This is a genomic window from Caproicibacter sp., assembly GCF_046707225.1.
Classification (GTDB): Bacteria; Bacillota; Clostridia; order Oscillospirales; family Acutalibacteraceae; genus Caproicibacter.
The window spans coordinates 1-45,318 of record NZ_JBJKOP010000023.1; the positions used below are offsets into that span (position 1 = coordinate 1).

Genomic DNA, 45,318 nt, shown 5'->3' on the forward strand with positions numbered 1-45,318 from the left:
AAAAAAGCCGGAACAACCATACCAAAAGGTATTGGCTGCTCCGGCTTTTTGCTTTAGAATTTAGTTGTGACACAAAATGAAAAGCTCTTAGAGCATAACAAATTCGAGCGAAAAAATCAACAGTTGACGCTCCCAATGGATATGGAAATAACAATACCGCAGGATGATCCGGTACGGCTTGCCAGCGCGCAGCTTGAGGAACTGGATTACAGGGAACTGTATCGCGCCTATTCTTCACAGGGAAGAAAATCGGCAGCCGAACCCCGGATCATCTTTGAGGTATTGGTGTACGGGTATATGTGCGGTATTTACTCGACCCGCAAACTGGAGGAAGCCTGCCGGAAAAGAGTGGACTTCATGTGGCTGCTCAATGGAGAACCGGTGCCGGACTACAGCACGTTTGCGAGGTTTCGCACCGGACGTACCAAAGAAGCAGTGGAAGATTTGTTTTACCAATTTGTCCGGCGACTGGAACAGATGGGCGAGACGGAGCACGACGAGGTGTTCATCGACGGCACCAAGCTGGAGAGCCGGGCGAACCGCTACACGTTTGTCTGGCGCAAGACGACGGAGAAATATTTGGCCAAAGTGAAGGATGCCGTGCGTGAGGAATTTGAAAGCCGTGGAATTTCCGGCAATGTGACCCTGAAAAAGTTCCGTGAATTGGTAAAATCGGAAAAGGCGGCCTGTGAGAAAAACGGAATTCATTTTGTACATGGAGCCGGTCGCCGCAAGCCGCCCCGGCAGCGGGCGTATGAGAAGATTTTTACATTGCTGGAAAAGTGGGAGGGCTATGAGAAGAAGCTGTTTTTAATGGGAAACAGTCGTAACAGTTATGCCAAAACAGATCCGGATGCCACCTTTATGCATATGAAGGAGGACCATATGCGCAACGGGCAGCTCAAACCCGGCTACAATGTGCAGATTGCCGTGAACAGCGAGTACATCACAGGCGCCGCGGCTTTTTCGAACCGGACGGACAGCGGGACGCTGCGACCCTTTTTGCGCAGACTCGAACAGCAGCATGGGGAACGCTACCGGGATATTGTGGCGGACGCGGGCTATGAAAGTCTGGACAACTACCTGTATCTGGAAGGAAACGGGCAGACCAGCTTCATCAAGCCGATTAACTGCGAGGCACAGAAGACCCGGAAGTTTAAACAGCAGATCGGCCGCCGGGAGAATATGCAATATGACGAACAGCAAGACTGCTACTTCTGTGCAGCCGGCAGAAAGCTCGCCTTTCGCCGTGAGAGTACGCAGCTCAATCGGCAAGGGCATTTTCTGACGACAGCATATTACCGATGTGAAAACTGTGCGGATTGCCCGTGCCGTGAGGCGTGCTGCAAGGCAAAAGACGGAAAACCGAAAGAATTGCAGGTTAAAACGGATTTGCTCCGGCTCAGTGAACGATCCCTGCAAAATATCTTGACCGAGCGCGGCATTCGGCTTCGGATCAACCGTTCTATTCAGGTAGAAGGGGCTTTCGGCGTACTGAAAAACGACCGAAAGTTTAAACGTTTTCTCACCCGTGGCCGGACGAACATTTCCACAGAGCTTTACCTGCTGTGCCTTGGATACAACCTGAACAAACTGTGGGCAAAATGCAACGCGGGAAGACTGAAAACACATTTGTTTTGTCTTCAAAAAGAGTAGATTACAGAAAAAACAGAAAATGATCGATTTTTATGCGATGCTTAAAGGCGGAGCTTAGCACTGCCGTGTCTGTTTGACCGTTTATCTCGCAGAATTTTCAACAAAAATATCGAAATCGCTGACTTTTCAACAGAAAAAGGAACTGCCCCAAAACTTTCGTTTTGCAACAGCCCCTTTGCTATTATTTCAGCAGGGTAAGGGGATCGACATATTCTCCGTTCACCTTGGTGACAAAGTGCAGATGGGACTCTTCCTCCTGCTCAATCGGAACCTTGCCGACCGTTCCGATTTCCTGCCCGGATTCAACGGTGTCTCCGGCTTTTACTTTCATCTGGTCCAGACCGCAGTACCAGGCTTCAACGTTGCCGTGCGTGATAATGACCGTGTTTCCGTATTTGTCATCCTGATAGGCTTTGGTAACCGTCCCGTTTGCAATTGCCTTGACAGTTTCACCCTGCTTGGCGCTCAGGTCGATTCCGGTATGCGCGCGCCAGTCAAGAGTGGTTTTGCAGTAGACCGGGTCCGTACTGAATTTTTGAACGACCGTTTTTCCAACGGGATAGGAGTAGTGCGTCACCTCGGCTGCAGCTGTCCGCTCCGGCTTTGAAACAGGCGCTTCCGGTTTTGATTCCGGCTTGGAATCGGGCTTGGATGCAACGGCCTCGGAACTGGACGGGGCCTTGGAAGACAACGCTTCGGTCCGGGAAGAGGATTCCGGTTCCGCGTACACCCCGCTGACCGTATTGTTGGCGGGTGCCGTACTCTGAACGGTTTCGCTCTGCGATTTGTCATCAGGCGCCGCGTAGTTCACCACGCTGTCATAAGTCGTCCAGGCTGCCACTCCAACGGCAATCAGGCAGACCCCAAGCGCAATATAAAAACCTTTTGAAGATCCTTTTCTGCCATTTTTTTGTATGTGTAAATTCATTCTGCCACCTCCGCAAGTATTTTGACCACATAAACGGTTCGCTATACGGAAAAGGCGGGCAGAGGCAATATTTTTTTTGAGGATTATTTTTGAAAGGAAAGGGACCCGGTCGTTTCCGACCGGGTCCGATTTCATTAGCTTGAGGGGTATATTGAGGAGGGTAGAACATGAATCAAAGAGCGGTGCGGCTCCAACTCCCTGATTACGCTTTTATTATATCGTCCATGCACAAAAAAGTTGTGAATGAGTTATGAATACCTTATGAATTTTTTCCAAAAGAACTCACCGAAGCTGTCTGCGGCCAGCGCGGCGCGGCGGTTTCGTATTTGGATTGGAACGCATTGATTTCGGCGAGTTGGGGATAATGGTGTTGTAACGGAGGAAGAAACATGAACAGCCACTATTTAAAGAATATAGATTTTGAAAAAGAACTGGATTTGACCAAACTTGTTGAGTATCAGGACGGTCAGGTTGTCAGCCGGACCCTTGCGCAGAATCAGGCGGTGAGTATTACGCTGTTCGCGTTTGACCGGAATGAAGAGATCAGCTCACACAGCTCCGGCGGGGATGCAATGGTCATGATTCTGGAGGGGACGGCGTTGATTACGATCGGAGAGAAGAAAATACATCTTGATTCGGGGAAAACCATCGTAATGCCCGCGGGGATTCCGCATGCCGTTGCTTCGGAGAGCCGTTTTAAGATGCTTCTTGTCGTCGTATTCCCTCGGTAGATTTTAAAGTCAGGTTTTATATCACAAAAAATTAAATTAAAAAGAGGAGTTTGTTATGAAAGCCAGTCTGGACAGAAGCGGTTGTATCTCCTGCGGGCTTTGCCCGCAGACCTGCCCTGAAGTTTTCCGTATGGGGGACGACGGAGTAGCCGAGGTTTATCAGGAAGACGTTCCGAAAGATGCACAGGAGAAAGCGGTCGAGGCGCAGGAAGGCTGTCCCGTATCAGTCATCACCGTGGAATAAATGCTCAGAGGGCAGCCGAAACCGGCTGCCCTCTGATTTTTGCTGCTTTTTGGGAAGGGCTTTTCACCCGGATTTATTGCAAACATTTGTTTTCATTTGCCGGCTGTTATGGTATAATATTGCTATCAATCAGGGAAGGTGATTCGGGATGCTGACAAAAAGCCAACAAAAAGTTTACGATTACTTAAAAGGCAGAATGGAAAACGGACTGCCGCCGACCGTTCGGGAAATCTGCCGCGCCACAGGGCTGAAATCCACTTCCAGTGTTCACGCGCATTTAAGGGCGCTGGAGGAAAAGGGGCTGATCACGCGCGACCGCGGCCTGAACCGCGCCATTCATTTGGCCGGGGAGCAGACCACGATTCAGGTTCCGATTCTGGGGCAGGTGGCGGCGGGCAACCCGATTCTTGCAGTGGAGGAAATCGAGGGATATCTTCCGTTTTCGCCCGCGAGGCGTGTGGGAGACGAGGAATACTTCGCGCTGAACGTCAAGGGGGAAAGCATGAAGAACGCCGGAATTTTAAACGGCGACATCGTTGTCGCGCAGAAAACCGGCTCGGCGCTCGACGGGGAAATCGTCGTTGCGCTGATCGGGGACGAAGCGACGGTCAAACGCCTGTTCCGCGAAAAGGACCGCGTCCGGCTGCAGCCGGAAAACCCGGCGTTTGAACCGATCTATTCCCGGGACGCGCTGATTCTGGGCAAGGTCGTCGCGGTTTACCGGTTTTACCGGTAAACCTCAGTCTCGGATCAGAACGGCGCGCACGGGGGAAGCCTCCGCCCCGGACATCAGAAGCGGGAACGCGATGAGCCGGTAGCCGCCCGGTTCCGCAAGGGAAAGATTCAGCCCTTCCAGAATCGGGATGCCGGCGCCCAGCAGCTCTTTGTGGGGGGCTTCTTCGTCGTTCGGCGCGCCGATGCTCTGTGCGTCCGTTCCGACCAGAACAATGCCGGACTGCGCGAGCGCGAACGCCGCGCTTTGCGTTAAATATGCCTCTCCGCCGCCTTTCAGCAGCAGTCTGCCGCCCTGCGGCGGCGCGAGACGGTCGATGTCCGCGCCGGTCAGAATTCCCTCGGCGGCAATGACCGTGCAGGGACCGATGAAGAGGGAAAGATCCATTTGATCAACGGAATCTCCGTCCGGGATGAAATGAAGCGGCGCGTCCAGATGGGTTGCGCTGTGGCAGCAGGCGTAAAATCCGGAAAGGTTGCAGGCGTCCCCAAGGTCCATGCGGCGGACGATATCCCGGCGCGGCACCGGGTCGCCCGGATAGGGCTGCGAGGAAAACAGCTCTCTGGTAACGTCGATCAATTCCATTTTGCAGTTCCCCCTTAAATTCGGGGAAGAAGGTTTTTGATCAGCTCGGTCAGCTCGCGCGCGGAGCGGCCGGCGAATTCCGTGAAATCGACCGCGGCCTGTTCGTTCGCGTTATCCGAAATCGCCCTGATGACCAAAAATTCGGTTCCGTTCAGGTAACAGACCTGCGCGATGCTTCCGCCCTCCATTTCACAGGCGGAGGCGCCAAATTCATCCGCGATGCGGCCGAGCCGTTCGGAATCGCCGATGAACTGATCGCCCGTGGCGATAACTCCCGTATGTATTTTTTCCGGTTGATACACGGATTTCGAGGCGGCGACAGCCTGGTCCGCCAGACGGCGGGAAGCGGGGATATGAATGATATTCGGCCCGCTTAAAAATCCTTTTTCATCTCCGAGAGCGCTCGTATCCATATCGTGCTGAACCAGTGAACTGGAAATGACAATGTCGCCGATTTTTACCCCCGCGCCGGTTCCGCCAGCTACCCCGACGTTCAGCAGCGCCGCCGGACGGTAACGCAGAATCATGGTTTGAGCACAGACCGCGGCGGCGACCTTTCCAATCCCGCAGCGGGAGACCACGCATTCAATTCCCTCAATGGTCCCCCTGTGGTAAATGATTCCGCTGACGGTTTCCGAAACCCGTTCCGGCATCAGGCCAATCAGATCCTGTACCTCAACGTCCATTGCGCCGATGATTCCAATCATTTCGAAACACCTCCTGATACTTCCTTGATCATACGTTTTTTTCGCAGGAAAATCAATCCTCTTTTTTTCCGTGGGGATGCTTTTCTCCGCATTTGTCAAGAATCGCGTCGGTAATCAGTTCAAGAGTTTGAATCCGCCCGAATTTTTTGTCCTGCGATTCGATGATATGCCACGGCGCGTACCGGGTGGAAGTGTATTTCAGCATGTCGTTCACACAGGCTTCATATTGATCCCATTTGCTTCGGTTGCGCCAGTCCTCGTCGGTGATTTTCCAGCTCTTTTCCGGATTGTTCTGCCGGGCCTGAAAGCGGCGGAGTTGCTCTTCCTTGTCAATCTGCAGCCAGAATTTCAGAATTACGGCGCCCCAGTCCGCAAGCTCCCGCTCAAATTCGTTGATTTCGCGGTAGGCGCGGCGCCACTCTGCTTCCGTGCAGAAGCCTTCCACGCGCTCCACCAGAACACGGCCGTACCATGTTCGGTCAAAGATGGCGATATGCCCGTCGCGGGGCAGGTTTTTCCAGAAACGCCACAGGTACTGGCGGGCTTTTTCGTCCGGGGTCGGCGAGGCGATTGGGACTACCTGATAGCCGCGCGGGTCCAGCGCTTTGGCGACGCGGCGGATGGTGCCGCCCTTGCCGGCGGCGTCCCAGCCCTCGAACGCGAGAATGACGGGAATCTTTTTCAGGTACAGCTCGCTGTGCAGCTCCCGCAGCTGCTTCTGTTCCTTTTCCAGCCTTTTCTGGTACTCGTCCCGGTCCAGGGTCCGGTTAAGCGGAACTTCGGACAGCTTCGGCATCGGCAGAAACGGGTAGGCTCCGGGCTGAACGGGCTCCTGTGCCGGCAGCAGGTCCTGACGCTCCTGATTCAAAGCTTCCGTGACCCGTGCGATGACCGCTTGAAACACATCCAGCGCGGCGGCCCTCCGGTCGGTTCCGGAAAGCAGGTGCCACGGCGCCGCCGTAGTGTTTGTGTAGCCGATTGCTTCCTCAAACGATTCGCAGTATTTTTCATACTGCCGATTCCGTTTCCAGTCCTGCTCCGTCACGCGCCACTGAGTATTGCGGTCTTTCGCCAGCTTTTCAAAGCGCTCTTTCTGCTCTTTTTTGCTGATGTGAACGAAGAATTTTATGATGAGGTAGCCCGCGTCGGTCAGCTCGCGCTCAAACGTATTGATGCTGTTCAGGCGGCGGGTCAGTTCCTTGGCGCTCACGTCTTCTTCCAGCCGCGCGGTGGTAACGTCCAGGTACCAGCTGCGGTCCAAAATGGAAAAATCTCCGGCTTTTGGTACGAAATTCCAGTACCGCCACAGCACGGGCTTGCGCCGTTCCAATTCCGTCGGACGCGTGACGGAGTGAACCTTGCACCAGCGCGGATCAAGGCTGAGGATCAGGTCGGAAATCAGTTCGCCTTTTCCGGAAGCTCCCCATCCTTCAAAGAGAATGATGACGGGCAGTTTCTGTTTCAGCACCTGCTGCTGAAGAACGGAGAGCTGTTCCCGCAGCTTTTTGGAAGCGGATTTGAATTCTTCTTTCGTAATACTTTTTTTCAAGTCGATTTTTTCCAGCATGGCGCGCACCGTCCTTTTTCATCTATTATACGCGCAAAAGGACGTTTTTAAAAGGAAAGAAGTACATCGGGCTCAAATTCGCCCGCGGTATTCCCTAGGCACCGCATTTGTGATATAATAAAACGAATATTTTCCGGGAAGGAGCGGCGCGATGATTATTCTGGGAATCGACCCCGGCTACGCGATTGTGGGCTACGGCCTGATTCGGTCGCAGGGCGGAAAATTTATTCCGCTGGAGCACGGCTCCATTGAAACCCGTGCCGGCGAAGATTTCTGTCTGAGGCTGGAAGCAATTTATAACGGCCTGCGCGCCGTGATGGCAAAATGGAAGCCGGACGCCGTATCAATAGAAAAGCTATATTTTCAGAACAATCAGAAAACGGCGATCGGCGTTGCGGAAGCGAGGGGAGTAATCCTGCTCGCGGCACAGCAGTCCGGTGCGTGCGTCTTTGAATATACCCCGCTTCAGGTCAAACTGGCGGTCACCGGGTACGGGCAGGCGAAAAAACCGCAGGTGATGGAAATGACCCGTCGCCTTCTGTGCCTGAAAGAGGTGCCGAAACCGGACGATACCGCGGACGCGCTCGCAATGGCGGTCTGCCACGGTCAGGCGGCCGGGTCGGCGATGAAACGGGCGATGCTTTCGGAAAGGCTCCGGCTTCGGAGCGGGAACCGAGGATAACGGAGGAACCATGATTTACAGTGTGAAAGGAACCCTGTGCCATACGGAGCCGGGACTCGCCGTCATTGAATGCGGAGGCGTGGGGTTTAAATGCTTTACTTCGATGAATACACAGCGGACTCTGCCGCAGATCGGCGAACAGGCGAAGCTGTTCACCGTGCTGAATGTGCGGGAGGACGCGCTTGACCTGTTTGGCTTTTCAACCCAGACGGAGCTGAGCTGTTTTAAAATGCTGACCGGTGTCTCCGGCGTGGGGCCGAAGGTCGGCCTCGCCATTCTGTCGCAGCTGACGCCGGAGCAGGTCGCGGCGGCTGTTGCCACAGGCGACAGCAAAACGCTGACCCGCGCGAGCGGCGTCGGGCCGAAGCTGGCGCAGCGCATCTGCCTGGAGCTCAGGGACCGTGTTCGCGACCTCGGGTCGCCCGCAAGCACGGCGGCGCCGGCAGCGGGCGTTGTATCGGCTTCCTCCCATGCCTCTGCGGCGGTGGAGGCGCTTTCCGTGCTAGGGTACTCGCCGTCGGACGCGGCCGGTCTGGTCGCGCAGTTCGACAGCGCCCTGCCGGTGGAGGAGCTGATCCGGCTTTCGCTGCGCACGATCGACACCGGAAAGCAGGGCGGCTGACGGGGAGGCCGATGGAGGGACTGAAGAATGGAACAGACGGATTACGAGCAGAATAACGGAAACGAATACGATTTTGAAAACCGGGTCGTCGCACCGGACTACGAGCCGGAGGACGCGGAGGTCGAAAATCCCCTGCGCCCAAGGACGCTGGGGGAATATATCGGGCAGGAAAAGGTAAAGGAAAATCTCTCTGTGTTTATTGAAGCCGCGAAACAGAGAAAGGAGAGCCTTGACCATGTTCTCCTTTACGGTCCGCCCGGCCTTGGAAAAACGACGCTGGCCGGAATTGTGGCGAATGAACTCGGAGTCAATCTGCGAATTACGTCCGGCCCCGCGATAGAAAAACCGGGGGATCTCGCCGCGATCCTGACGAACCTGAATCCGGGGGACGTTCTGTTCATCGACGAAGTCCACCGGCTCTCCCGCAGCGTGGAGGAGATTCTTTATCCGGCGATGGAGGATTTCGCGCTGGATATTATTACGGGAAAGGGACAGATGGCGGCGTCCTATCATCTTCCGCTGCCGAAATTCACGCTGGTCGGCGCGACGACCCGCGCCGGGCAGCTCAGCGCCCCGCTGCGCGACCGGTTCGGCGTTGTTCTTCGGCTGGAGCTTTACACGGCGCAGGAGCTTGCGCGGATTGTCACCCGGAGCGCCAGAATTCTGGAAATCCCGATCGAGGCGGACGGCGCTTTGGAAATTGCCTCGCGGTCACGCGGGACACCCCGCATCGCGAACCGGCTGTTAAAGCGGGTGCGCGATTTCGCTCAGGTGATTACGGGGGGAACCATTACGCGGGAATCCGCCCGGATCGGGCTGGACCGGCTGGAAATCGATTCAATCGGCCTGGATGCGAACGACCGGCGAATGCTCCGGGCGCTGATCCAGTTTTACAAGGGCGGCCCGGTGGGGCTGGAAACCCTCGCGGCGGCCATCGGGGAAGAAGCCGTCACGATTGAAGATATCTATGAACCGTACCTGATGCAGATCGGCTTTTTGAACCGCACGCCGCGCGGACGCTGCGCGACCGCCGCGGCCTACGAGCATTTGGGACTTGAATTTTCCGGAAACGGTGATTCCGGTCAGCAGAAGTTGTTTTAGGAGGTATCCTTATGGAAAGAGGTATTCCGGACAGGGACACGGCGGAGCGGATGCTTACAGAAGCGGAGCGGCTTAATCCCGGCCCCTGGGTGCGGCATTCCCGCAACGTCGCGCTCGCGGCGAAAAACATCGCGGTATGCTGCCCCAGTATGGATGCGGAATCAGCCTTTGTAATGGGGTTGCTGCACGACATCGGCCGACGCGAAGGCCCGCACGGGATGCGGCATGTTCTGGACGGCTACCGCTACCTGGCTTCACTCGGCTATGAAAAGGCCGCTCAAATCTGTCTGACGCATTCCTTTCCCAATGGCGATCTCGACGAAGGGCAGGGCAAATGGGACGTTTCCAAAGAGGAATACGCCTTTCTCAAGGAGTATCTCGCCAGTGCGCGATATGATGATTATGACAGGCTGATTCAGCTTTGCGACGCGCTGGGGGACGCCTCCGGATTTTGTCTGATTGAAAAACGGCTGGTGGATGTCGCCGTACGGAACGGTGTGGGGCCCAAAACCATGAGGAAATGGAAAGAATATTTTAAGATGAAAGATCTGTTTGAAGCCCGTATACATAAAGTGATTTATGAGGTGCTTCCGGGCGTTTTGGAAAATACGTTTGGCATGTCCCAAAATAATTAGGTAGGAGTGTAGTGGTACTTATGGGAAGATTATTTGGAACGGATGGCGTGCGCGGGGTCGCGAACAGCGAACTGACCTGCGAGCTTGCCATGAACATCGGAAGAGCCGCCGCCACGGTGCTGACGGACAGCTCCCACCGCCACCCGAAAATATTGATCGGGAAGGACACGCGCCTGTCGTCCGATATGCTGGAGGCGGCCATCACGGCGGGCCTGTGCAGCGTGGGCGCAAACGTTGTGCACCTGGGCGTTGTTCCAACCCCGGCGGTGGCGTTTCTGGTCGGAAAATACAAGGCGGACGCCGGCGTAATGCTGACGGCCTCCCATAACCCGTGCGAATTCAACGGAATCAAAATTTTCAGCGGCGACGGCTACAAGCTGCCCGATGCGCTGGAGGAACAGATCGAGGCGATCGTGCTGGACCACGCGCAGGAACCGGCGTGCCCGGTCGGCGGCGCGGTGGGCAGTGTGTCGGAAGCCCCGAATACCGTGCGCGACTATGTGGACCATATCAAAAGCACCGTTCCGTTCGCGCTGACCGGTATGAAAATTGCCGTCGACTGCGCAAACGGTTCCGCCAGCCGCACGGCGGAGCTGCTGTTTTCCGAGCTTGGGGCCGAATGCCACATGCTTTCGGATCATCCGAACGGGATTAACGTCAACGACGCGTGCGGCTCTACGCATATGGAAAATTTGATGCGCTTTGTCGGTGAAAACCACATGGACGCGGGCGTTGCGTTCGACGGGGACGCGGACCGCTGCCTTGCCGTGGATGAAAACGGGCGTCTGGTGGACGGGGATTTCCTCATGGCGATCTGCGCGGCCGATTTAAAGTCGCGTGGAAAGCTCGAAAAGGACACCGTTGTCGGAACCATTATGACGAACATGGGCTTTAATCGGTTCTGCGAGGATGACGGCATCAAGTTTGAATCGACAAAGGTCGGCGACCGCTATGTGCTGGAAGAAATGCTGCTGGAGGGCTACAATTTCGGCGGCGAACAGAGCGGGCATATCATCTTTCACGATTTTGCAACCACGGGAGACGGCCAGCTGACGGCGGCACAGCTTCTCAGCATTCTGAAACGAAGGGAAGCGAAGCTTTCCAGCCTTGCGACACTGATGACGCGGTATCCTCAGGTGCTGGTCAACGTGGATGTGAAACCGGACGGAAAGCTGCGTTTCTATACCGATCCGCAGGTTAAGAAAGCGGTCGAGAGCGCGAAAAAGCAATTGGGAACTCGGGGCCGCGTCGTGGTTCGCCCGTCCGGCACGGAGCCGCTGCTGCGCGTGATGGTCGAAGGGGAAGACGAAACGGAAATCGCGCAGGTCGCGAATGCCGTCGCGGACGTTCTCCGCGACCGGCTCGCGTAACGAAATCGGAATCGCAAGGAAGGCAAGGAAAGCGGATTGAGAGTTTCAAACTGGAAGGACTACGAACTGATCGACACATCCGCCGGGGAACGGCTGGAGCGTTGGGGAAAAGTGATTCTGATCCGGCCCGACCCGCAGATTCTGTGGGATACGCCGAAAAAGAATCCTTTGTGGGAAAAGGCCGACGCCCGTTACCGGCGGTCCTCCACCGGCGGCGGCAGCTGGCAGGAGCTGGGCAGAGTTCCGCCCGTCTGGAGCGTGCGGTACGGGGACCTGAAGTTTCGCTTAAAAACGATGGGCTTTAAGCACACCGGGATTTTTCCGGAACAGGCGGTTAACTGGGACCTTGCCATGGGGCTGATTCAAAAAGCGAACCGCTCTGTGCGGGTGCTGAACCTGTTCGGCTACACGGGCGCGGCGACACTGGCCTGCCTGAAGGCCGGCGCGGAGGTCTGCCATGTCGACGCTTCGAAAGGCATGGTTGCCTGGGCCAGAGAGAACGCGGCCGAATCCGGCCTTTCAAACCGGCCCGTGAGGTGGCTCGTGGACGACTGCCGGAAATTTGTCCTCCGGGAGCAGCGGCGGGGAAACAAGTACGACTGCATTATTATGGACCCGCCTTCCTACGGCCGCGGGCCGGGCGGGGAGGTCTGGAAGCTGGAAGAACAGATTTACACGCTCATCAGCGAATGCGTTCCTCTGCTTTCCCGGGATCCGCTGTTCTTTCTGGTTAATTCCTATACGGCGGGGCTGTCCCCGGCGGTGATGGAATATCTGCTTGGAGTCCTGGTTGCAAAGCGATTCGGAGGAAAACTCTCCTCCGGCGAAATCGGTCTTCCCGTCACGCAGAGCGGGCTGGTTCTGCCATGCGGCGGAACAGCGGTCTGGCAGGCGGAATAAAGCGAAGAAGGGTGACTCAAGTGAAAAAAAAGAAAGGGAAAAGCGGAGCCGGCGCAGTTTTGGTCCTGCTGGCCGCAGCGGTTAAGCTGGTTCAGGATTCGGGGAATTCCAACTTATCGGTCGGTCTGGTTTCCCTGCTTGTAATCGCCGTAATCGCTTATGGAGCCTATTGGCTGTTTAAAAGATTTGGAAATAGGTCGGGTGACAAACTCGCCGGGTCCGCGGGGCGGTTCCCGGAACAGAGAAGCCTTTCCGGTTCTTCCCGTCTCCGGCGGGTTGCGGAATCAGAAAGGGTCCGGCCCGCGGCTTCCTTTCCGCCGGATGGTGCCGCGCGCAGCGCGGAGCAGTGGAAAAGTCTGTACGACGGAGGGCTGATTACGAAAGAGGAATACAGGGAAAAACTGGGCCGGATTTCCGGGCGCGGGTGATGATGGGATCATTAAAGGACGGAACAGGATACATGAAGGATTACATGAATGCGGAAAACGTTACGTTTTCCTATGAGGCTCAGGAAGAAGAAGAAACGGTCGAAGTCCTTCACGGCGTGTCACTTGGAATCCGGAAGGGCGAGTTTGTCGCCTTGCTGGGGCACAACGGCTCCGGAAAGTCCACCATGGCGAAGCAGTTCAACGCCATGCTGCTGCCAAGCGGAGGAAAAGTCTACGTGGACGGTCTCGACACGCTCGATGAAGACCTGAAGATAGAAATCCGCCGGCGTGTCGGGCTGGTTCTGCAGAATCCGGACAACCAGCTTGTTGCCAGCATCGTGGAGGAAGACGTGGCTTTCGGCCCGGAAAACCTGGGCGTTGCGCCGCCGGAAATCCGCGAGCGGGTGGACGAAGCGCTCAAAGCGGTCGAAATGTACGATTACCGGCTGCACGCGCCGTACAAGCTTTCCGGCGGGCAGAAGCAACGCATCGCCATCGCGGGGATTATCGCCATGCAGCCGGACTGTATCGTGCTGGACGAGCCGACCGCCATGCTGGACCCGCGCGGCCGGGACGAGGTGTTGGAAACAATTCACAGGCTGAACCGGGAAAAGGGAATTACCATCGTGCTGATTACCCACTATATGGATGAAGCGGTGGGCGCGGACCGCGTGATTGTGATGGACGACGGCAGAATTCTGACGCAGGGAACCCCGAGGGAGGTTTTTTCCCAGGTGGAACTGCTCAAAGCGCATCAGCTTGACGTTCCCCAGTCCACGGAGCTGATTTACCGCCTGAAGGCCGCGGGAATTCCGCTGCCGGACGGCGTGTTAAACATTGAGGAATGCGTCGCGGCCCTGGAACCTCAGATGAACCGGACAGAGAGATAGGAGAAGCAAATGCCTGTCATAGAAACGAATGAACTTACTTTTCTTTACGGCGAGGGGACTCCGTTCTGTAAAACCGCCGTCGATCACATCAGCATCTCGATTGAACAGGGGGAGTTTCTCGGTCTGATCGGACATACCGGCTCCGGCAAATCCACACTGATTCAGCAGTTCAACGGGCTTTTAAGGCCGACCTCCGGCCGGGTGCTTTTAAACGGGAAAGACATCTGGGCCGAACCGAAAAAGATCCGTTCCGTCCGCTTTCAGGTCGGAATGGTTTTTCAGTATCCCGAGCATCAGCTTTTTGAGGAAACCGTCCTGAAAGACATCTGCTTCGGCCCGCAGAACATGGGCCTGCCGCCGGCCGAGGCGGCGGAGCGCGCCAGAGAAGCGGCGCGGTTTGTCGGCCTGTCGGACGAGCTGCTGGAAAAAAGCCCGTTTGAGCTTTCCGGCGGAGAGAAGCGGCGTGCGGCGATTGCGGGGGTAATCGCGATGGACCCCGATGTTCTGATCCTTGACGAGCCTACGGCCGGGCTGGACCCGCGCGGAAGGGACATGCTGTTGACGCAGATCAGCGCGTACCACCGCGAACGGAATAACACGGTGATTCTGGTGTCTCACAGCATGGAAGATATTGCCCGTGTGGCGGACCGCGTGCTGGTGATGAGCGGCGGGAAGGCCGTCATGCTGGACCGGACCGAAAAGATTTTTGCACGGGGCAGGGAGCTGGAGTCGCTGGGCCTGCGCGTGCCGGAAGTCACCAAGATCCTTCTGACTTTGCAGGAGCACGGCTATCCGGTCGAAGCTTCCCTGACCGTCGATCAGGCGGTCGAGCAGCTGCTGCCGCTGCTGAAGAAAGGGGGCGCCGCCCGTGGTTAGGGATATTACTCTGGGACAGTATTTTCCCGGAAACTCGCTGATTCACCGGCTGGATCCGCGGATGAAAATTCTGCTGACCTTTGCCTTCATTGTGTTTATCTTTATTGCAACGAATTTTCAGGGCCTTGCCCTCATGCTGGCGATGATGCTTCTGGTCCTTCTGCTTTCGGGAGTCCCGCTGAGCCAGTACTTGAAAAGCCTGAAGGCCGTCATCTTCATCGTGGCGTTCACCTTTGTTCTGAACCTGTTTTACGGCGGGGGAAACACCGTGTGGAGCTGGCGCTTTATGCGCATTACGGACGGTGGGATCAGCAACGCGATCTTTGTCGCCGTGCGGATTTTCAGCCTGATTTTGTTCAGCTCGGTGCTGACGTTCACCACCTCCCCGACCCAGCTGACCGACGCGCTGGAGCGGCTGATGAAGCCGCTTAAGGTTTTGCATGTCAAGGTGCACGAAATCGCCATGATGATGACGATTGCGCTGCGGTTTGTGCCGACGCTGCTGGAGGAAACCGACAAGATTATGAACGCGCAGAAAGCCAGGGGAGCGGACCTGGAAAGCGGCGGATTCATGCAGCGGATCAAATCGCTGATTCCGATTCTGATTCCGCTGTTCGTTTCTTCCTTTCGCAGGGCCTACGACCTCGCGATGGCGATGGAGTGCCGCTGTTACCACGGCGGGGAGGGACGCACCAAGATGAAGCAGCTTCACATGTCCGGGCTGGACGCCGCCGCGGCCGTATGCTCCGCCCTGTTCTGCGCGGCGGTTCTGTACTGCGCCTTGCGGTTCCCTGCCGCGCTGCGATAGGAAGGAAGCTTATGAGAAATCTTCTGCTTACCATTTGCTTTGACGGAGCAAACTACCACGGCTGGCAGATCCAGCAGAACGCCGTTTCGGTTCAGCAGGTTTTCCAGCGGGCGTTGGAACGAATCCTGGGCGGGCAGCCGGACATCAAGGGCTGCAGCCGAACCGATTCGTTTGTGCATGCGCGCGAGTTCTGCATCAGCTTTCATACGGAACATTCGATTCCCTGCGAACGGCTGGTCGGCGCAATGAATCACTTTCTGCCCAAAGACATCGCGGTGCTTTCCTGCCGGGAGGTGTCGGATGAATTTCACGCGCGGTATTCCTGCCTTGGAAAGGAATACGAATATTGCATCTGGAATAAGCGGGTCAGAAACCCATTTTTGTCCGGCAGGGCGCTTCACTACTGGGTTCCGCTGGACCTTGTCCGCCTGAACCGGGCGGCGGCGTGTCTGGTCGGTTCTCATGATTTTACCTCTTTTTGCGCGGTCGACGCGCGGGAGAGAGACAATATGACGCGCACGGTGACCGAGGCACAATGGAAACGGCAAGGCGACGCCGTCAGTTTTTTTGTCTCAGCAGATGGATTTCTTTACCATATGGTGCGTATCATGGTCGGAACAATGCTTCGCGTCGCGGAAGGCAAACTGGAACCGGAAGCGATGGAGAGAATTTTGGCGGCATGCGACCGCAGGGCGGCGGGTCCGACGGCTCCGCCGCAGGGACTGTATCTGAACAGGGTTTTCTATCCCCCGGATTCTCTGATATGCAGGAGGAACCCCTCATAAAGCAGCGATATTATGGGATTGGCAGAGGAAGGGATGTGAGGCTCATTGGCTGAAAACGGGCGTCGTTTCGATACGACGGAATTTGATCCTGCCGGGCAGGGCCCCCACCGGCAGAGAAAGGAACCGCGTGTTTTCGGGGAGCATGCGGTTCCGCGCTGGGTTTACAGGATTGTTCTGATCCTGATTCTGTGTGTTACGGGAACTCTTGGATGGATGAACCGGGATAATCTTACTCCTTCGAATGTCCTGGAATGGATTCAGGCACGCGTTGTCGGGATGGGCGTGGGCGACGGTTATCCTCACTCCATCGCGGGCACGTCCGTCCTGCCGAAAAATTTTATTTCCGCCGATAAAAACATCTATTTTGCAAGCGACACTTCTTTGACGGTGATGAATTCAACCGCGAAGGAGCTTGTTTCCCGTCAGCACAGCTTCAGTGACCCCGTTCTCCGGCTGGGCGGGAACAGAATGCTTCTTTACAATCTCGGCGGCAGAGGCTGTCAGCTGGAAAGCATGAATCGTACGGTTAAAAAGATCAGTGTGGATCAAAATATTATAGCCGGAGCGCTTGCCCGGCAGGGCGAGTATGCGCTGCTGACGGAAGCGGACGGCTACTGCGGGGAACTTACCGCTTATACGGCGGACGGACGCGAGCAGTCCCATTACTGGTTTTCCGATTATTATCCGACCGCGGTCGCGCTGAATCCGGATGCAACCAGGGCGGCGGTAACAGGCGTCAACGTGACGAACGGGGTGATGAAATCAGCCGTTTACCTGCTGGACCTGAGCAGCGCGAAGGCGCAGCCGCCGCTCGCGGTTTATGACGGCAATATGATTTTTGACGTTTCGTGGAATGGGGACAGCTCGGTCACCGCATTTGGGGACCAGGCCGCGGTGGTTATCAATGCGGACAGCAAGGCGAAAACGGAATACGATTATGGAGCGATGCAGCTGACGGCTTACTGCTCCTCCGAAGGCATGACGGCGCTGGGCTTTTCTTCCTATTCGGGCTCTTCGAATTCCACGTTTGCAGTCCTGGACCGCTCCGGAAAAAAAATACTGTCCCAGCAGCTTCAGGGGGCAATCCGTTCCGTATCGCTGTATGGCTCCGCCGCCGCCGCGCTGTGCGGCTCTAAAGTTTCGTTTTACACGACATCGCCCGTCGGAGCCGCCGGAACCTGCGACGCGGGGAACGACGCGAAGGCGGTTGCGATGAAGGACGAGACGTCCGCATATGTGCTTGGAGTTTCGGAGATCCGGATGGTATCTGTCCGGTAAACGGCTTGTGCAAATGGCTGTTTTGTGATATATTGCTTTTGTATGCGGATTTATTTTGCTATTATGGAGGCATAAAGTGGGAACATTTTATGATCTTGCGCTGCTCGGCGTTCTGCTGATTTTTGTCATTTCAGGCCTGCGCCGGGGAATTGTCAGGACCGTCATCGAGCTGGCGGGTTTTATCGCGTCCCTCGTCCTTTCCGCGCGTCTGTCGGCTCGTTTTGCCGTTGCTGCCGGTCCGTATCTTGCAAAAGCGGTGCCTTCTCTTCATCTCAGCCAGACGCTGAGCCGAATTCTCGCCGCGGTGGTTTTATTTATCGGCTTGGAGATTTTGGTTCATCTGATTGCTTCCTCCGCCGACCATTTGTTTCGGCTGCCGGTTCTGCGTCAGGTCAACGCGCTTTTGGGCGGGGTTTTTGGTCTGGTAAAAGGTGTGGCCGTGCTTCTTGTTATCTGCGCGTTAACGCAGCTGGCGGTTCCGTCGGGACAGAGCGCAAAATCCGTGTGGAAGGAAATTGGAGATTCCCAAATTCTTCAGTTTACGAAGAAGAAAAATCCGGTTGATACATTATTACAGGCAGATCTTTGGAATGGAGTAAACTGGGATGCAAAACAGAAACAAGAACTTTAATATTCCCAATACGCTGACGATTCTCAGAATTCTGCTGATTATCCCGTTTGTCATTTACTATGCGGGAGATCAGATTCTGAAAGCCGCCGCCGTTTTGATTTTATCCGGTCTGACCGATATGTTTGATGGAATGATCGCCCGCAAATATCATCAGACGACGGAGCTGGGGCAGATGCTGGACCCTCTCTCCGACAAACTGACACAGGGCGCGGTGGCAATCTGCCTCGCGGTGAAGCAGCCGATTCTGATTCCGTTTCTCGCGGTCTTTGTCATCAAAGAGGCCTTAATGGTTTCCGCGGGAATCTTTCTGATTGGAAAAAAGAAAAAGCGTCCGGGCGGCTCCATGTGGTTTGGAAAAATCGCCACCGTTCTTTTTTATATCTCTTTTGGAACCATTGTTATTCTGAAAGGATTTTGGGGAATTGAGAATCTTTATGTCTCGGTGACGCTGCTGTCTATTACGGCGGCTTTCATGATTTACGCGTTTATTCGGTATGCACGGATCTATTTTGACATTGTACATTCCAACGATCCGAAGTACAGGATTGACATTCAGGAAGTAATGGATAAAAAGAGACGCGGCTAAAAACTTGTAAATCCGTTTTTTTATGGTATCATATAATGAATAGAAAAGAAGTGAGCTGAAATGATGATGTGTTCCAAATGCCATAAAAGACCTGCGGTTGTTTTTCTTACTCCGTCGGCCGATGCCGGGGAGAGCCGCGGGCTTTGCCTGATTTGTGCGAAGGAACTTGGAATAAAGCCGGTGAACGATCTGCTTGACCAGATGGGAATCACCGATGAACAGATGGAAGCGATGGAGTCGGAACTGAGCGATATGCTGGAAGAAAACCAGGTGGATTCCGGTGAAAACGAGAACAGCTCCGAAAGTGCTCTGAGCGGCTTTGTGCCCGGGGGTGCTGCGACGTTTCCGTTTATTCAGAATATTTTTCCCGGCGGCAACAGTCAGGAGCATGTGCAGAATGGGGAGTCCGCAAAGAAGGCTCCCAAGGAAAAACATAAAACAAAGCGCAAACATCTGGATGCGTACTGCACGAATCTGACCGCTCGGGCCAGGTCGCAGCAAATCGACGCGGTCATCGGCCGCGAAAAGGAAATAGCCCGGGTGATCCAGATTTTAAGCCGCAGAACGAAGAACAATCCCTGTCTGATCGGCGAACCCGGCGTCGGCAAGACGGCGGTGGCGGAGGGTCTGGCGCTGCGCATTGCCGGCGGAAACGTGCCCGCCGCACTGCGCAAAAAAGAAATTCATTTGCTGGACCTGACGGCGCTGGTTGCGGGAACACAGTTCCGCGGGCAGTTTGAAAGCAGAATCAAGGGCCTTTTGGAAGAAGTTAAAACAGAGGGAAATATCATCCTGTTTATCGATGAGGTCCACAATCTGGTTGGTACAGGCGATGCGGAAGGCTCCATGAACGCCGCAAACATTCTGAAACCGGCCCTTTCCCGCGGTGAAATTCAGGTGATCGGCGCGACAACCTTCAGCGAATACCGCCGGTATATTGAAAAGGATGCCGCGCTGGAGCGGCGCTTCCAGCCGGTCACGATTGCGGAACCGTCCATTCAGGATACGGTCGACGTGCTCAACGGCATTAAATCCTACTATGAGAATTTTCACCGCGTGCGCGTTCCGGAACAGATCGTCAGGAAAATCGTCACGCTGTCGGAGCGGTATATCAACGACCGTTTTCTGCCGGATAAAGCGATTGATCTTTTGGACGAAGCGTGCTCCTGCGCCGCGCTGAGAAACACTTCCATGGAGCAGTACGACAAGAACGCGGAACAGCTGGAGGCCTTGCACGCGCAGGAAGAAGAACTGACGGCGGACAGCGCGGAGCCGGATTATCAAAAGCTGGCCGAAATCCGAATGAATATTTCGCGGCTGGAACTGAAGGAAAAAGAGCTTGCGCCGGCGGCGCTGGGTTCCGAAGTCGAGGAAAGGGACATCGCCCGGGTGATCGAATTGTGGACGGGGATCCCTGCCAGCCGAATTCAGGAAAATGAACTCAAAAAACTTGCCGGACTAGAATCGCTTCTGAACAGCAGAATCGTCGGTCAACAGGAAGCGGTAGCCGCCGTTTCGGCGGCCATCCGCCGCAGCAGGGTCCAGATCAGCCCGCGCCGCAGACCTGCCTCGTTCATCTTTGTGGGCCCTACGGGCGTCGGTAAGACGGAATTGGTCAAGGTCCTTTCGAGGGAATTGTTCGACACTCCGGAAACGCTGATTCGGCTTGATATGTCGGAGTTTATGGAAAAGCACTCGGTTTCCCGCATCATCGGGTCTCCTCCGGGGTATGTTGGCTACGACGAGGCCGGGCAGGTAACGGAAAAGGTTCGCCGCCGCCCATATTCAGTCATTCTGTTCGATGAAATTGAAAAGGCGCATCCGGATGTGATGAATATTCTTCTGCAGATTCTTGACGAGGGGCGTATTACGGATGCGCACGGCAGAAATGTCAATTTTGAGAACACGGTGCTTGTAATGACCTCAAACGCGGGCAGCGAGAAAAAAGAGGGAACCCTTGGGTTTGCCCGCAGCGACGCGGATGTGAGCCGTGAGCGGGCTCTGAAGGCACTTTCCGACTTTCTTAGGCCGGAGTTTATCAGCCGCGTAGACGAAATCATTGTATTCCGGCAGCTGAAGGAAGACGATTTTGAAAAAATTGCGCACTTAATGCTTGAAGAATATGTTGCCACGCTCAAAGATCGTGGAATTCGTTTTGCCTATGACGAAAAGGCGACCGGATGGCTTGCGCAGCATGCGATCGGCGGAAAAAGCGGCGCGAGGGATCTGCGAAATTTGATTCGCCGCAAAGTGGAGGATCAAATTGCTTCTCTCTTGGTGGAAAACAGCGACGGGTCTGTTGCAGGAATTGCGGTGACCGCGGACGACGCGGAGGGAATCAAGCTGCAGGTTCTGCAATAAGGGGACGAAAAGTAAGATAAAAGGCCGGAGAAAATTCAAAATTGTTATTGACAACTGCTGCTGAACGGTGCTATAATAAGAGCCGTCGCTGAAACGCGAGTGTAGTTCAGTGGCAGAACTCCAGCCTTCCAAGCTGGTCGCGTGGGTTCGATTCCCATCACTCGCTCCATATTTTTTTTGCGCCAATAGCTCAGTTGGATAGAGCAACTGCCTTCTAAGCAGTAGGCCAGGGGTTCGAATCCCTTTTGGCGCGCCACTTTTTGACATGGTGGATGTAGCTTAGCTGGTTAAAGCGCCAGTTTGTGGCACTGGAGACCGTGGGTTCGAATCCCATCTTCCACCCCATTTTTTTAGATCATACGGTTGTGGGCAAGGCGCCGTACTTGATAGATTGGGCTGTAGCCAAGGGGTAAGGCAACGGACTTTGACTCCGTCATTTCGTAGGTTCAAATCCTGCCAGCCCAGCCACGGGTCCGCCCCGGCGGGCTTTGCGCGAAGGGCGGCCCAAAATATGAATCATTAGCTCAGTTGGTAGAGCACTTGACTTTTAATCAAGGTGTCCGGGGTTCGAATCCCCGATGGTTCACCAAATTTCCGCATCAGATAGCCGTTTTTCGGCAATCAGGTGCGGACTCTTTTTGCCCATCATTAGCATGAAACCGGCTAAAACGGCCTGAAATGTTGTAAAAATGTTGTACAACTTTTGCCCTTAAAACGGCGTCGCAATAGAAAAAACGGAAGCTCATTGGATAACTCACGTTTTTGCCGTTTGCAACGGCAGTTTTTAGCTGGCGGCCTTCCCAGGTAAACTGCGTTTGCTGGCCATTGGTTCCTTTCCGATAAAAGAGCGGATTTTCAATGGCATCGTAGGTAATATCGTGTTCTTCGCCGTTGTAATTCGTCAGCAGGTCCTTCCAGTCGGAATTGCCGTAAGCATAGCTCACCGTTCCCCGTGGCGGTTCCCAAAGCTTCCTCCGGGTCGGTGTAAGCGTAAGTATTGGCCGCCGTGATGTTCCCGCCGCGTTTGTTCTCCAAATGGAAAAACGTATAAACAGAGTAAAAACGCCATGGAAATCAGGGCAACTTGTAATCATATTTTTTCCTGCCTTAAGAATATATAAAACTAGTTAGATAATCATAAATACCATGGAAAAAAGCAGAAGTGAGGATATTGTCGCTTCTTTTATAGATAATTAATGACAGAATATGAAATGCTAAAATGAAAACAGCTTGTGCTATAAAAGAATATATTTCAAAAGGTCCATGAACAAAGTCATTAAAAAAATGAGAAATCCAAAACATTAAGCCTACAACGGGAATCGCAATATATTTACTGTGAATTATCTCTAAAATTCTAGATTGGATAAACGCTCGGTAAGATAATTCCTCTTTTAGTCCGGTAAAAACTAGGTTGTTAATCAGATCAACTACAGAAAACTTAAATTTATAGAGATTATAGAAAGCAGTAATATTACCTGTCATATAATAAATTAAATAAATAAGGAATGCCAGCATTATTCCTAAGATGATACCTGTCAAGCAAGCTTGTAGGTTTTTGTTTTTCCTCAAACCTAATGATGAAAATTTTTGCTTACGAAATTTCACTATTACAAATAGGGCAATAAATGGGATGATATTAGAGGGGAAAACTGAAATTAGACATGCTAATTTATCTGCTTGAAAATCCGCGAATCCAACGGTTATCATATAAGGATAAAGGTTATTGGCAATGTTATCTCTTATAGATTTACCCAAATTGTTTACAACCCAAAAATAGATATTTATAATATCTAATATATAAAATACAATCGCAAGAATTCCATCAATTTTATTGTAATCATGTAAATGATCATTGTGATTTCGGTACATATTCAAAACCCCATAATAAAAAACTCCAGAAGAGTCTAAAATTCCCCTGAAGTTTTACATATTTCAGATTGTTGGTCTGGAATTGTAAGCTACTATTTGATTGCTGTTATCGATATCTTCATGTAGGAAAATGTAGGAAAACGTCGCACTTCTCCATTACAATACTCTTTCTGTCCACAGAAAGATTGACATTTTCCAATGCAGCCACCATGCGGAGCTGCAAACCATTACAACCATAAAGTAACCATTATCATTGGTATGTTCTGGGCTGAGGACTGATTTTTATGCTTTTATGGGAACAGCTAGAACAGCTTAATATTCATCTAAAAAATTCTACAGATAATAATACAATCCGGACGTATAACCTTCAAGAGTAATTGTGCCGAAATTTGACTCAATTTTTTGTCGAGTTTTAAGAAGGTGTCATCTTATCTGAGTATATCTTCTTGTCTATTTGAAAAATTTGCAAGGTCCTTCCAGCCGGAATCACCGTATAACTTACCGTTGCCGTGGCGGTTCCCAAAGCTTCCTCCGGGTCGGTGTAAGCGTAAGTATTGGCCGCCATGATGTTTCTGCCGACATCATAGGGGTACGAAACGAGGGTACGTCCCGCAATTCCTATCAGAAATTTTTTGCAAATTCTGGCTTTCAGACAGACGTTATCCTATTTTCTTTATCATTATAATTTGGTGGGGCCTTCCGGAGAAAAACCGGAAGGCCCTTTTTGTTGAATCATTCAGGTGCTTTTTAGTCCTGCGGCAGATGTTACGGCACAGCCACTCTCCCTGTAGAGCCGAGTTTTCCAAGGGTGAGAGTAATGGGCGTACCGGATGCGATTGTATAGGTAGCAGTACCGTTGTTCACAAAGTGGACGCTTGAATCGGTAACGACCGTGACGTTGGTACTTTGCTGCAATACGCCGTTAATAAACATCTGGTATTTTCCGTCAACTCCCGGCGTAGCAAATCCAGTTAGAGTTGCGCCGCTGCCAGTGGACCATCTTGCGGCCGACCATGTGGCCGAGGCGTTTACTGCGATTGGCGTAGACGCGGTTACCGTCGTAAAGTAGTTGGTATCCGAAATGGACGAGGATGTGGATGCCAGTTGAAACAATTTGATTGCCATACTATTTTCTCCTTTCCGTATGAATCCTAATACGGAAGGACCGACTCTGATTTCAATGAGCAAGATTATTTGACGCGGCTTGCAGCCACCTGATTCGTCAGGAGCAGCGCATCCGTATTAAGCTACTTTATTTTATGTCTGTTATCTCTTCCCGGTGACACGGGATAGGACAACTTTAACGCTTCGCGTTAGCAGACTTTGATTTTTTCTATCATTTCCCGAATGATGGAAGCGCCGATTTCCGACCCGGGTACGCGGGCATCCGGTTCTTTCCTGAGAGCGAGACAGATTTTTAAATCCTCCAGTGCTTCCCGGTTCCGTCCAAGCCGGCGGTACAGTTCCGCGCGCAGAACCAGCAGATCGCTGTAAAAGAAAAAAAGCCGCAGACCTTCGCCAAGGACCTCCTCGGCTTCTTCATACCGCCCGAGGGACAACAGGGAAACCCCCAGACACTTGTACAGCTGCGGGCCGTAAAAACGCCCGCAACCGATCGTTTGGCGAGCCTGTTCCAAAGAGGCGGCGCTTTCCCGGCAATTTTCACGATTCAGAAATTCGATCCCTTGCAGATACCTCACGTAGCTGTCCTGCGGGTGTTCTTCCAGGTCTTTTTCCAGCAGGCGTTTCCGTTCCTCCAACTGCCATCCGACTGCTTTTTCTCCGCGGTGCGCAATGCAAAGACGGGAATCACAGATGGAGAAAAGGACTTCATCCGGGATCCATTCAAAGGAGCGGCAGCAAAAGCGATATTCATCCCGGTTCCGAATCAGCCGGAGAAACTGTGTGTGGGTAGTGATATTGCGTTCTTTCGGGTCGCAGCCAATAGAAAAGAGATAGCCTTCCGCGTTGGGGCTTTTCAGAAGAAACTTCAGTTCTTTACGGCCATCCTCAGAAATTTCCTCGTCTGCCTGTAGGAACAGCACCCATTTTCCGGCTGCGTGCTCCATGCAGAAATTCTTGATTTTACTGAAATCATCTTCCCACACAGGCCGATATACTTTTGCTCCCGCCCGTTCCGCCAGCTCGACCGTTCGGTCGGCGGAGCCGAGGTCGGCCACAAGAATTTCGTCGGCGGTTTCCTGCATGTTGTTCAGACAGTCGGGAAGAAACGCCTCATCGTTTTTCGTAATGACGCACAGACTGAGCTGCTTTTCTTTTGCCATAGCTCACACCGCCTTTTCCCGCATTTCTTCCGAAAGAGCCCGGAGGGAATCCGCCGCTTCCGCCAAAGTGACGGAAAGGCTCTGACAGACCACACGCAGATCATTGTAAAACCGGCTCTGAAGGCTAAATGCCTGCGCCGTTTTTTCCGGCGTATCGACCGTTCCCAACCGGTCCAACAGGTGAAAATAAGCACATTTCAACTGCTGGAAAAAGGTACGGCATAAGCCGTTTTCCGCAAATTGATGAAACGCGTCGATATTTTCCTGATAGGCTTCCTCCAGTGTCCGGCGGTCTTGTTCTTTCTCCCTGCTGCACAGCAGCAGCATCTTGTCGCATTTCAGCTTTTTTAAATTCATTTCCTTTGCAAGATTGCGGAATAAAACGGCGTAGCGTTCCACGTCGGTGATGAAATCGACGAGCCGCGTCCTGCGCGCCGCGATGGAGATGTTCGCCTTGTATTCCGAAATCAGTTCGCTGACCCGGGATGGGATCGGCTCGACGCAGGATTGCCGGATCAGTTCGCCGAGCTCCGCCCGGTCGGCTCCGTGGATTCTTGCGCCGCCGTCCGTTGCGTTGTAGAAACGATGCTCCGGATGGTCCTCGATGATGTGCTCCAGGCCCAGCCGGAAATCCGCCCAAAGCCGGTTGGAGGGAATCATATCTCCGTTGTTTCCTTCCACATAGACCGTGGGAATGGCATGAATCCGTTCTCTTGCCTGCTTTCCGGTTTCCTGTGAAATGACCGCTTCTTTGCTGTGCGTGAGGCCGTCCGGTCCGTAGGCGAAATCCTGCCCAACAAATATGATGGGATCGGCGCCTAGGTACATTGCGATGCATGTCGCAAAATGCGACACGTTTGCACCCGCGTCCAACTCGCTCCCGTCGCCCAGGTTTTGGTTGAACCAGCGGTTCAAGTCTTCCCCCTTGCGGAGGATGGGGATTTTTTCCCCGGCAAAAGAGCGAAAGACTCTCGGGTCAGTTACCGCGAGCGCGAGGAGGGCAATGTCGGGGGAATAATTCCGGTCTTTAAAATGGTACAGATAGGTGTATTTTGTCCGTTCGACGATTGCCAGAATATCCGGAGCGATTCCGCTTTTGGTGAGCGGAACAATGGCCGATTCCACGCAGAGGATTAGGGCCTTGCCATGAATCTCCTTGAGCTTCCGGATGCTTCGGTCCAGCGACGGGCCGTTGGAAATGATGAATGCCGGAACGTTCTTGTATTTTTCCTTCAGGCAGCTCGGGTACGGATTCTCCAGAATCTCCCGGACGTTGGACAGCATATTTCTCAGGCCGGTCATGTTGTCCTGATGACTGTTTCCAAGCAGGGACGACAGAAAACACAGCTCCCGAAAAAGATACCGGTGAATTTCAAGATACTCCGTTTTAAAGTTCCGCACGGCGGGTAAGGAGAACACAACGGCCGGATGCGTGACGCCGAAAAAGAGCATATTGTAGAAGAGCTCCTGAAACGCCTCTCTAAAGTAAGAGCTGTCCCCGACTAGAAATACGATCTTGTTTTCCTGAATCAGCGGCGACAGATCAAAATAATACAGCATCGCCTTGAACAAACAGCGGTCCCGTTCGAACACGACCACAAGCGTGTGGGGCTCTTTGTGGGCGAACAGCTCAAAAAGCGCATATCCGAATCCGGTGCCGTAAAGAAATACTTCGGCCGGGCCTCCCAGCGCAACCGACTGATACCAGGTTCTCGCCTCCCGGACCGGATGTTCGCTGGTAATATGGAAGCTTTCCTCCCCCTGCCGGTAACGGCAGACGGGGTACCCCTCCTCATTGTAGGCGACTTCTATTTTTTCCCGGAGCTCACTGTCGGAAATTTCAGACACGGAGGCTTTCAGCCATGGCGACAGCAGCGCAAGGTTTTTTTCATACATCTCTTTTGTCTCGCCCGGTTTGGCCATTTTCATATTCCGCCGCACCCCTTCCGCCATTCGTTGGTCAAGGGAATCAGTGTGTCCTCCAGCAGATCGGTAAGACCGGTAATATCCCGATTCCGCATGGAAAGATACAGCCTTTGAAGGGGGAGCAGCAGCCGGTTCAGATCGATTTGCGGCTCCCGTGAAAGCCGGTCGGTTTCGACCGCATGCTCCAGCTCCTCCATGGCATTCAAAAAACTGTCCATGCCCTCGTTGTCCTCTCCGATTCGGAACTGCCCGACCGCCGCTTCCAGGAATTTCAGCAGACGCCCCTTTTCAGGCATTGGCTGCATTGGGTCCGCTTCCACCGTCTTCTTCTCCATCGACTAATTCCCTCCATCCGTTTGTCTGATAGTTCTTTAAATGTTCCAGTGTTCCAAAGACTTGAGTCTGGACTGCGCTGTCAAAATCACTGAGGATTTTGTTTTCCTCATCCTCTTCCGCTTTCGATAAGATCACATCCGTCAGCGGACCGGATTCCACCCGTATTGCAGCGATCAGGCTGCGGAATTCCGAAATTTTCGCTTCTTCTCTCCATTCCATCTACGTTCCTCCCATTCGGCACAATTTCTCCATGAAAATTCTGCTTCGTTACTGCATTCTATTCGCCGATGGCGGCGAGGTGTTCCGTTCTCAGCCGGAATCAAGGCGCTTTCCCTTCCTCTGCATGATTAGAGCAGACGGGTCCGGGCCGCCGTCATTGGTTTTCCTCCGGCTTCTCCAACCGGTAGATTCGGCTGTAGAGCTGAAATCCCGCCCGTTCCGCAGCTTTTTGCGATGCGGAATTCCCTACAAGAATCACCGCGTTGAGGCTTTGCAGTCTGAAATGTTCAAAACCATAGGCGCTTATCGCCCGGATTGCCTCGGTGCCGAAGCCCCTGCCCTGCGACGGAGGATCGATGAAGTAGGAAACGTCGGCCGATTTCCCGTACAGATTCTGCAGACCGGCAATTCCTATTTTTCGACCGGTTGCTTTTTCGGTAATCATGAAATCAAACCTTGTTGCGTCGTCCCGGTATTTTTCAAACCACGCCAAGTGTGTTTCCATCGTGAGTGGAATTTTAGACCGAAAGAAGCGGATGATCTGCCCGTTGCTGCGCCATTCTACGATCTGGGCGGCGTCTTTCCAGGTAATGCCGCGGTAAAGCAGCCGGTCCGATTCGAAGCAGGCGCTTTTATCCCGGCTCAAAGAGTCCGAAATCAATCGGCTCACCCCTTTCAATGTCCCGCAGCGCACGTTTTCCAAGAGCATGGGAATAATATTTGGGCTTCATGCCGCAGCCGGGACGGATCACACGGATATTCTCCCCAGTGAGAAGCTCGCCGGCTTTGATGTCCTTTACGGCGAACACGGAGCGTCGGAGCGGCATGCTTTCCTTTTCGAGGGCGGACGTTCCGCCCGCCTTCCCGCCGATGATTTCCGTCGCCGTCCTCACGTTTTTCACCATTTTGCGGAATTCGCCGGGTTCCAGGGAAAAGGCTTTGTCCGCACTGTCGATATCGCGGCTCAGACACAGATGCTTTTCGATCGCACAGGCGCCCAGCGAAACGGCGACAACGTCGGCAATGCTCCCCGGCGTATGGTCCGAAAAGCCGACGGGCAGCGAAAAGGCTTTTCTCAGTTCGGGGATGGCCGCAAGGTTGCTATCGTCGTACCTCGCCGGATATTCGCTGCAGCATTTCAGCAGCACGACCTCGTGGTTGCCGCTCCCGTACGCCGCCCGCAGCGCCTCGCCGATTTCTTTTAAGGAGGCCATGCCGCACGACAGCAGAAGCGGCTTTCCCTTTGAGGCGGCATACTCGATCAGCGGCAGGTCCACCAGTTCGAACGACGCGATTTTAAAACATGGAACATTCAGCGCATCCAAAAAATCCACGGCGCTGCGGTCGTAGGGCGTAGAAAAAAAGTCCAGCCCAAGTTTTATGCACTCGTCCCGGATCACGCCATGCCACTCCCACGGGGTACTGGCCTCCTTGTAAAGCTCATAAAGCAGCCTGCCGTCCCAAAGACCTCCTTTAATTCGAAAGCAATCGCGGCTGCAGTTAATCGTCATGGTGTCGGCCGTGTAAGTTTGCAGTTTCAGCCCGTCCGCCCCCGCTTCTTTGGCCGCCCGAACGATTTTCAGGGCGTTTTCAAGGCTTCCCGCGTGGTTCGAGGACATTTCCGCTATGATGTAAGGCCCGCGGCCGCAGAGTTTCTCATAGAAAGTCATACTGTCTTCTCCTGCCAATCTCACGAAAGTCGGTGGGGAAGGGAATCCCGCTATCCCGGTTTTCTGTAAAAGCCGACTACTTTCTTTACGGCACTTACCACGTCGGCGGCATCCCGGTCCGTCATGGAATAAAAAAGAGGGAGGGTCAGCGCGGTCCTGTAGTGTTCCTCCGCATTCGGACAGAGTCCCTCCCGGTAACCAAGCCGTTGGTAATACGGCATCAGATAGACCGGGATATAATGGATTGCCGCACCGATATTTTCGGCACGAAGCGCCTTGAGTACGGCGTCCCTGCCGGCCGTCAGCCTTTCCGTGTCGAGGCGGACGACATAAAGATGCCGGACCGTGTCCGATAAAGGGATTTCTTTCGGAAGAATGATTTCCGGCATCGGGGAGAATTCTTTGTTGTAAAAAGCAGTTAGTTCTTTTCTCCTTTTTGAAAACCGCTCCAGTTTATCCAGTTGACTGCAGAGAAGCGCCGCCTGCAGATCGGTGATGCGGTAGTTGTAACCCAAAGCCTGCTGCTCGTAATAACATTCGTTTTCATTTCTGCGAATCCATTTTCCTCTTTCACGCGTGATGCCGTGTTTCCCGTAAAGCCGGGCCTTTTCGCAGAGTGAATCGTCGTTGGTCGTGACGGCTCCGCCCTCCCCGGCGGTCACGGTTTTGACCGGGTGAAAGCTAAAAGCGGTCAGGTCGGCAATGCTGCCAACCATTCGGCTGTCATACCGCGTGCCCATGGAATGCGCCGCGTCTTCGATCAGAATCAGATTGTGCTTTCTGCACAAGTCGCCAAGGGCGTAGAGGTCCGCCGCCTGCCCCATGTAGTCCACCGCGATGATTGCCTTGGTGCGGTCCGTAATCTTTTGCTCCGCCGCCTCCGGCGAAAGATTCCAGGAATGGGGGTCGATGTCGGCAAACACGGGAATTCCTCCGCAATACAGCACGCAATTTGAGCTGGCGGCAAACGTCATCGGGGGAACGATCACTTCATCTCCGGCTCCAATGCCGGCCGCGAGACATGCCGTGTGCAGAGCCGCCGTGCCGCTCGACACCGCTACGCAGCAGGCGCCCCCCGTCACCTTGCATAACTTTTGCTCAGCCTTCTCGACCATGGGACCGCAGGTTAGAAAATCGCTTTTCAGCACCCGCGTTACGGCGGCGATATCGTCCCCGTCAATATACTGCCTGCCATAGCTCAGAAAAGTATCGCGCACCGGTTTGCCTCCGTCTACGGCAAGCGGCGCAGCCGCGTTTTTGTTCTCCATTTGATGGATCAGAACCTCCCCATACAACAGCCGATGCCGAAAATCAATCGGCGGAATGGCCGTTTTCAAACGGGATCTTTGTCAGCAAGGACTGGAGCCGGCTTACATTCAGCCACTGCGTATTGGTGCCGGAACAATACTCAAACCGATACGCGACCTTTTTGGCGCCGTCCAGATTGTACTTGTCGGGGTCGCACCAGTCCATGCGCGGATAGATGACGTAATGCTTTTCGTATTCGTAGGTGGAAAGAGAATCCTCTTTCGTAATCATGACCTCGTGCAGCTTTTCGCCTTCCCGGATGCCGACTTCCGGCATTTCGCAGCCGGGGCAGATCGCCTGAGCAAGGTCCGTAACCTTGAAGGAGGGGATTTTTGAAATATAGGTCTCTCCTCCATAGGACTCGCTCAGTGCTTTCAGGACAAGATCAACGCCTTCCTCAAGCGTGATCCAGAACCGTGTCATGCTGTAGTCCGTTATTGGCAGAGAAGTCGAACCCTTTTCAACAAGGGAGCGGAAATAAGGGATAATGGACCCCCTGCTTCCGGCAACATTGCCGTAGCGTACAATGGAAAAAACCGTTTTTTTCGCGCCCGCGTAAGCGTTGGCGGAAATAAACAGTTTGTCGGAAACCAGCTTGGTACCGCCGTAAAGGTTTACCGGGTTGACCGCCTTATCGGTGGACAAGGCGACGACCTTTTTCACATTCGAGTCGATCGCGGCGTCGATTACATTGTATGCCCCGAGCACGTTGGTCTTTACCGCTTCAAACGGATTGTATTCGCACGCGGGAACCTGTTTCATCGCCGCCGCGTGCACCACGTAGTCCACCCCGTCAAAAGCCCGGTAAAGCCGTTCCTTATCCCTGACGTCACCGATAAAAAAGCGCATTTTATCAAGGTGCTTTGCAAACGTCATTTTCATCTGCCACTGCTTGAACTCGTCGCGTGAAAAAATAATCACCTTTTTGGGGTCGTAGTTTTCCAATACGCGCTTGGAAAACGCCTTCCCAAAGGATCCGGTTCCGCCGGTGATCAGCACCGTTTTTCCATTCAGCATACTACACCTGCTTTTCCCTCTGCTTCGCTGCAGCTTCAGCGGAGTTTTATTTGATCCTTTCTCAATTTATGTTTTTATAGGAAAAATGTGCTCCGTTATGATTCGGGAGGATCGGGTCCGCATATATTTGGGGCGAAAAAAATATATTAAATGAAGATGGAAAGACTCGTCGGGCGATGACGGGTGACATGGACCACGAGGGGATGATCCGATATGAAACTGGCATTGGGCACGGCGCAGCTAGGAACCGATTATGGCATTCAGGGAAACGGCAAACCTGATCCGAAAGAGGCGGGAAAGCTGCTGGACGCCGCTCTGGAGTTGGGGATTTCCTTGTTCGATACGGCGGCGGACTATGGCGATGCCGAAGCTCTTCTGGGAGATTATCTGGGAAATGGCGGCACTCGGGACTCCGTCCGGGTCGTGACCAAGCTGGAGCAGGGGGTCCTGGACGGCGTTCCCGAGAAGAAATACGAAGCCGTCCTGGAACAGAAGATCGAACAAAGTATGCGCAGGCTGAAGAGTTGCCGTCTGGACGGCCTTCTGTTTCATAACGCGGAATATGTTTTCCGCCCGCGCGCCGTGGAAGCGCTGATCGAAGAAAAATACCGAGGGGACGTAAACCAAGTCGGGGTTTCGGTATATACTCCCGCGGAAGCGGAGGAGGCCCTTGCCTATGACGGCCTTGACGTGATTGAGGTGCCGTACAATGCTTTGGACCGGAGACTCGACCGGAGCGGCTTTTTTCGAAGGGCCAAGGAGCGCGGAATGACGGTTTTCGCGCGCAGTTCGCTGCTGCAGGGCCTTTTAACGATGCCGCCGGAACGGCTGCCCGATTTCATGGGCTTTGCGGCGCCTTATGTCGCGCAGTTTCAGGAGCTGTGCGGGGAAGTGTCCCTTTCGCCGCTGGAGTGCGCGGTGGGCTTTGCCGCCGCGCACCCATGCATTGATTACCTGGTCTTCGGCGCGGACAGCGTGAAGCAGCTTGAGGAATATGCCCGCGCCGCCCGAAAGGGGATGGACCCGGAGGCATACCGGCTGATCTTTTCAAAATTTCAGGATGTTCCCGAACGGGTGATTACCCCGTTCCTTTGGAGAAAGTGAGGGGAATGCCATGCTGCCGTATCTGGCGATCGTACAGGCGCGGATGGGTTCGTCCCGGCTGCCGGGAAAGGTCATGGCGGATCTGTGCTCCAAGCCGATCATCTGGCATGTGATTGAAAGGCTCAGGTTGTCGAAAACGGTGGGGCGAATCGTCGTGGCGATTCCGACGGGCGAGAAGGACGACGTCCTGTTCGCTTATCTGCATGAAATCGGCGCGGAGGTTTTCCGCGGGAGCGAAACCGATGTCCTGGGCCGTTTCTGCCAGGCTTCCCGAGCGCACCCGTCCCATGCGGTTGTGCGTGTCACCGCGGACAATCCTCTTTTCGATCCAAAGGTGCTTGACGAAACCGTCCAATATTTTGAAAAGGGCGGGTACCGCTATGCCCGTACCGAGGGGTTCCCGCTTGGCGTCGGCGCGGAGGTGTTTACGGCTTCGTTGCTGGAGGAAGCAAACGGCAGGGCCTTGACGGCCTTTGAGCGTGAGCATGTCACCCCGTATATGTATACCTCGCAGGGAAGCCGCGGCGCTTATGACTGCGGGAAAAATCGCAGCCGTATCCGGCTTACGGTGGACACGGAAGAGGATTTCCTTTTCATGCAAAAAATTTACAAACATTTTTTTAGGGGATTTCATAATTTTTTTCTTGATGACATCCTTGCTTATCTTGGGGAAGAAATCTGACCTTCTCAGGAACGGACGGGATAAAACGGACGCGGAGGCGAATTGTTTTGAACAGTCTTTTTAATCTGACGGGCAGGACGATTGTCATTGTCGGCGGGGCCGGCTACCTGGGCGGGCCGCTCTGCGAGGCTTTCGCGCAATACGGCGCCTCGCTGGTCATCGCTTCAAGGAATGCCGGGCGCTGCCGGGCGCTCGCGGAGGAACTATCCAAAAAATATAAGGTGGGGGCGATGGGGGAGCGGGTCGATATTCTCGATACCGACAGCATCCAACTTTTGTTTCGCACTGTCAGCGAGCGGTTCGGAAAGGTCGACGTCTTGGTCAACAATGCGTATTCCTCCGTTTTCGGCTCTGTCGAAACGATGTCCGACGAACTTTGGAATCGGGGAATTCAGGGGACGGCCGGCGGAGTTTTCCGCTGTGTCCGCGAGGTTCTGCCGTACATGCTGGACCGGCATTACGGCAAAATTATCAGCATTGCGTCCATGTACGGCGTGATGGCGCCGAATCCCGAACTATACGGCGGCGACAGCAGAATCGGCAGCCCAGTTTGCTACGGCGCCGGAAAGGCCGCCGTGATTCAGCTGACAAAATATATTGCCGCCTATTACGGCAGGCAGGGTATCCTGGCAAACTGCATCTCCCCCGGCCCGTTTCCTCATAAGGATGTTCAGGAAAACCGGGATTTCATGACCGCGCTCGGTGAAAAAACCATGCTGGGGCGTTTCGGCCGCCCGGAGGAACTCATGGGAGCCGCCGTGTTTCTGGCCAGCGACGCGTCCAGTTACATCACGGGGCAAAACCTCTGCGTTGACGGCGGAGCGACCTCCTGGTGAATATCCGCTGAGCTGCACGAGGATGTGTCACCGGATGCGTTTGGGGAATAATATAAAGGGATCACAGCAAAGAATTATTGCCCGGGGTGAATACCGTGTCAAATTTTTGTCCTTTCATTACCTGTCGGTTGACGGACCGATGCGGAACTGTCGTCAGCCCATATGATCCGGGCGCCATTCTCTATACAGTGCTGCCGCCTTCCGGGAATAAGTTGAAACAAGAGAACCTGTCGGTCGCGATAGAAGGATATGTATCAATATATTTGGATGAAAAAAGAATTTCCGTTCCGATTCCGTTTTACATCGTTCCGTCGGTCCGGGTTTCAGCCCCCAAAAGGAGCTCTTTCACCTTTCGGCTGCAGAGCTTTCATTGTTGGGCGCTTCCCTGCGGCTGCGGGGAAAGTCCCGGGTTTGAGCGAGTCAAGCTGCTGATTCGCATGGAAACGGTCGTTTCCGCCAAGAAAGCCTGCAGCCTGCTCGTCCCCAAAATAGATTCCTGCCAGCGGGAAACCGACCGCGTTTGTATCTATGCGAACAGGATTTTTGACAGTGTCCGCTTTTGCGGCGGATGCTGTATCTATTATAAGAATGTCGAGCTCCGCGCGGAGCTCTCCCAATACAACGCCGTTTCCGACGGCGTCAGGCGGACTTACCGCAACTGCGACGAACTGAAAAAATACGGAGACAAAGGAATCCTCTCCCCGGAAGAAGTTTCCTATTACGATGTATTCGTAAACGGCGTGCTGCAGCCGAAACCAACCTACATTTTAAAAAGGGGAGAACTGACGTTCACAACGCAGGACGTTCCTACCAAAGGGGCGCCCGTCATAATTTTATTTACCACATGGAGGAATATAGACTGCCAAATCATGGAGGTTTCCGACCGGCAGTACAACGCCGTTTCCGACGGAATGAAAAAGAGCTACACCGATGAAGACGAAATAAAAGAGTATGGAACCCAGGGGATTCCCTCTCCCTGTGAAGTGTCCTATTATAATCTCTATCTCAACGGCGTCCTTCAGCCGAAAGTAAACTACCGGATTCGAAAGGGCCTTTTGGAGCTGACCACATCGGACGCCCCCGCGAAAGGAACTCCCGTCATTCTGGAATCTATCGCCATTCGCGATTCGGAAGGCCGCCTTTTTCACGCGGAGGCCCTCCACTACAACGCGTACTCCTACGGCGGGAAAATTTATACAAACCGGGATGAAATCCGCATGTACGGTGAAAATGGAATTCCGAATCCGAATTCTGTTTTTTATCAGAATTTGTTTATTAACGCCGTCCTGCAGCCTCATGCGAACTACATCGTGCAGCAGGGCTGCCTTTTGCTTGAAACAACGGACAGCCCGACGGTTACGGCCCCCATTACGCTGCAGTCCGTCAGCGGCGGCTGCGAGCTGCCGAACTGCGAAACGCAGATGTCCGACGCGGCGCTTGCACAGTGGAAAAAGGTGTATTCCTGCGGAGAGAATCCCGGCATTTCCCCCGATCGCATGCCCGGCGGAGATTAGGGGCCCGCGACTGCGGAAAAAGAAGAATCGCCCCGATCTTGCTTTGATTCCAGAATGTGATTAAAGATCGATTCTATCGGTCTCTAAGCCCCTGCCAATCCAATAGCTTACGACAGCAAGCCGAAAAACTTCGGGCTTGCTGTTTTAAAAATACCCCTTTTGGGGTATTTGCTATTCCGGCTTTCGATTGTACAATAAATCGGATACCGGAATTTTGAATTCGACGGAAAGGGACGGTTTAATGAGCAGGATCATCAACGTCATCCCGCATGACGATTATACCTTAACCATCGCTCTGAGCAATGGGGATAAAATTATATTGGATATGAGGAAAAAAGTCGACACGATTTTCTTTCAAAGCCTGAAATCCCCGGAAAAATTCCGGAACGTGCATTTCGAGGACAAACGTATTTTCTGGGACGGCGGCACTCCCAACCTGCCGCTGGGATTCACGCTTGACAATATCCTGTTCGATATCCGGGACGAGTAAACTCCCTGAAAAGTCTAATTGCAGCCGGGTAGAAAAGCATGAAACAAACCTGATAAGGTAAGCGGCAAGACCGAAACCGAAACGGCCCCGGCACGGCGTATATCATGTTCGACGTGTACGACAATAAAAATCATCTGCTGACCCACGCGTCCGTACGGGTGGACGTGAAAACGGGAATCCGGCCGAGGGACGACTCAACCAGATAGATCGGCGTGTTTTAGCCGGAAGGCGAACAAAATCCCTTTACCAATGGCGGCGTTTTGTTAGAATCCTGTCAGAGGTGTATGCTATAATATGAAACAAGAGAATTATCACAGGGCAGCGAACCTGTTCCGCTTGAAATGCGAGGAGAGAAGAACAACATGAGCAGAAATTCAATCAGTCAAAAAGCGCTTTCTTTATTGTTAAGTTTCGCGCTGATTTTTAGCCATCTTTCACTGAGTACGATGGGAGCCTATGCAGCCGACGCAAAAAGCATTGTCGGCTTTGAAGAGCTTGCCCCGGAAGTTGCGGAGCAGAATGCGGCCCTCGGTACCCCCGAAGCCAATTTGAGTCTTCCGAAAACGCTGAGGGCAAAGATTCGTACCGCGTCAGATTCCGGGACTTCGGCACCGGGCAGTCAGACGCTGGTTTCAAGTGAGCCGGAGCCGGAAGATACGCAGTCCGGCGCTGAAAAGCCCTCCGTGGATTCGGAGGATTCCTCTAAGGCGGAAAGCGATTCGGAGCCGGGCGGGCAGACGCTGGCTTCTAGCGAGCCGGAGCGGGATACGCAGTCGGGCGCTGAAAAATCCTCCGTGGATTCTGAATTCTCCTCTTCGGCGGAAAGCGAAACGGAGCCGGAGAAAAAGCCGGATGAACCGGTTGTTTCCGAACCGGATTGGGAGGACATCACGGTCACATGGGCACCGTCTCCGGACTATGACGGCAATACGGCGGGTAAATACCGTTTCACGCCGGAGCTGCCGGAGGGCTGCGTGCTTTTGGACGGCGTAACTGTGCCCGAAATCATCGTGACGGTGGGCGAAGGTGCTGCCGCCCGCCTTGCACTGGGAAGCAGCGACTCCACGACGCTGTATCTTGATCCGGGGCCTGTCACCATCGGAGACGGAACCGTAACCGGGTTTAACTATGAGGGAGAGAAAGTAACGACCCCGGATCCCAACGGCAACTATAAAATTAAACAGAGTCTTAGTGAACCAACCGGATGGAACATCCTAATTACAGGGGGAACGCATGAGATCACGCTTGATGGTCTCAATATAAATAATTTGACAGATCGGTCCGCCATCTGTGTTGAGTCGGGTGCGACCGTCACGTTGAAGCTGAGCGGCGATAATGTTATTCGTACACCGGGAGATAGAATTGTTGTTGCCGGGGTTGAAGTACAATCCGGCGCAACGCTGATCATCGAAGACGCCGGCGGCGCTTCGCTGACAGCGGACGGCGGTCAAATGGGCGGCGCGGGGATCGGCGGGCAGCAATGCTTTCCGTGCGGCACCGTTGTTATCAACAGCGGCACGGTCACGGCGACCGGCTACGGCGGCGCGGGCATCGGCGGCGGCGACGCCGGCGGCGCGGGAGGAATCGTGACGATCAACGGCGGCATTGTCACGGCGACCAGCCACGGCGGCGGCGCGGGGATCGGCGGCGGCGGCACCGCCGCGGGAGGAACCGTGACGATTAACGGCGGCACGGTTACCGCGACCGGCGACCTAACCGGCGAGGGCTGGGGCGGTGCCGGGATCGGCGGCGGAGGCAAAGGCGCGGGAGGAACCGTGACGATCAACGGCGGCAGCGTCAAGGCAACCAGCACCGGCGGCGGAGAGGCAATCGGAAAAGGAAAGGGCGGCTCCGACAGCGGCACGCTGACAAACAGCGGCGGCAGCAAGGTCTGCCTGACAACAGTCGCGCTGCCTTCTAAGGACGCCGAGACCGTGGAGGCGCTTTCCCTGACGCAGGGCGGCTCGAAAGTTTCCTACGGAATCACCGATATGAAACCGGATGAGGACGGAAAGCTATACCTTTATCTGCCGGCATCCGATGACACGATAGCATCTGTAACGGCACGTTTTGCCAACGGCCACGAAGCGGAATATAAAAATTACTACGGCAGCGTAACCGGCGCGGGCCCGAACGTGCTGAAAATGGACCCCGTGCTTTCCGTGAACAGTTCCTACTCTTGTGGGGATACCATCTCGCCTACGGTAAGCGGCAGTTCAAGCGGCGTCACTTTTTCGTACTCGGGGAAAAGCGGGTCTGAAACTACATACGGACCCAGTTCCACGCCTCCCACAAACTGCGGAGATTACACGGTGTCGGCGACACCGGATGCAACAGATTCCTATTACAGTAAAACGCTGACCGGGGATTTTTCCATCACGCAAAAGGATATCGGAACGGCTTCGATTGCAAATATAACCGGATGTCAATACACGGGAAACCCCGTTGAACCGGACCTCACCGTGACGGTCGGCGGCACTGCCCTGACGAAAGGCACGGACTATACCGTGTCCTACGTCAGCAATACCGACCCCGGGACCGCGACGGCGACTGTAACCGGAATCAACAATTATACGGGCAGCTTAAGCAAGACTTTTACAATCGGCAAAGCCGACCCATCCGTTTCGCTCTCCGCGGACCCGGCAAGCGGGGCGAAGACTGGGGATACCGCTACGCTGACCGCGTCGGTCACGGGTGTTGCCGGCCATCCCCCCACGGGAACCGTGAAGTTTTATGACGGCGGTAAGGAACTGGGAACAGGAACTCTTTCAAGCGGAGCCGCTTCCTATAAATGGAGCGGCGTCGGCGCGGGCGACCATGCGCTGAAAGCGTCCTATTTGGGAGACAACTACTATAACACGGCGGACGGCAGCATCGGCGATTATCCCATCGCAAAGCGGACGCCGACGTTGGGGACGGCTCCCGCAGCCACGCGCGTCCCTTACGGTTCGGCCCTTTCCGCTTCCGCGCTGACCGGGGGCAAAATGGTCGGCGCGAACGGCACCGCGGTCTCGGGAACCTTTCAGTGGAACAGTCCGGACACGGTCGTTAAATCTGACGGCAGCTATGAAGCGACGTTCACTCCGACAGACACCGGCAATTACAACACGGCGACCGTGACCGTACCGGTAACCGTGACATATGCCGACCCGACGATTTCCGTCGAAGGTAATCTTACCGATCAAAATCAGTGGGCGGCGTACATACCCCTCACGGTCACAACAATTACGTACGATGCCAATGCTTCGGCCCGTGTGACCGCGGCGTTCAAAGCAAACGGGCAGGCGGATTTCGGTGCCCCGCAGTCCCTCATGCCGGGCGGTACCTTCACGGCAATTCAAAACGGGACCTACCGTTTTACCGTCACCGACGGGCAGAACCAGACCGCGCATTGGGACGTGACGGTTACCCAGATCGACAATACGCTTCCGAACACGCCGGCGGTCACGGAGGCCGGGAAGTACACGGCCTCCAACTGGTACAAAGAATCGCAGACCGTATCGGCGTCGTTCACGGCAACCCCGGGCAGCCCGGAACACCTCCAGTACAGCCTTGACGGCGGAAAAACGTGGACGGACGGAACCTCCGCCACGGTTTCCGCCGAAGGGACGACGTCGGTCTCTTTCCGCGTGACCGACGAATTGGGCAGAACGGGCACACAGGCAAGCGCTGCCGTCAACATCGACCTGACCGCGCCGACGAATCTTGCCATAGCCTATCGGACGAATACGGTTAAAAACATCCTGAACTTTCTGACCTTCCGCAAATTCTTTAACGACACCGTGGACGGCGCCGTCAGCGCGCAGGACGCCGGGAGCGGCGTCGGCATGTACCAGTATGAGATCGTCCCGGACGGCGGCAGTCTGGACCAAAACAAGTGGGTCACCGGGGATACCTTCAGCATTCAGCCTGATTTCAAAGGCACGGTGTACGCGCGGGCGCAGGACAAAGTGGGCAATGTCTGTGAAGCCGTCAGCGATTCGATTGTGACGGATCAAACGAAGCCTTCCATCACGGCCTCCTACGCGTATTCGGGACAGAAAATCTACGATTCCGGCGCGAAAATCGGCGTCGTGGTAACGGACGCCTGCGCGGGAGTGAATCAAATCACCTATCAAATTGGCGCGGGCACTGTTCAGACAACGGACGTCGCCGCCGGCGGCACGGCGCCAAACGGAAAATACTCGTTCTCCATCGGCGGCCTGCCGTACGGCGACTACAATGTCGTGATCGGAGCGACGGATAACTCCGGCAACGGCGCGGGCGCGGTTACAGTTCCGGTGAGTATGGCGTCGGTTACCGGCGTCGCCGTCACCGGCGCGCCCGCAAACGCCACGCAGGGTTCGACTTACCGCCTCGGCGCGACCGTCTCGGGGCAAAACAGCCCCTCGCAGGCGGCAAACTGGAGCCTTTCCGGAAATCAGAGTACGAATACCAAGATAGACCAGAACGGAATACTCACGGTCGGAACAGACGAGACGGCCGCAAGCCTGACGGTCCGCGCGGCGTCCGCCGCAGTGCCGTCGGTTTCCGGCAGCGTGACGCTTCCGGTCAAGGCGCGCGTCCTAACGGGCGTTTCCATGAAAACACTTCCTTCTAAAACACGCTACTACAAAGGGGAAGCTCTGGATGTGACCGGCGCGGTGATTACAGCGGCCTATGACAACGGCACGTCGGAGGATATTCCCGTTACCTTGGCAATGGTAAGCGGATTCGACAGCTCAAAAACCGGGACGCAAAACGTAACCGTAACCTACAGCGGCCTGACAGCCACCTTCCCGGTTACGCTGGAGCAGCGTCCTTCGTCCGGCGGCTCTTCCGCTCCTTCTCTTCCCTCTTCGCTGACGGATGCCACGACGCATATCACCGTTGACCTTTCGGGCGCAACCTTCCCGTCGTGGGTGACGGGCGTTTCGCTTTCCGCTACCCCCGAAACCGCCTCCGGCGTTCCGACGGGGACGACGGGAGGCGCGGCCGACCCGCAGGGCGCGGCGGCCTGCAGCCTTGCCGTATCTGATCAGGCGCTGAGCGTCATTGGAACGCCGCTTCTCTTGAACATCAGGCTGCTGGACCGGAGCGGAAACCCTGTTTCCTTTACCGGCAGCGTCACGGTCAGGATTCCGCTTCCCGCGGGGCTGCGAGGCACGCCGCGCGTATTCCGGTACGAATCAGACGGTACGCTGACAGACATGAACGCGGCCGTGGAAAACGGCTTCCTCGTATTCCAGACCAGCCATTTCAGCTATTACGTCATTGCGGGCACGGGCGATTCGATCACGCTGGACACAAAGGATTATTCGATGCCCGTCGGCGGCAAGTACCAAATCGGCGTGAAACTGACCGGTACGAAAGCCGCGGCGGTAAAATTTCACTCGACAAACGATAAAGTCGCAACCGTTGCAAAGCTGAAAAACGGCAATTATCAAGTCACCGGAAACGGCCCCAGCACGGCGTACATCATGTTCGACGTGTACGACAATAAAAATCATCTGCTGACCCACGCGTCGGTAAGGGTCGATGTAAAAACCGGAATCAGGCCGAGGGGCGATTCCACCAGGCAGATCGGCGTGTTCTAATGCCGTGTGTAGAGCGTGAAAGCGCCTGTACCACTTGAAAAAGAAGGAATAAATTTGAGAAATACGTATTCTGTTCCTTTGACAAAGAAGGCAAAAACAAAGAGGCCTAAAAAAAAGAAAGATAAGTTGAAACACCTATTGATAGAGTCAGAACGTCAGTGGAAGGAATCAGATGATGGATTTAAGCCTATCTATCCAATTCTATCGCCTCCGCCGAAAATATTACTCTCCTATTCTCACGCTGTGGATGATACGCAGTTGTATGAGCCGTTGTACCATAACGTTTCAGCGGAAGAAAGAACGCCACCGCCCCAAACAGCAATACAGCAACCACCGGCTGGTGCAGCGCAAGACACTGCACCTCAGGCGACAGGTCGAGAAGCGCCTCAACTGTTGCCACCGCAGCAACCGGTTAGTGCTGTGCAAGCCGTCTCACTTCAGGCAGCCAAACAAGAAGCGCTACCGCGATCAACGCCTGAAATGAAAAAAGCAAATGCAATCGCTACAGCAGCATTACGCTCCGATTCTTCAGCAGAAACATCTGCACTTTCATTGCCTCCGCCCCCGTCACCTATATCTCAGCCGCCGGAGTCCATAGCGCCGCAGGCTAACGGGGCACCCCCGCCGCCCCCGCTGCCCCCGCCACCAGCGGTTGCGCAAACCGTAGCACCGAAGGCGGCCAAACAAGAAGAGCCGCAGGCTAAAAGCACATTAGAGGACCAAATAAAAAGCCCTAAACTTAAAAAAGCTAAATTTACACAGAATTCAGATACGAAAGCGGCCGTGGAGGATACGCAGATCTTAACACCAGAAATTTATAAGAAATTGGAAAGCGCTGATTATACTGCTCTGTCACGGTTTATAGATGCAGAAAAAAAATCAGAAGATCCATCCTTAAAGCCAACACAACAGCAACAACCAGATGAAAAACAGGTTGAAAGTGAAATAGACCATGAAATTACCTTGAAGGAAACAAGCGGTGTCTATGAAGTTAAATCATCAGAGACATTAGGTAAGGTTAAATTTGTAAAGGATTCTCAAGATTCAGGAAAAATCGATGAGATTTGCAACAAGATATTTAAACAAATTGGAGTACCGTATATTATTTTTGGTAATCCCGCTGGTGAGATTATTGTCGTCCTGAAATATGGTGGAGGGTTAACAACTGATGAACAAACGGCCAAATTTCTTGGTACAGCAGCGGAGAAGTCGTATAGTTCTAAGGAAGGCGGGTCATGCATACTAAACATGATAAATGAATTAGATTCACTTTATTGCTGTACTATGACAAATCCAAAAGTATTGTTATTTTTAAAAGACTATTTCACGGTGCGTACGGCTTGGCATGAAAATAGTCATAACAATCAAGCGGGCCAACTGAGTGAGGAGACAGCTAGAAATTTATTAAAGCTTAATGGCAAAGGCATATTTCCGATGGATTTACACAATATTCTTTTCAATGAAAACAACATGAACGAAACCATACTTGAATGTGTTCCGCCAAAAAATTTGGAAAAGGGATACTGTAGAATAAAACTAATGAACGGCAAAACATACTTTGTGCGTTTGCAATATAATGAGGATCTGGCTAAAGCAAATAGAGATGCAGGTGCAGATGCAATCCAGAAAAATTTAAAGAAATTGGAGCTTATCTTACAGGAAGCTAAGCAAAACCAATTTCCCTTTTTAAAGCAGGTTTTTATGGGGGCTGCAAAAACTCTTGCAGAAATCGCCGGGTTAGAAAAATCTCAGCAAATAGAAAGTGTTGAAATTATTGAAAATGGAAATTGGGTCTCATATCGGGAAAATCTGAGTGCCGTATACGTTCCCGGAATGATTACGTCAGATATAATTAATTACATATTGAATTATATTAATTCGGTTTTGTCGACGGTATATACCAAGGCACAACAAAAATTTGGTGAATTAAAAGCGCCTAAGGTGGCAACAAAAACCGACTTGAAACAGGCAACAGACGATTCGGAACAGGATGCAATCGAATTTGCGCAAAAGTTGCAAGAAGAATGGACTCAAAAAGTCATCCCGCGTTTAGAGATGGCTCCTCAACAGGATGGGCCTGAGCATGACATGGCTCCTCAGCAAAATCTGCCGGAACCGCCGCAATCCCCCTCGTCGCCTTCAATGCGCCCGTGGATGATATCATGGGGACGGGGTCTGTCACCAGTGCCATTATCTGCGGATAATGGAGATTCTGAAATGGAAGACGCGCAGAAAAGTGCGTCCCCGCCACGGCTCGATACCCCGCCTGTTGAGGATGTATGCGATGTTGTAAAGGGGTTATCGCATCCATCAGAGAGATTAAATGAATTGCTTAATAATAAATCGGATAAAATAATTGAGGAGAATTTTGAAATCGGTTCAGCCTCTGGAAATGGGAACAATTGCTTGTTATATAGTCTTTATCAGCTGATTTTCGGCAAAAAAGAAGCCGATGAAAATGATCCAGAGGCATTAAAAACAGTCACAGGTTGGCGCACTGAATTAAATGTAGGAGAAGGGAACCAGATTGATGCTGTTGATCCCGTTGTTTTTAGATTTATAGAAGCCAAGGTACGACTTAAGATCGTTGTGGTTGATGAAGGCCTTATCAAAGACATTATTCCAGTCGGTTCTGATGAAAGTAAAAAATTAGTTTATATTCTACGCACAGGGCGGTCGATGGATGAGGGCCATTTTGTGCCCCTGTGGCCAAAGGATGAAAAGGAACAGACTAACGTCCGCAAACGGGATAGTGAGGAAAGTGAAAAACATAAAGCCTAAAGCTAAAAAGCAAAGATTATAGCAACCTAAAAGTTAAGGTAGGTGGTCAAAAAGAGGGAAGCCATTTGCCGGTTTCGCTTTCCCTTCTTTTTCCGCCTCATTCCTGAGCGCTTCCATCATCAGCTCGTTCGTAACCCGCCCGCCCCGCACTTTCGCGGCCATGCGGGCCAGCCGCGCGGTGGCGTGGATCGTCGCCGGGGAAAGCTCCAGCTCCCGCGCGTATGTCTTCAGGTCTAAATCGGGGCAATCCCCCGGGAACGCCTGTTTCCACAGCAGAAGCCGCTGCGCCTCGTCCGGCATGGAAAAGCGCGCCAGAACCGTAATGCGGCGCAGAAACGCCTCGTCGAAGTTTTTGAACAGATTCGTGGCCAAGAGAACCGTCCCGCCGTACTGCTCGATGCTTTGCAGCAGGTAAGACGTTTCCACGTTCGCGTAGCGGTCGTTGGAGGAGCTTACCTGCGTGCGGCGGGAAAACAGCGCGTCGGCCTCGTCGAAAAACAGGATGCAGCTCCGCTCCTTCGCCGCCTCGAAGATTTCCGCCAGGCGCTTTTCCGTTTCACCGATGTATTTGTCCAGCACGCGGGAAAGGTCGATTTTCAGC

The 45,318-nt window shown here is 53.7% G+C and carries 42 protein-coding genes and 5 tRNA genes; 31 read left to right on the plus strand and 16 right to left on the minus strand.

Annotated features, from left to right (window positions below):
- Positions 1 to 66: 66 nt before the first annotated feature.
- Positions 67 to 1,656: an IS1182 family transposase gene (locus ACLQ3M_RS03530; RefSeq protein ID WP_411676331.1), complete on the plus strand. Its 1,590-nt coding sequence runs from the start codon at positions 67 to 69 to the stop codon at positions 1,654 to 1,656.
- Between the two features lie 181 nt (positions 1,657 to 1,837).
- Here the strand turns inward: ACLQ3M_RS03530 and ACLQ3M_RS03535 are convergent, their stop codons facing one another.
- Positions 1,838 to 2,584: a peptidoglycan DD-metalloendopeptidase family protein gene (locus ACLQ3M_RS03535; protein ID WP_411676332.1), complete on the minus strand. Its 747-nt coding sequence runs from the start codon at positions 2,582 to 2,584 to the stop codon at positions 1,838 to 1,840.
- A gap of 389 nt (positions 2,585 to 2,973) precedes the next feature.
- Here ACLQ3M_RS03535 and ACLQ3M_RS03540 point away from each other — a divergent pair, with 389 nt between their 5' ends.
- The 3 genes from ACLQ3M_RS03540 (at position 2,974) to lexA (ending at position 4,295) form a co-directional block, all read left to right on the plus strand.
- Positions 2,974 to 3,315, plus strand: coding sequence for a cupin domain-containing protein (locus ACLQ3M_RS03540; RefSeq protein WP_411676333.1), 342 nt, complete (start codon positions 2,974 to 2,976; stop codon positions 3,313 to 3,315).
- 55 nt (positions 3,316 to 3,370) lie between these two features.
- Positions 3,371 to 3,559 (plus strand): ferredoxin, encoded by a 189-nt coding sequence (locus ACLQ3M_RS03545; RefSeq protein ID WP_066646463.1) that lies wholly within the window; start codon positions 3,371 to 3,373, stop codon positions 3,557 to 3,559.
- A gap of 148 nt (positions 3,560 to 3,707) precedes the next feature.
- Positions 3,708 to 4,295 carry a transcriptional repressor LexA gene (gene lexA / locus ACLQ3M_RS03550; RefSeq protein ID WP_411676334.1) on the plus strand — a complete coding sequence of 196 codons (588 nt, stop codon included), beginning with the start codon at positions 3,708 to 3,710 and terminating at the stop codon, positions 4,293 to 4,295.
- A 3-nt stretch (positions 4,296 to 4,298) separates the two neighbouring features.
- On the opposite strand, the gene ACLQ3M_RS03555 is transcribed toward lexA, so the two are convergent.
- The 3 genes from ACLQ3M_RS03555 to pap are packed head-to-tail and all read right to left on the minus strand — an operon-like array spanning position 4,299 to position 7,151.
- The gene (locus tag ACLQ3M_RS03555; protein WP_411676335.1) at positions 4,299 to 4,877 is read right to left on the minus strand and encodes a cyclase family protein; all 579 of its coding nucleotides are present in this window, start codon (positions 4,875 to 4,877) and stop codon (positions 4,299 to 4,301) included.
- Positions 4,878 to 4,891: 14 nt separating this feature from the next.
- A complete protein-coding gene (locus ACLQ3M_RS03560; RefSeq protein WP_411676336.1) occupies positions 4,892 to 5,584 on the minus strand; it encodes a 5'-methylthioadenosine/adenosylhomocysteine nucleosidase in 693 nt (230 codons plus the stop codon).
- A gap of 52 nt (positions 5,585 to 5,636) precedes the next feature.
- Positions 5,637 to 7,151: a polyphosphate:AMP phosphotransferase gene (pap, locus tag ACLQ3M_RS03565; RefSeq protein WP_411676337.1), complete on the minus strand. Its 1,515-nt coding sequence runs from the start codon at positions 7,149 to 7,151 to the stop codon at positions 5,637 to 5,639.
- A 151-nt stretch (positions 7,152 to 7,302) separates the two neighbouring features.
- On the opposite strand from pap, the gene ruvC reads away from it, so the two are divergent.
- The 20 genes from ruvC to ACLQ3M_RS03665 all read left to right on the plus strand — a co-directional run bounded on the left by ruvC (position 7,303) and on the right by ACLQ3M_RS03665 (position 21,693).
- Positions 7,303 to 7,833, plus strand: a complete 531-nt coding sequence (ruvC, locus tag ACLQ3M_RS03570; protein WP_411676338.1) for a crossover junction endodeoxyribonuclease RuvC — start codon at positions 7,303 to 7,305, stop codon at positions 7,831 to 7,833.
- A 10-nt stretch (positions 7,834 to 7,843) separates the two neighbouring features.
- Positions 7,844 to 8,455: a Holliday junction branch migration protein RuvA gene (ruvA, locus tag ACLQ3M_RS03575; protein ID WP_411676339.1), complete on the plus strand. Its 612-nt coding sequence runs from the start codon at positions 7,844 to 7,846 to the stop codon at positions 8,453 to 8,455.
- Between the two features lie 27 nt (positions 8,456 to 8,482).
- Positions 8,483 to 9,556, plus strand: a complete 1,074-nt coding sequence (ruvB, locus tag ACLQ3M_RS03580; protein ID WP_411676340.1) for a Holliday junction branch migration DNA helicase RuvB — start codon at positions 8,483 to 8,485, stop codon at positions 9,554 to 9,556.
- Between the two features lie 11 nt (positions 9,557 to 9,567).
- Positions 9,568 to 10,191: an HD domain-containing protein gene (locus ACLQ3M_RS03585; RefSeq protein ID WP_411676341.1), complete on the plus strand. Its 624-nt coding sequence runs from the start codon at positions 9,568 to 9,570 to the stop codon at positions 10,189 to 10,191.
- 20 nt (positions 10,192 to 10,211) lie between these two features.
- On the plus strand, positions 10,212 to 11,561 hold the full coding sequence (glmM, locus tag ACLQ3M_RS03590) for a phosphoglucosamine mutase (RefSeq protein ID WP_411676342.1): 1,350 nt from the start codon (positions 10,212 to 10,214) through the stop codon (positions 11,559 to 11,561).
- A gap of 36 nt (positions 11,562 to 11,597) precedes the next feature.
- Positions 11,598 to 12,461 carry a class I SAM-dependent methyltransferase gene (locus ACLQ3M_RS03595; protein ID WP_411676343.1) on the plus strand — a complete coding sequence of 288 codons (864 nt, stop codon included), beginning with the start codon at positions 11,598 to 11,600 and terminating at the stop codon, positions 12,459 to 12,461.
- 20 nt (positions 12,462 to 12,481) lie between these two features.
- A complete protein-coding gene (locus tag ACLQ3M_RS03600; protein WP_411676344.1) occupies positions 12,482 to 12,889 on the plus strand; it encodes a hypothetical protein in 408 nt (135 codons plus the stop codon).
- Positions 12,889 to 13,779, plus strand: coding sequence for an energy-coupling factor transporter ATPase (locus ACLQ3M_RS03605; RefSeq protein WP_411676345.1), 891 nt, complete (start codon positions 12,889 to 12,891; stop codon positions 13,777 to 13,779). Before ACLQ3M_RS03600 ends, ACLQ3M_RS03605 begins: the two co-directional genes overlap by 1 nt.
- Before the next feature lie 9 nt (positions 13,780 to 13,788).
- Positions 13,789 to 14,655 (plus strand): energy-coupling factor transporter ATPase, encoded by an 867-nt coding sequence (locus tag ACLQ3M_RS03610; RefSeq protein WP_411676346.1) that lies wholly within the window; start codon positions 13,789 to 13,791, stop codon positions 14,653 to 14,655.
- Positions 14,648 to 15,463, plus strand: a complete 816-nt coding sequence (locus ACLQ3M_RS03615; protein WP_411676347.1) for an energy-coupling factor transporter transmembrane component T family protein — start codon at positions 14,648 to 14,650, stop codon at positions 15,461 to 15,463. The genes ACLQ3M_RS03610 and ACLQ3M_RS03615 overlap by 8 nt, the downstream gene beginning before the upstream one ends.
- Before the next feature lie 11 nt (positions 15,464 to 15,474).
- A complete protein-coding gene (gene truA / locus ACLQ3M_RS03620) occupies positions 15,475 to 16,248 on the plus strand; it encodes a tRNA pseudouridine(38-40) synthase TruA (protein ID WP_411676348.1) in 774 nt (257 codons plus the stop codon).
- 45 nt (positions 16,249 to 16,293) lie between these two features.
- Positions 16,294 to 17,526 carry a DUF5711 family protein gene (locus ACLQ3M_RS03625; RefSeq protein WP_411676349.1) on the plus strand — a complete coding sequence of 411 codons (1,233 nt, stop codon included), beginning with the start codon at positions 16,294 to 16,296 and terminating at the stop codon, positions 17,524 to 17,526.
- 76 nt (positions 17,527 to 17,602) lie between these two features.
- Positions 17,603 to 18,157, plus strand: a complete 555-nt coding sequence (locus tag ACLQ3M_RS03630) for a CvpA family protein (RefSeq protein ID WP_411676350.1) — start codon at positions 17,603 to 17,605, stop codon at positions 18,155 to 18,157.
- Complete coding sequence (locus ACLQ3M_RS03635; protein WP_411676351.1) at positions 18,132 to 18,743, plus strand: CDP-alcohol phosphatidyltransferase family protein; 612 nt, start codon at positions 18,132 to 18,134, stop codon at positions 18,741 to 18,743. Before ACLQ3M_RS03630 ends, ACLQ3M_RS03635 begins: the two co-directional genes overlap by 26 nt.
- 63 nt (positions 18,744 to 18,806) lie before the next feature.
- Positions 18,807 to 21,104 (plus strand): AAA family ATPase, encoded by a 2,298-nt coding sequence (locus ACLQ3M_RS03640; protein ID WP_411676371.1) that lies wholly within the window; start codon positions 18,807 to 18,809, stop codon positions 21,102 to 21,104.
- A 95-nt stretch (positions 21,105 to 21,199) separates the two neighbouring features.
- A tRNA-Gly gene (locus ACLQ3M_RS03645) sits at positions 21,200 to 21,273 on the plus strand.
- A gap of 10 nt (positions 21,274 to 21,283) precedes the next feature.
- A tRNA-Arg gene (locus tag ACLQ3M_RS03650) sits at positions 21,284 to 21,360 on the plus strand.
- A gap of 12 nt (positions 21,361 to 21,372) precedes the next feature.
- Positions 21,373 to 21,449: transfer RNA gene (locus ACLQ3M_RS03655), tRNA-His, on the plus strand.
- A 47-nt stretch (positions 21,450 to 21,496) separates the two neighbouring features.
- A tRNA-Gln gene (locus tag ACLQ3M_RS03660) sits at positions 21,497 to 21,572 on the plus strand.
- Positions 21,573 to 21,617: 45 nt separating this feature from the next.
- A tRNA-Lys gene (locus ACLQ3M_RS03665) sits at positions 21,618 to 21,693 on the plus strand.
- Between the two features lie 10 nt (positions 21,694 to 21,703).
- Here the strand turns inward: ACLQ3M_RS03665 and ACLQ3M_RS03670 are convergent.
- The 11 genes from ACLQ3M_RS03670 to pseB form a co-directional block, all read right to left on the minus strand.
- Positions 21,704 to 22,198, minus strand: a complete 495-nt coding sequence (locus ACLQ3M_RS03670) for a hypothetical protein (RefSeq protein WP_411676352.1) — start codon at positions 22,196 to 22,198, stop codon at positions 21,704 to 21,706.
- 13 nt (positions 22,199 to 22,211) lie between these two features.
- Positions 22,212 to 22,973 carry a type II CAAX prenyl endopeptidase Rce1 family protein gene (locus ACLQ3M_RS03675; protein WP_411676353.1) on the minus strand — a complete coding sequence of 254 codons (762 nt, stop codon included), beginning with the start codon at positions 22,971 to 22,973 and terminating at the stop codon, positions 22,212 to 22,214.
- Positions 22,974 to 23,738: 765 nt separating this feature from the next.
- Positions 23,739 to 24,098, minus strand: a complete 360-nt coding sequence (locus ACLQ3M_RS03680; protein ID WP_411676354.1) for a DUF4183 domain-containing protein — start codon at positions 24,096 to 24,098, stop codon at positions 23,739 to 23,741.
- Positions 24,099 to 24,286: 188 nt separating this feature from the next.
- Positions 24,287 to 25,258 (minus strand): glycosyltransferase, encoded by a 972-nt coding sequence (locus ACLQ3M_RS03685; RefSeq protein ID WP_411676355.1) that lies wholly within the window; start codon positions 25,256 to 25,258, stop codon positions 24,287 to 24,289.
- A gap of 3 nt (positions 25,259 to 25,261) precedes the next feature.
- Positions 25,262 to 27,187 carry a motility associated factor glycosyltransferase family protein gene (locus tag ACLQ3M_RS03690; protein ID WP_411676356.1) on the minus strand — a complete coding sequence of 642 codons (1,926 nt, stop codon included), beginning with the start codon at positions 27,185 to 27,187 and terminating at the stop codon, positions 25,262 to 25,264.
- Positions 27,184 to 27,519: a hypothetical protein gene (locus ACLQ3M_RS03695; protein ID WP_411676357.1), complete on the minus strand. Its 336-nt coding sequence runs from the start codon at positions 27,517 to 27,519 to the stop codon at positions 27,184 to 27,186. The genes ACLQ3M_RS03690 and ACLQ3M_RS03695 overlap by 4 nt, the downstream gene beginning before the upstream one ends.
- On the minus strand, positions 27,473 to 27,739 hold the full coding sequence (locus tag ACLQ3M_RS03700; protein ID WP_411676358.1) for a hypothetical protein: 267 nt from the start codon (positions 27,737 to 27,739) through the stop codon (positions 27,473 to 27,475). Before ACLQ3M_RS03700 ends, ACLQ3M_RS03695 begins: the two co-directional genes overlap by 47 nt.
- Before the next feature lie 154 nt (positions 27,740 to 27,893).
- Positions 27,894 to 28,400, minus strand: a complete 507-nt coding sequence (locus ACLQ3M_RS03705; protein WP_411676359.1) for a GNAT family N-acetyltransferase — start codon at positions 28,398 to 28,400, stop codon at positions 27,894 to 27,896.
- Positions 28,372 to 29,409, minus strand: a complete 1,038-nt coding sequence (gene pseI / locus ACLQ3M_RS03710; protein WP_411676360.1) for a pseudaminic acid synthase — start codon at positions 29,407 to 29,409, stop codon at positions 28,372 to 28,374. The genes ACLQ3M_RS03705 and pseI overlap by 29 nt, the downstream gene beginning before the upstream one ends.
- Before the next feature lie 50 nt (positions 29,410 to 29,459).
- A complete protein-coding gene (gene pseC / locus ACLQ3M_RS03715; RefSeq protein WP_411676361.1) occupies positions 29,460 to 30,677 on the minus strand; it encodes a UDP-4-amino-4,6-dideoxy-N-acetyl-beta-L-altrosamine transaminase in 1,218 nt (405 codons plus the stop codon).
- Positions 30,678 to 30,720: 43 nt separating this feature from the next.
- Positions 30,721 to 31,734, minus strand: a complete 1,014-nt coding sequence (pseB, locus tag ACLQ3M_RS03720) for a UDP-N-acetylglucosamine 4,6-dehydratase (inverting) (RefSeq protein WP_411676362.1) — start codon at positions 31,732 to 31,734, stop codon at positions 30,721 to 30,723.
- A 213-nt stretch (positions 31,735 to 31,947) separates the two neighbouring features.
- Between pseB and ACLQ3M_RS03725 the strand changes: the two genes are divergently transcribed.
- The 7 genes from ACLQ3M_RS03725 (at position 31,948) to ACLQ3M_RS03755 (ending at position 44,717) form a co-directional block, all read left to right on the plus strand.
- Complete coding sequence (locus ACLQ3M_RS03725) at positions 31,948 to 32,838, plus strand: aldo/keto reductase (RefSeq protein ID WP_411676363.1); 891 nt, start codon at positions 31,948 to 31,950, stop codon at positions 32,836 to 32,838.
- Positions 32,839 to 32,848: 10 nt separating this feature from the next.
- Positions 32,849 to 33,520 (plus strand): cytidylyltransferase domain-containing protein, encoded by a 672-nt coding sequence (locus tag ACLQ3M_RS03730; protein WP_411676364.1) that lies wholly within the window; start codon positions 32,849 to 32,851, stop codon positions 33,518 to 33,520.
- A 47-nt stretch (positions 33,521 to 33,567) separates the two neighbouring features.
- Positions 33,568 to 34,356 (plus strand): SDR family oxidoreductase, encoded by a 789-nt coding sequence (locus ACLQ3M_RS03735; RefSeq protein ID WP_411676365.1) that lies wholly within the window; start codon positions 33,568 to 33,570, stop codon positions 34,354 to 34,356.
- A gap of 263 nt (positions 34,357 to 34,619) precedes the next feature.
- A complete protein-coding gene (locus tag ACLQ3M_RS03740) occupies positions 34,620 to 35,870 on the plus strand; it encodes a DUF4183 domain-containing protein (RefSeq protein ID WP_411676366.1) in 1,251 nt (416 codons plus the stop codon).
- Between the two features lie 241 nt (positions 35,871 to 36,111).
- On the plus strand, positions 36,112 to 36,360 hold the full coding sequence (locus tag ACLQ3M_RS03745) for a DUF2442 domain-containing protein (RefSeq protein WP_411676367.1): 249 nt from the start codon (positions 36,112 to 36,114) through the stop codon (positions 36,358 to 36,360).
- Between the two features lie 362 nt (positions 36,361 to 36,722).
- Entirely contained in the window at positions 36,723 to 41,936 is a 5,214-nt protein-coding gene (locus ACLQ3M_RS03750) for a bacterial Ig-like domain-containing protein (RefSeq protein ID WP_411676368.1), read from the plus strand.
- Positions 41,937 to 41,990: 54 nt separating this feature from the next.
- Positions 41,991 to 44,717, plus strand: a complete 2,727-nt coding sequence (locus ACLQ3M_RS03755; RefSeq protein ID WP_411676369.1) for a hypothetical protein — start codon at positions 41,991 to 41,993, stop codon at positions 44,715 to 44,717.
- Between the two features lie 33 nt (positions 44,718 to 44,750).
- On the opposite strand, the gene ACLQ3M_RS03760 is transcribed toward ACLQ3M_RS03755, so the two are convergent.
- On the minus strand, positions 44,751 to 45,318 hold a 568-nt coding region (locus ACLQ3M_RS03760; RefSeq protein WP_411676370.1), incomplete at its 5' end, for an ATP-binding protein.

What these genes read in the sequence shown, in the direction of transcription:
- ACLQ3M_RS03535 (WP_411676332.1), bottom strand. Translation starts at nt 2,584, where the DNA reads ATGAATTTACACATACAAAAAAATGGCAGAAAAGGATCTTCAAAAGGT.
- ACLQ3M_RS03540 (WP_411676333.1), top strand. Translation starts at nt 2,974, where the DNA reads ATGAACAGCCACTATTTAAAGAATATAGATTTTGAAAAAGAACTGGAT.
- ACLQ3M_RS03545 (WP_066646463.1), top strand. Translation starts at nt 3,371, where the DNA reads ATGAAAGCCAGTCTGGACAGAAGCGGTTGTATCTCCTGCGGGCTTTGC.
- lexA (WP_411676334.1), top strand. Translation starts at nt 3,708, where the DNA reads ATGCTGACAAAAAGCCAACAAAAAGTTTACGATTACTTAAAAGGCAGA.
- ACLQ3M_RS03555 (WP_411676335.1), bottom strand. Translation starts at nt 4,877, where the DNA reads ATGGAATTGATCGACGTTACCAGAGAGCTGTTTTCCTCGCAGCCCTAT.
- ACLQ3M_RS03560 (WP_411676336.1), bottom strand. Translation starts at nt 5,584, where the DNA reads ATGATTGGAATCATCGGCGCAATGGACGTTGAGGTACAGGATCTGATT.
- pap (WP_411676337.1), bottom strand. Translation starts at nt 7,151, where the DNA reads ATGCTGGAAAAAATCGACTTGAAAAAAAGTATTACGAAAGAAGAATTC.
- ruvC (WP_411676338.1), top strand. Translation starts at nt 7,303, where the DNA reads ATGATTATTCTGGGAATCGACCCCGGCTACGCGATTGTGGGCTACGGC.
- ruvA (WP_411676339.1), top strand. Translation starts at nt 7,844, where the DNA reads ATGATTTACAGTGTGAAAGGAACCCTGTGCCATACGGAGCCGGGACTC.
- ruvB (WP_411676340.1), top strand. Translation starts at nt 8,483, where the DNA reads ATGGAACAGACGGATTACGAGCAGAATAACGGAAACGAATACGATTTT.
- ACLQ3M_RS03585 (WP_411676341.1), top strand. Translation starts at nt 9,568, where the DNA reads ATGGAAAGAGGTATTCCGGACAGGGACACGGCGGAGCGGATGCTTACA.
- glmM (WP_411676342.1), top strand. Translation starts at nt 10,212, where the DNA reads ATGGGAAGATTATTTGGAACGGATGGCGTGCGCGGGGTCGCGAACAGC.
- ACLQ3M_RS03605 (WP_411676345.1), top strand. Translation starts at nt 12,889, where the DNA reads ATGATGGGATCATTAAAGGACGGAACAGGATACATGAAGGATTACATG.
- ACLQ3M_RS03610 (WP_411676346.1), top strand. Translation starts at nt 13,789, where the DNA reads ATGCCTGTCATAGAAACGAATGAACTTACTTTTCTTTACGGCGAGGGG.
- truA (WP_411676348.1), top strand. Translation starts at nt 15,475, where the DNA reads ATGAGAAATCTTCTGCTTACCATTTGCTTTGACGGAGCAAACTACCAC.
- ACLQ3M_RS03635 (WP_411676351.1), top strand. Translation starts at nt 18,132, where the DNA reads ATGCAAAACAGAAACAAGAACTTTAATATTCCCAATACGCTGACGATT.
- ACLQ3M_RS03640 (WP_411676371.1), top strand. Translation starts at nt 18,807, where the DNA reads ATGATGTGTTCCAAATGCCATAAAAGACCTGCGGTTGTTTTTCTTACT.
- ACLQ3M_RS03670 (WP_411676352.1), bottom strand. Translation starts at nt 22,198, where the DNA reads ATGATTACAAGTTGCCCTGATTTCCATGGCGTTTTTACTCTGTTTATA.
- ACLQ3M_RS03675 (WP_411676353.1), bottom strand. Translation starts at nt 22,973, where the DNA reads ATGTACCGAAATCACAATGATCATTTACATGATTACAATAAAATTGAT.
- ACLQ3M_RS03680 (WP_411676354.1), bottom strand. Translation starts at nt 24,098, where the DNA reads ATGGCAATCAAATTGTTTCAACTGGCATCCACATCCTCGTCCATTTCG.
- ACLQ3M_RS03685 (WP_411676355.1), bottom strand. Translation starts at nt 25,258, where the DNA reads ATGGCAAAAGAAAAGCAGCTCAGTCTGTGCGTCATTACGAAAAACGAT.
- ACLQ3M_RS03690 (WP_411676356.1), bottom strand. Translation starts at nt 27,187, where the DNA reads ATGAAAATGGCCAAACCGGGCGAGACAAAAGAGATGTATGAAAAAAAC.
- ACLQ3M_RS03695 (WP_411676357.1), bottom strand. Translation starts at nt 27,519, where the DNA reads ATGGAGAAGAAGACGGTGGAAGCGGACCCAATGCAGCCAATGCCTGAA.
- ACLQ3M_RS03700 (WP_411676358.1), bottom strand. Translation starts at nt 27,739, where the DNA reads ATGGAATGGAGAGAAGAAGCGAAAATTTCGGAATTCCGCAGCCTGATC.
- pseI (WP_411676360.1), bottom strand. Translation starts at nt 29,409, where the DNA reads ATGACTTTCTATGAGAAACTCTGCGGCCGCGGGCCTTACATCATAGCG.
- pseC (WP_411676361.1), bottom strand. Translation starts at nt 30,677, where the DNA reads ATGGAGAACAAAAACGCGGCTGCGCCGCTTGCCGTAGACGGAGGCAAA.
- pseB (WP_411676362.1), bottom strand. Translation starts at nt 31,734, where the DNA reads ATGCTGAATGGAAAAACGGTGCTGATCACCGGCGGAACCGGATCCTTT.
- ACLQ3M_RS03725 (WP_411676363.1), top strand. Translation starts at nt 31,948, where the DNA reads ATGAAACTGGCATTGGGCACGGCGCAGCTAGGAACCGATTATGGCATT.
- ACLQ3M_RS03730 (WP_411676364.1), top strand. Translation starts at nt 32,849, where the DNA reads ATGCTGCCGTATCTGGCGATCGTACAGGCGCGGATGGGTTCGTCCCGG.
- ACLQ3M_RS03745 (WP_411676367.1), top strand. Translation starts at nt 36,112, where the DNA reads ATGAGCAGGATCATCAACGTCATCCCGCATGACGATTATACCTTAACC.
- ACLQ3M_RS03750 (WP_411676368.1), top strand. Translation starts at nt 36,723, where the DNA reads ATGAGCAGAAATTCAATCAGTCAAAAAGCGCTTTCTTTATTGTTAAGT.